The sequence below is a fragment of the Chryseobacterium sp. ON_d1 genome, from assembly GCF_006829085.1.
Taxonomy (GTDB): domain Bacteria; phylum Bacteroidota; class Bacteroidia; order Flavobacteriales; family Weeksellaceae; genus Chryseobacterium.
Genome location: NZ_BJTC01000004.1, coordinates 115,343 through 170,315 on the forward strand (window position 1 = coordinate 115,343; position 54,973 = coordinate 170,315).

Below are 54,973 nucleotides of genomic sequence, written 5' to 3' on the forward strand. Positions count from 1 at the left end.
TTAAAAGCACTGATAATCAAAGATATTACAATATTGGTTGCGATCCATTGTCCCAGGAGCGTATATTCTTTACGGGAATCCATTTCCGGCAATGTTACTGAGGTGCAGTCTACGATTGCATTAATGATAATCACAATCATGACACTTCCCACGATCTGCAGCAGACACTGAATAAACAACCGCTTTACGGTTCTGTTTCTCCAGGGAAGCAGCCTATTGAGCGTTCTGTCAATAAATATACTGACCTCTGAAATAATGATAGAAAAAAAGATGATCCATGAGGCGTCTTCCAGGATCATTTGCAGCGGGGTATTCAGATATCCTTTCCAAACAGGATCAAAAGGATCTATCAGATAGGAGAAAACACAGAAAGTAACCACTGCTAGAGCCCAGATCACGAGCCTTCTTTTCATAGTGGAAAGAATCTTTTTATTTCGTACTATATTTTTCCTGATGGCAGAAATCCTATTCATATCCGGAACTTTGTGAATGTAAATATAGAAATAGATTTTATATGAGTCTTTCCTGTTTCAGACGAGACCGCCAAAACGGGAGCTGAAACGTAAAATAACAGTGTTCAAATGAATATGACGGTTCATCACCTGAAAAAGACATTTCATCAGGATTTTATGTAAGATCACCCTATTTTTATCATAAGCTAATGACTGGCTGTCATAGTTTTGCTGTATTAAATCCAGTACAATGAAAACAATAATTGTCTGCACAGATTTTTCTGAGGAAGCTGAAAATGCTGTTCATTATGCAGCCTCTATGGCTAAAGAAAATACCTATAAGATTATACTGTTTAATCTTCAAACCGTTTCCATTCATGCTTTGAATGCACAGGCTTCGGCAGATTTTTTCTATACCCAGACGCTTAAAAATCAAAAAAAACTGGAGGATAAAGCAATGGAGCTTAAAAGATTGTACAGTATTGAAGCCGGATACCATCTGGCATCCGGCAATTTTATTGAAGAACTTGAAAACTGTATACAGGTAAAAGGCTGTGGTTTCCTGGTCATGGGAATGGCAGAGAAAACTTTGGAACAAAAGCTTTTGGGCAATCATGTCACAAGGGCAATTCACAGAATAAAAAAGCCGATATTAATTGTTCCTTCCAATATAGAATATACAGGAATCAGGAAAATACTTTTTGCTTATGACACGCACAGGAGTATGACCTGGTCTGCAATGAACGATATTTATTATTTTATTAATGAGTTTAATGCTGAGATTGAAGTCTTTAACGTAAGCGAAAGTCTGGAAGATTTTACTGAGGTTATTCATGATGTTGTCCTGAATTCCGGATATGATCTGGATGATATTAAATACAGCTTTAAAATGATTCAATCCATCGAAGTCATTAAGGCTATAGAAGAGGAAATAAAAATTACCAGCCCTGATCTTCTGACTATGGTTCCTTACAAATACAACCTTGTAGAATCTCTTTTCCACCGCAGTAAAACAGCTATTATGGCTTACAGGAATAAAGTACCATTACTGTCAATTCCCTTAAACATAGATTAAGATCAATAAAAATCTGTTCACATTTGAATTATCCTTTTTGCCTTTAAAGGCTAAATTTTACACTTAATCTTGTTTAACAGGCCCGGAAAAATTTCCCGGGCCTGTTTTTATTTTTAGAGATTTACAATTACTTTTCCTGTAACGCGGTTGGTTTCAATCTCCAGATGTGCCATAGCTATGTCTTCCAGCGGAAATGTTTTATAAACAAAGGGTTTCAGCACTTCTTCCTTCAATAAACCAGCAATTGCCTCCGTGGTTTCTTTTTTAGACGCTACCATCATAAACTCAATATTCACATTTCTCTGCGTGGCTTTGCCTGCAATATCCTCAGGAATCTCAGGCGACGGAAGTGTTACGATCACCCCGTTCTCTTTTACAATATCTACTGAATCAGATAAAGTTTTTCCCTGAAGGGTGTCAATGACTATATCTGCTTCCTGTACTTTTTCATGAAAGTTTTCCGTTGTATAATCAATATGTTCATCAGCCCCAAGCGATAGAACAAAATCCCTGTTTTTACCGGATGACACCCCGATAACATACGCTCCGAAATGCTTCGCCATCTGAACAGCAAAATGACCAACACCGCCTGACGCCGCATGGACCAGAACCCTGCTTCCTTTTTTAACTTTAGCAACGTCTACCAATGCCTGATAAGCCGTCGAAGCTGCCATTGATGCTGCAGCCGCCTGCTGATGAGTAATATTCCGGGGCTTTAATGCCAGATGAGCTGCTGGAGCTGCAACATATTCTGCATAAGCGTTTCCTTTTCCAAAAAAGTTAACCATTCCAAAGACTTCATCTCCTGTTTTAAAATCAGTTACGTTTTTCCCTGTTTCCACTACCTCTCCCGAGATATCCCATCCCAAAACAACAGGTCTTTTTTCTTCAAAAATCCAGTTCAGAACTCCTTCATAGGCTCTGGACTTTACATCTACAGGATTAATACTTACCGATACCACTTTTACCAACACCTCATCATTTCCTATTACAGGTTTGTCTATTTCTGTCAATTGAAAATTTCCGACACTTCCTGCTTCGTTTAAAATAACAGCTTTCATCTTTTTTAATTTTAATTGTTGGACAAATGTAGTCTCATCATATCTTTGCAGCAAGTATGCACTTTTTTGTATTCTACATACCTAAAATATACTAATACTGATTATCAAATATTTGAAAAAATGTTAAAAATAAAAAAAGTCACCAATGAGCCATCCTGTCCTGTGGATTATGCCTTTAAAAGGATTGGAGGAAAGTATAAAGGCCGTATTTTATGGTATCTTCATCTGAAAACGGTCATGCGTTATGGTGAACTTCGCAAAGCCCTTTCTGATATTACTCCTAAAATGCTTACCCAAACTGTGCGGGAGCTGGAAGATGACGGACTTATCCATAGAGAAGTCTATCATGAAGTACCTCCAAAGGTAGAATATTCTTTAACGGAAACCGGCGCCGAACTCATTCCTTTCATTGATTATCTGAGACTCTGGGGTGAAAATCAGATTGAAAAAGAGAGAATAAAAAGCTAAAACAATGACCTGATTTAGCCAGATAACAGGTACTGTTGTTTTTATGCGTTATTCGTCTTACTGCAACATGATATTGCCGTATTAAGGATTTGCTGTTTTAATTTCCATCAAAACCATGAATGTTCATCATGGTTTTTATTCTATGTAGAGTCCTGCCATTAAATATTTTTAACTAAAAAAATAAACACCGAATTCATATCCATCTGAATATCAAAAAGTCGTAAATTTAATAAAGGATAAAAACAGTGTTTTCCCCCTTTTCTATAGTTGTGCCGTTCGCTAATTTTGTTCCATAAAATTAAAAACCATAAAAAATGAAAACTTCCTTTTTTACTAAGATTTTAAGTCCGCTCTGCACAGCATTTATTCTTATTTTCTGCTTGCTAAGCTGCAATGAACCCCCTAAAGAACCCGTAAGTAACAGTTACAAAAAGAAACTGATCAGTTACCGTGAAGGCAGGGTCCTTTTTGATGAATACACCAGAACCAATCATGAAATTCTCACCAAATACCGAAACGGAGAACCCGATTCCCGATGGTACTGGTTTTCACTGGAAGACATGGAAGGATATATTCAATACGTAAAAGAAAACGCAAAAAAACAAAAATTAAAAAATGTAGGAATCAGGATTTATATGGGAAAATATCCCTTAAATCATCCTAAAAACAGAATGGCAAAACCTGAATATGCAGGCTACCAAACCATATTTTTAGTTCCTACTTCACAAAAAAGAAAAAAAGACAATGCAATGTCCAGAGGCGAGGCAACTGATGAAAATACAGATGTGCCATCTATAGAATCCATGAATATGACCAACCTTGCCCCTCCTCCAAAAACCTTATCCGGAACAATGCCTTAAAAAAACAGAAATTATGAACTGGAATATTGAAACAGGGAAACAGATATCTATGATCTTATCCATTGCAGTGATGATTTTAATGATCATAAAATACAGAAAAACCGGAAAAGAAAATTTCTTTTTTATCATCGGATACCTGCTGTCTTCCCTGATCGATATTTTCTGTTATTTCTATTACGACCTGACGAAACTGCCCACAGATATATTTTATGTAATCGGGTTTTTAATGGTTGTATTCTTTCTGTATTTGTTTTATTATTATCAGTTATTGTATGTCCCATTGCTCAAAAAAATACAGGTTGGCATTCTTGTACTTTTTGTTCTCAATATCTTTGTAATGTTTTATACCGAAGATCATCTGCTTCATCATTTTTCTTTCAATATGCTTTATGCAGATATTCTTCTGTTGCTATTTTCAATTATCTTGTTTCTGTACCAAACCTTTAATTCTGATAAGATCTTAGAAATCAAAAATTATTTACCGTTCTGGATTTCAGTGTCTTTACTGATCTTTTTTATTGGAAGTATCCCGATACTTTTTTTCAGAAATACCGTTTCGGAGAGTATTTATTTCTTTATATTATTTATGCTGAATCTGATCAGTAACAGCATACTTATATTGGGATTAATTTGGAATAAACAGGAAAAAATCAGATAAAAACCCTCAAAATGGAAGAGAATAATCTGGTCATCATCTTTACGATTACTTTATTCATCATTGTTCTGACAATGATCTTCATTTATGCGGTTTTCATCAAGAAAAAAACAACAATGCTGATAGAGCAAAAGGAAAAAGACCTGCGGTTTGAAAAGGAGCTGGCCACTTCACAGGTAGAAATGAAGGAGCAGACACTCAATTATATAGGGCAGGAATTACATGATGATCTGGGACAGAAACTTTCCGTTGTCCGCCTGCGACAAAACCAGCTGATTACCAAATTGAAAGATTCTGAGAAAGAAGACCTGATCGAACTCAATGAATTATTGGGAGAATGTATACAGGATATAAGAAACCTTTCTAAAACATTAATCACTGAGCAAATCATTCATTTCGGGCTGGCAGAATCCATAGAAAGAGAAGTCCAAAGGATCAGAAAACTCAAATTATTAAAAATAGAATTCATCACTCAAAAACAGGACATTGATATCACTCCAAAACATGGTCTTATTCTTTTCAGGATTATCCAGGAAAGTATCAATAATATTCTGAAACATTCCAAAGCCAAAAACGTTTCCATACAGCTGGAAGATGACTGTGAAAAATTACACATCAGTATTTCTGATAACGGAAAAGGCTTTGATACAAACATTATTCAGGATGGCTCAGGATTAAAAAACATGGAGCTGAGAGCCAGGCTGATCCATGCAGAATTCACAATACAATCACAACTGAATAAAGGAACACAAACTTTGATAACCTATCACAAAAATTTATTATGAAAACTATTCCCATAGCGATCGTTGATGATCATACTCTGATTTCCAAAGCCTTGGAGAATATGATCACAGAGAATACTCAGTACAGGGTCATTATGAATTATCCCAACGGAGAAGAATTTATTGCAGGAGTGGAAAAAGCTTCTGAATTACCCGCTGTAGTACTGATGGATGTCAATATGCCTTATAAAAACGGTATAGAAACTACAGAATGGCTTACAGAACATTATCCTGATATCAAAGTGATCGCCCTGACCATGGATGACGATGAAAGAATATTGATTAAAATGCTGAAAGCAGGAGCTAAAGGCTATCTGCTGAAAGATATGCAGCCCTCCATCCTTTTTCAGGCTATTGAAACCGTATTTGAAAAAGGAAGCTTTTATACTGATTTTGTAGCACAGAAGTTATTGAAAGTAAAAACAGAAGAAGCTAAAAATGCCTCTTTGCTTTCGGAGCTTAAAGACCGGGAAAAAGAGTTTATTAAATGGGCCTGCAGCGAACTTACCTACAAAGAAATTGCTGACAAAATGTGCCTCAGCCCCAAAACAATTGATGGCTACAGAGATTCTGTTTTTGTAAAACTGGATATAAAAAACAGAGCCGGGCTCGTACTTTTTGCCTTAAAACATGATCTCTGCTAAATTAATTCGTAGTTTTTAACCAACATCTTCACATTCTGATATCACTTCGGCGGCTCTTCAAGCCGCCGAAGTGATATTCGTAACTCATTCATAAACAGACAAAAAGGTGTTTTTCCTTTTTCAAAACACGGTTTTCTCCTCTGTTTTCGTCCTGCAGAATGACGGAATTTTGTCATAGAAAAAACACAGAAAGGCAGCCCCCGAAAAGCCGGAACAGAGTAGGGAATATTTTTTAAAACTAATACAATGAAAAAAGCACTTATCGTAGGTATTAATGATTACGCACCTATCGGATACGGAGGTCCGGACCTTAATGGCTGTGTAAATGATGCAAGGGATATGGCCAACACATTGGTCATCTGCGGTTTTAGTCCGGCAAAGATTAAAATCCTGACCAATCAAAATGCTACAAGAGCGAATATCCTGAATTATCTGAAATCCATGATCAGCACAAGTGTAAAAGGTGATTCTCTTGTTTTTTATTATTCAGGGCACGGAACCAGAGTAGCTAATATTGGGTCAGATCTTGAGCTTGATGGTTTGGATGAAGCCATCTGTCCGCACGATTATGCCAATGCCGGTGTCATTCGTGATGACGACTTTAAAGCGGTTCTTGACAAACTGAAAGCAGGGGTCAATATGGAAGTGATCTTTGACTGCTGTTATTCCGGAACAGGAACCAGAAAAATGGATCTGGGCCTGGAAACTGACCTTCTCAACGAAACGGCCCGTTATATTCCCCCCATGCTTGAGGACGAATTCTATCTGACCTATGCCAGTGAAATCGGGGCTGCTAAAAATGTAAAAAAATCAACTGTTCTTACGAAAGCTCTCGTCCCTGTTTCCGGAATGAACCATACGCTATGGGCTGCAGCAAAAGATAATCAGGTTTCAATGGAAGGTAATATCAGCGGACAGATACGGGGCTATTTCACCTATCACTTCTGTAAAATCCTGCGGGCGACCAATGGGAATATCGTCCGAAAAACACTTGATAAACAGGTAGCTGTTGCACTGGCCGCTATGGGAGCTGCCCAGATCAACCAGACTGAAAGCATGACCACAGAATTTTCTCAGAAAATATTTACTTAACTGATAATCATGACCGGCGGAATCCGAAAAGCCATTAAAAGAGTAGGAATATACCAGATTAAAAATAATAATCATGTCAAAAATCGAAAACAACAACCCAATGACCGCTGAAGAAGTGTTAAGACTCAGAACGGTTAAAGCAAAATCGGCTGAAAAACCGGAAACAATTGAAAAGCTATTTAAACAGGCTCCTGCCATGGAAACTATTAACGGAAGAACTTTCCCTAAGGGAATGAAAACCATAGGAATGCCCATGGACGAGAAAACAGCAGAAAACAGGACTCTGGAAACCGATCATTTTTACCCTACCCATGCTGATTTTGAATACAGTCCAAAACTGGAACCGAAAAGAGACCGTAAACCAAAATTCATTGACAGAGACTCTTTCCTGACTCCGGAAAATGCAAGAACCATTTTTGGAGCCGATCAGAGAAAGGTATACAATTCTACAGCCTATCCATGGAGATGTGTCGGCAGAGTGGAAAGTTCTTTAGGTTCAGGAAGCGGTGTGATGATCGGGCCAAGACACCTTCTTACCTGCTCCCATATTGTAGACTGGCAGCCTAATAATACTACAGGATGGCTGAAATTCATTCCTATGTATTACAACGGAAGCGCTCCTTACGGAACTGCCTGGGGCACCTTAACCTATTACAAGTATAAAGTGGCTGGCCCTACTATTGATTCAACAGAAATACAATATGATTATGTAGTAATTGTATTGGACAGGCCTATTGGAAACAGCACAGGCTGGTTAGGCTCAAAATCCTATTCTGATTCCTGGGATGGAGGAGCTTACTGGACCCATGCAGGATATCCGGGAGACCTTACAGGAACCCAAAGACCTACCTACCAAACCGGTATTGCCCTGGATGGAGATTTCTGGAGTGCTGATGACAACGAAAGCATGAGCCATAAAGCAGATATATGGCCTGGACAAAGCGGAGGTCCTTTTTGGGGATATTGGGACGGCTCTCCGTATGCTGTGGCGACTCAAAGCGCGCATAATCCAAGCGATAATTTTGCAAGTGGCGGCTCAGATTTAGTCAATCTGGTCATCAGAGCGAGAAATGAGCATCCTTAATTTATTTTTTTAGTTTAAATCTTTAGCCTGCCTTTCGGGGTGGGCTTTTTGATATAAACTAAAATATATGACCAATTGAGTCAGTATTCTCAATATTTTAATACATTTGTTTAAAACATATTTCAGATGAATTTCGAGCAGATCAACTTACACCTTGAGGCTTATAAGGAACATAACCAGATTCTGGATGCAGCAAAATACCTGATCCATTCTTTTAATCTGGAACATGAAAACTTTGCAGGATTTGGTTTCAGGGAAGAGCTTTCTCCTACCTCTATGCTTCTTACGGCAGAGGGTGATCTGGGAGGGCCACAAACCGTAATGATCCCAAGAAATTTATTTGATTTTGATCTGAACCTTGTCTTAAATATGGTTGCCCACGAAATGCTCCACGTAAGACAGAAAGCTCCCGGGCAGGTCATTGAAGACAAAAATGAAAGAGAATTTCAGGCGTATTATGAAATGCTTTTTCACAAAGTTTTCCCTCAGATTCCCGAGGTTTCGGATTTTCATAAAAAATTCTTCGGAGGAAAAGCCCTGGAATATTACAGGAGAATGGGCGAAGGTTCGGTACTACAGCAAAAATATGCAGAACAGAAAACAGAAGTTGAACATTTAATTAACGAATTGCCATGACAGTAAAACCAGATATCACCTGGGCAGATTTTGAAAAAATAGACATCAGATGCGGAACCATCATTTCAGTGAAAGATTTTGAAAAAGCAAGAAACCCATCCTACCAGCTGGAAATAGATTTCGGAGATCTTGGAATCAGAAAATCATCTGCACAGATTACTTCTCTTTATACAAAAGATGAACTGATAGGAAAACAGATTTTAGCAGTGGTGAATTTTCCTAAAAAACAGATTGCCAATTTCTTCAGCGAATGTCTTGTATTGGGATTATATGGTGAAGACAAAAAAGATGTTACCCTTTTAACCCCTTCATTACCTACAAAAAACGGAATGCAGGTAGGATAAATACAGCACAGCACATATGATACAGACCATACCCTTAGAAAGAGTTTTATTCCTTGATATTGAGACCGTTCCACAGGCCGGGTCGTGGGATGACTTATCCGAAACCGATCAGTATCTCTGGGATAAAAAAACAAAATTCCAGAGAAAAGAAGATGCCACGGCAGAAGAATTTTATGAAAGGGCCGGTATTATGGCCGAATTTGGAAAGATCATCTGCATCAGTATCGGAATGCTGGAAAAAAATGAAACATTAAAAATAAAAAGCTTTTCAGGACACGATGAAAAGAAAATACTCCAGGAATTTGGAGAAATTTTCAACAGTCCAAGGCTTTACAACGTCATTCTCTGTGCCCATAACGGAAAAGAGTTTGATTTTCCATGGATCGCCCGAAGATACCTCATCAATGGAATGCAGCCCCCGGCTCCCTTTCAGATGTTTGGAAAAAAGCCCTGGGAAATTCCTCATATAGATACGATGGAACTTTGGAAATTCGGGGATTACAAGAGCTTTGTATCGCTTGAATTACTGGCTCATGTCTTTGGAATTCCTACCCCTAAAGATGATATAGACGGCTCAATGGTTTCATCAATTTACTACATAGAAAAAGACTTGCAGAGAATTGTTGACTATTGTGAAAAAGATGTCTTAACTTTGGCAAATATTTTCCGGCGCATGCGTCAGGAAGATTTGTTGAAAAGGAATATCAATCTAGATTAAAAAATGAAATTTACAGACGATCAAATTGCTGACATTGGTGAGGAAATCATTGGTGTGCTGAAAACCGTATATGACCCCGAAATTCCGGTAGATATTTACGAATTAGGACTGATTTATGATGTCCAGATCTCCGATGATGCTGATGTAAAAATTATCATGACACTTACTACTCCTAACTGTCCTGTTGCGGAAACACTTCCACAGGAGGTAAAAGACAAAGTATCTGAGGTAGAGCATGTAAAAAGTGTAGATTTAGAGCTTACTTTCGAACCGAGCTGGAATAAGGATATGATGAGTGAAGAGGCGAAGTTTGAATTAGGAATGCTTTAATGATTCACTTAACAATATAAAACCCCGAAAAGTAATTTATTTCTTCGGGGTTTTTATTTTTAAATATCTTTTGCAATTTCTTTTCCTTCTCTCCTGCTCCATTCACTCCATGAGCCTACATACAGATCCGGAACCGGAAATCCTGCATAGTCCAGAGCTAAAATCGTATGACAGGCGGTAACTCCTGACCCACAGTGAATGATCAGATGCCCAGGTTTATTTTTTAATAATCTGCTATATTTTTCTTTTAAAGCTTCCGGACTCAGAAAGTTTCCGTTTTCATCAAGATTTTCAGAAAAAGGAATATTAACAGCCCCCGGAATGTGCCCGGCAACCAGATCTATCGGTTCAGATTCTCCTTTATAGCGATAAGCATCTCTTACATCAACAACTGTAGAAGAATCGTTTTCCAATTCATTTTCAACAATTTCCAGACTTGAAACCGGAAGAAGCCATTGCTCTTTTTGAATTAAAGACGCTTTATCAAATTTCTCTTCTCCTGAAGAGAATTCTATGCCCGCTTTTTCCGCCGCCTGCATTCCACCATCCAGGACCTGAACTTTTTCAAATCCGAAAGACCTTAGCATCCACCATGCTCTCGCAGCTGCATTTGAAGCGTTTTTGTCATCATATACAACAAGATGAGCTTCTTCTGATATTCCAAGATCTGAAAGTGTTTCTGCAAACTTTTCTACAGAAGGAAGAGGATGTCTGCCTCCAAAAGCCGCATTTTCTCCAATCTCTGCCAGATCTTTGTCCAGATCTATGAATCTGGCTCCTTTAATATGTTTATCAAGATAATTCTGTTTTACATCTTTTCCGGTTCTTGCATCAAGAATAATAAGATTTTCTGCTGGAATATTTTTGAGTTCGGATGGTGAAATTATTGGTGCCATTTTGGAGATTTTGATTTAATTAATATGTTTTGGCTAAAGCCTATTGTATTTTTAATATAGTAAAGCGGGCTAAAGCCCGCTCTTATTAATATTTTTTTTCTCGCATATTTTGAAATATAAACAGATTTCTTTTTTCTGTGAGATGTACTATTCTTAAAAATGAAAAATATCCTTTGCTTTGTTATATGAGCTTTCAAAGTTCAGCAGATTCAGCTTATGTTCTGCTTTTTCCACGCTCATAAAGTTGATCACCTGTTCTGTAGGCATATTTCCTACAAGATCATCTTTCGCCATAGGACATCCTCCGATACCTTTGATGGCGCTGTCAAATCTTCTGCAGCCTTGGTCGTAAGCTGCTTTTAATTTCGAATAGGAATCTTCATAACGGTTATGAAAATGGCCTCCGAAATTAATTTCAGGGTATTTTGCAGGTATCTTTTCAAATAAAAGCGCAATGGTTTCCGGCGTTGCCACGCCTGTTGTATCTGACAGTAAAATATCTTTCACCCCAATGTCTGAAAATCGCTGAGCCCATTGGTCAACGTCTTCCCATTTCCACATTTCACCGTATGGATTTCCAAAAGCCATCGAAAAATAAATATTAAGCTGTTTCCCTTCACTCTTCACCAGATCAAGCATTTTAATGATTTCATTAAAAGCTTCTTCCTGACTTTTATTGGTATTTCTATGCTGAAAAGTTTCAGAAATAGAAAACGGAAAACCCAGAATATCTACCGACTGGTGTTTTAATGCTTTTTCGGCACCTCTGTAATTACCAATGATTGCAGAAACTTTCGTTTTGGAACGTGATTTATCAATATTCTCCGCCACCTCATTAGAATCCGCCATCTGCGGAATCGCTTTCGGGGAAACAAAGCTCAGACAATCCAATACATCAAATCCAACATCCATCAAGGAGTTGATATAATCGATTTTTTTATTGGTAGGGATAAATTCTCCCCATCCCTGCATAGCATCTCTAGGACATTCGGTAAGAAACATTGTTACTTTTTGATTTTCTCAAATATAATAAAACTAAACTATTTAGTATACTGCACATACAAAGCTAACACTATTTTGATTTTCAAACTTTTATATCTGATTTATAATTTCGATAACTGATATTAAATCGCAAATAACGTATTCTCAGCATCAAATTTGCTAACTTTGTTAAAATTTATGATATCTGATGAGTACAATAGAATTCAACCCATTGTGGAAAGAAAAATTACTGAACCGTTTTCTTAGCTATGTAAAAATATATTCAACCAGCGACGCAGAAAGTGAAACAACACCTTCTACTGAACGCCAGTGGGATATTGCCAACTATATTACTGAAGAACTGAAGACTATTGGTCTTGAAAACGTTTCTATAGACAGTAACGGTTATATCATGGGCTATGTTCCTTCTAATCTGGAAAATGATGACAGGCCTACCATCGGATTTATTTCACATTATGATACTTCACCGGACTTCAGCGGAGAAAATGTAAGACCTCAGGTTTGGGAAAATTATGACGGGAACGATCTTCTGCTGAATCAGACGACAGGATTCACCTTATCTCCTTCAAGATTTGAAAGTTTAAAAAAATATGTCGGTCAGACTTTAATTACTACTGACGGAAATACACTTCTTGGTGCTGATGATAAATCTGGCTGCGCAGAAATTGTAACAGCTGCTGAATATCTTATTGCCCACCCTGAAATTAAACATGGAAGAATCGCTATAGGATTTACCCCGGATGAGGAGATTGGAAGAGGTGCACATAAATTTGATGTTGCTAAATTTGGTGCAGAATGGGCTTATACTATGGATGGTGGAGAAGTTGGAGAATTGGAATATGAGAACTTTAATGCTGCCGGAGCGGTGGTAAAAATCCATGGATTAAGTGTTCACCCGGGTTATGCTTACGGAAAAATGATTAATGCCGCTCTTTTAGCTGCAGAGTTCGCCCAGATGCTTCCTGCTAATGAAACTCCTGCAACCACAAAAGGTTTTGACGGATTCTATCATTTGATGGATATTACAGCTGATATCTCTGAAGCTAAACTTCAATACATCATCCGTGATCACGATGCAGATAAATTTGAAGCCAGAAAGAAATTCATGGAAGAAAAAGTAGCTGAATTCAATCAAAAGCATGGTGAAGGAACTGCTGAAGTGGAGATCAAAGAACAGTACAGAAACATGAAGCAGCAGTTTGAAGGCAAAATGCATATTGTAGATCTTGCAGCAAAGGCAATGACCGAAGCGGGTATTGAGCCTAAGATCAAGGCGATCAGAGGAGGTACAGACGGAGCACAGCTTTCTTATATGGGACTTCCATGCCCTAATATCTTTGCGGGAGGAATCAACTTCCATGGGCCATATGAGTATGTTGCTCTGGAAAGTATGGAAAAAGCGACGGAAGTTATTATTAATATTGTAAAAGCTTAATCATCATGAAAAAGGTCTTAGCATCAGTATTCATTTTCGCTTTTATTTTCGGCGGTGCCCAGGTTTCTGAATTTCAGAGGGCAGATTCACGCTATGAAAGAAAGAAAACGGCTCTGTATAATAAATATCCTAAGCCTAATGATTTAAGAACCAAGAAAGAATGGCTTTTGACAGAGGATAAGATAACGGCTTATAAGACTGCTTTAGACAAAGCTTCTCTTGATGATCAGAAAATGATCGCCGCAGATCCTCCTGTAAAAAAGAAACTTACGAAGGAAGCTGAATATGATAAAGGGAAGGCTGCTTTTCAAAAGCTTATATATGAGGCTGTAGACCTTGATTTTCTGAACTTTTCTTCAGATACTTATAAAGCAACAATGACCTTTGTTGTGGACTCTAAAGGGAATGCCCTTTATCCTCAGGTAAAAGGGAATAATGAAGATGTCAATGCATTCATTGAAGCTGCCTTTTACCGTATTAAAGATAAAGGCAAGTGGAAACCGGCAGAAGACAAAGGAAAACCTGTCTCTTCCAGCGTTTCAATTTCTTTGGCATTGAATTTTAAAAAATAGTAGAGAAAGCCCGCTGCGAAAACAGCGGGTTTCCTTTTACCTTTTTTTCCAAATATTGCTGAAAATCATTATGTTAGTAACAGTAATTTAATATGATTCTTTTGTAAGCCTTAAATAATTCGTCTAAATTAGGAAGAAACATAAAATCAACGCTTATGAAAATGAAATCTAATTACTTCAAGATTAACAGGAAATTTTATTTCTCTTTTCTTTTATCTATTTTCTGTTTGTTTATTTTAGCCTCTTGTTCTCAGGATGATCCGACGGATCCACCTGTTGAAAATCCGACGGAGTCTGCTCCAATGAAGACTTTGGGAAATCTGACCTTACAGAAGAATGTTATTATTCTGAATGACGAATCGGTTAATGCAATTTCCACTCATAATAACGGAGAAATTACGTTCAGCCGTATGACACCACAAACAGACAGTATTTCAATAGGAACTGTTCTTGTAGGAACCAAGATAGAAGGCGATCAGGTGAATACCATCCTTTCAAAAGTAAATGCTGTTTCCAAAACAAACAATCGTTTTACCGTGCAAACTTCCAGTGCAAAGCTTGAAGAATTCATCTATAGCGGAACGCTGAGCGGGGTTTATAATCCTTCTGATAAGACACCTGTAAGTATCAACGGAAAAATGGCCAACTACGTTCCTGTAGATGGCTTTGTTTCTCAGGAGTTAACAGAACGTATCAATTCCATAGAAAACAGGAATGCAGCCAATCAGAAATTGGTATCTCTGCCCCGGTTCAATTTTGACAGAACCTTTTCTTTAAGCCAGCAGGTGGGACCTGTAGGGGTTACTCCGGGAGTTAATGTAAAAGGAGGATTTACGCCAAAGATAGATTACCATATTTCTTTCTCATGGGGACATTTGTCAGATTTTTCTGTGAATTTCATTATGGATGATATTCAGTTAGAATCTACTGCCAGTATTCAGGGAAATTTAGGGTATACTGTAAGCTCTACCGATTTTATAAGCATCCCTATTATTCCAATTGTTTTAGGGCCAACCGGCCTTATCATCGGTCCCTCACTATCTGCCGGTCCATATGTAGGAATAGGGACAGCAGGTACCGCTCATTTAAAACTGTTTGACGTTAGTGGACACGCTAATTTTCTGGTAGGAAAAAATCCACAGATCCATATAGACATTAATAAAAATGCAGGGTTTGGAATCACGGATTTAAGTGGAAATGTAAACGCAGAGATCGGTATAGAAGCAAAAGGATCTGTAGGACTGCAGTTTCTGACAGTGAATCTTGCCAACTCAGGGCTAAGAGGCAGAGCAGGTATTTCTCCTTCTTTAGGGCTGCAGCTTATTCCACAAAGAAAAGGGATTCTTGATTTAAAAGCTAAAATTCAGGCTGATATGTTCTACGGTTTTGGAATTGCTCCTTTAAGATATGAAGGTACTATTCCACTTTTCAAAAAAGAATATATGCTGTATCAAAAAGATTTCATCTTCTAAGACAGAACTCTTTACTGAATATGAATATCGGAAACCGCTTTAAAAGCGGTTTCCAATTGTTTACAACAGCCAACACATATAATTCATTTACAATTCATTAAGCCAATTTTACTATATTTACAAAGATGTACAATTTTAAACGATAACATTAATACCAAATTATCATGAAAACAATGAAAAAACTTTTGAGAAAAGATTTATCTACAATTCTGGGCAGTGGAGGAAATGAGTGCCATATGGGTGGAGATTCCTATAACTGCCAGAGTGACTGTGAATGTGCCTGGGGGAAAGCCTGTGAAATGTATGAGGACGGAACTCCCGGACAGTGCATCGCTGTTGGTGGGGGTGGAAATCCCGGTGGCGGAGGCACTGGCGGATGCATTCCTCCTTCCATTTGTGAAGAACAGCCTTATTAATGATAGAGTCGGAAGCAGCACTTCCGATTTTTATTTTCATCAGGAAACAGGTCCTTGTCAAAACATCTCTGCCATTCATCAAATAAAATTTAATTCCTGGCTTCATAGCTGTTGTTTTGCAACAGATTTTTAACAACAATTATTATGAAGCAGCAATTTTTAGCGCTGAGCACACTCGTATTATGCATCAACTGCACTACAGAAATTAAAGCACAGCAGACTCCGGCTTTTCACATTGGAGTAAAGGGAGGGGCAAATTTTACAAAAACCTCAACGGAATCTTCTTCCCTGGAAGGGAAATACGGATTCGGTTATCAGGCAGGAGTAATGACAAGGCTGGATATCGGAAAACTTTATGTACAGGGAGAAGCACTGTTCAACAAAAGAAAAACATCATACCAATCCCAAGACGGAAGCTCTTCAAAGCTTTCCTGGAACGCTATTGATATCCCGGTCGTGGCAGGATATAAATTGATCAAAACAGATGATTTTAATGTAAGGGTATTTGCCGGTGGCGTTTACAGCTATGCCTTTAATAATAATTTATCTGCTTCTCAGGCGCTTCAGGAAGGTTTTAAAAAATTTGATAAATCCAATATCGGAATTACAGGAGGTGTTGGGATAGATTATAAGAATTTTACAGCAGACCTGAGATATGAGGCAGGTCTTTCAAGCATCAGTAAAGAATTTAAGTCCAAACCCAACAGCTTTTCCCTCGGAATAGGGTATTTTCTGTTCTGAAAAACTTAAATTATCTTTACCATTAGAAACTGTTTTCCCTGCAGTTTCTAATTTTTTTATCAATCTATTTCCTATTCCATGACAAAATCTTTTGTTTTAAAAGAATATATATTTACTTTTATTTTCTGGCTTGTACTGGCCATTGTATTGTGGTTTAACTTCCAGAGTACAACAGAAAAATATCTTGCGATGACCCAGGCAGCGATTATTGCAGGATTCTCTTTTATACTGACTCATTTTTTAACGAATAAATTTCTGCCGAAAGCCCTTCTGGAAAAGAAAATGAAACGGTTCCTGGTACAGGCGGTACTTGTCATTTTCATGCTCAGTCTGGTATTTTCTTTTATCTTCACCTATCTTGAATTTGCCCCCAAAGAGCAGCTTCCCAAGAACTTCAGAGATCAGCTACCCATTTTGTGGCAGGGCTTTTATATGTCCCTGCCTGCCTCGTTTCTGATTAATGGGGCAGCGTGCGGAATAAAATTTTATAAAGAACATGGAAGAATAGAGCGGGATCATATACTCCTGCAGCAGGCCCATCTGGAAAACCAGCTCAAGCTTTTACAGGATCAGATCAATCCGCATGTAGTGTTCAATATTCTGAATCATATCCATATTCTAATGAAAACGGATACCCAGCTTGCCGATTTTTTGCTGATGAAATTTTCAGATATTCTCCGGTATCAGCTGTATCATTGTAATCAGCCTATGGTTCCTCTGGATAAAGAAATTGAATATCTTCAAAATCTTGTTGAGGTAGAAAAGCTGAGATGGGGAAATGAGTTAGATGTAAAGGCCATCTGGGAGATTGATAACAGAAAGTCATTCATTGCTCCTTTACTGCTGGTGCCCTTTATCGAAAATGCGTTTAAATATGTGTGCAGACTTCCTGGGCATAAAGGGTACGTGAAAATCTCATGCAGAGAAAAAGACAGTCAGCTCTATTTTTATGTGGAAAATTCCTACTCAGATAGGGCAACCTATAAAAAGAAGGACGGAACGGGCGGAATTGGTCTTCAAAATGTAAAAAAACGGCTGAAATTACAATATCCGGACTGCCATGATCTGGATATTGAAACAGGTGATCAAATATTTAAAATTACTTTAACGCTAACACTATCTGACAGTCATGAACAATAATATTCCTAAAATGAAATGCCTGATTATTGATGATGAGCCTCTGGCAAGGTTCCATCTTAAAGAACTGGCCGGTCAGATTGACTTCTTATCCGTTGAAGGCACATGCGCAACAGCATTAGAAGCCGATGCGAAGGTAAAGGAGAGTGAAATAGACCTTCTTTTCCTGGATATCAATATGCCTTATCTTTCCGGCCTGGAGTTTCTGGAACAGCTTGAAAACCCTCCTTTATGTATCCTTACCACAGCTTACTCAGAATATGCGTTGGAAGGGTTCCGCCTGCAGGTTGCAGATTATCTTTTAAAGCCCATAGCGTTCAACCGTTTTTACCAGGCTGTGAATAAAGCTCAGCAGCAGTTTATCATCAGTGAAAAATCAAAAAAGAATACACCTCTGGACGATCCTTTTCTGTATGTAAGACAGTCTGATACTTTCATTAAAGTTTCATGGGTTGACATTCTGTATATTGAAAGCATGCAGAATTACACCAAGCTTCATTTTAAAGATAAATCGCTGATCATTCACCAGACGATGAAAGCTATTGAAGAATCACTTCCTTCAGAGCATTTTTTCAGGATTCATAAATCTTACCTTATCAATATTACCCATATCGATATGATCTCCGGAGGACGCCTTTTTATTAATAAAATTGAGCTCCCCATTTCCCGGACCCGCAAAGAAGAATTGCTTAATCAGGTGGTATATAAGAAATTAATCAGTAAGTAACTGAAAGAAGCCGGAAACGGGGAATGTAATAACTCCCTGTTTCCGGCTGTTTTTTATGGCAGGTTCCAGCGTAATGACACTGCTGCGTAAAATGTACTCGAAAATCTTGGATCAGCTATTTTCTTGTCTCTGAAAATACTGCTGATTTTCCGGTCATTTTCGCTGAAACTTCTCAATATAGCAGTTCCTCCGGTAAGACGCACTGTAAGCCTCTCATTGATTTTTAATTCCGGTCTGAGCCCTGCGGTGATCTGCTGATAACCTAACAGCATCGATTTTCCGTTTATATTTCTCTCTGCCGTCATTCCGTTCAGTTCTACAACAGCCTTTAAAGCAAATTTGTCTGAAAACAGATAACCTGCCTCCATACCTTGCGGGAAATTGATATTGAATTTAATTTTTCCGTTTGTTTTCCAGTCGAAATAAATCCACGGTAAAATCATAGGAATGCCAAAAGCGGTTGTAAGGACAGGCCCTCCTCCTAATGAAAGATTAGGATTAAAATGTCTTATAAATAAAAGACCTCCCTGCCCCAGTACATCATCGAAATTTACGTTTTCAAGATCTGTATATACTCCTACAGACGCTGTCATCATCATGCTCCACTTTTTGCCCAAAGGTCTCATATGCTGTATTCCGACCTGTGCATTCAGCATCTGATCCGGAAAAAGCTGGGTTTCGTAATTTTTGTGTGTCATCCTTGCGTAAGATCCGCTCAGCAGCATAGACCATGACCTTACTTTCCCATCGTTATCTTTTTTTACAGATAACGGAATACTGAGATTCAGATCCACTCTTTTAAAATCACTTTTGGAATTGGTCTTTGTACTGTCTTCCGGGCGGATATAATTGGAAGCTGGGATATATTCAGTTTTAAGTTCTGCGGAGAGCCCGGACTGTGCATTCACCCAGTATCCTAATGGCACTATACAGCATAGAGCTGCCGAAAGGGTTCTTTTCATATTTTAAATTTTATGCAAAGAGAACCCTTTGACTATTTTTTACAAAAATTACTTGATTAAGTGCCCGGATTGTATGACAACAGGATCAAATAGCAGGATTAGTTTCTGTGGAAGATTGTGTATGTAAGCTTTCCTTTTTCTGGGTCTTAAAAATACGATATCCGAACCACACCGCGATCAATGCCATTGCAGAACGGGTTACCACCATCGGGATTATAGAATCTGCTTCTAAAAAGCCCAGCAATGCTGACATTAAAAATGTAACCATCAGCTGCATAAAACCCAGTAACGCAGCTGCCGTCCCTCTTCCTTCTTTAAATGGGGAAAGCGCATGGGCTGACGTAATCGGAAACAAGATACCGATAGCCAGTAATGACAGATAAAGCATTGCAATTTCCAGTGCTACAGAAAGGTTTTCAGCCGCAATCAGTATGTGAAGTGTACATACCCCCAGTAAAATGACTGTAGCAGCAAATAAAAGTGTTGAATTGCTTATTCTTTTAATCAGTTTAGGTGTAATATAAGCAGCTGTTATCAATGCCAATGAATTGAAAGCAAAAATAAAACTGAACACGCTGCTCGAAAAACCGTGAATTTCCATGAATAAAAACGGAGCATTCGAGATATAAATAATCAAGGAGGCAAAAGCAATGCTTCCTACCATTGTACTGTTAATAAAGTCTCTGTTGGAAATGATCATTTTCAGCTGGTCTTTTAGTCCTTTTTCATCCAATATCTCATCATCAGGAAGACTGACTCTGGTATTGGTTTCCGGAATATACTTATAGACCATAAAAAATGTAATCAGCCCCATGATGCATAAGAAGGCAAAAGAACTGTTCCAGCCCCAGAGTTTAAGGAATACACTTCCCAGTAAGGGAGCAACAATAGGAGCAATCCCACTGATCTGTGACTGCTGTGAAAAGATAGTGACCGCTTTGTGTTTATCATACAGGTCAATAATAATAGCTCTTCCGATGACAATTCCTGCACTTCCTCCGAACGCCTGGAGAAAACGCATTGCCCATAATACATAAATATCTGAAGTGAAATAGATCGCCGTTGCCCCAATCATAAAAAGCAAAAGCCCGCAATACAACATGGGTTTTCTTCCTTTTTTATCAGATAAAGGTCCCCATAATAACTGCCCGAATGCAAACCCGGCAAAAAACACAGAAATAGATACCTGAATATGTCCTATATCGGTATTAAAAATCTTCGCCATACTTGGGAAAGCAGGAAGATAAAGATCTATACTTAGCGACTCCAGCGTGTTGAGCAGTGCAAGAATAAACACTACAATACTTAAATTCTTCTTCATAAATAACGATAAGCCTTCGCAGGCGGTTTTTCAGCTGCAAAATTGCTGTAAAAAGTATAGTCTTTCAATAAAAGAACTGAAGGAAGTATAGGACAAACTGAAGATTTAAATATAATAACAAATGAAAAACATTAATTTAAGCCTAATATCAGAGTAAATATTGAAGATTATTTTTTTTCATTATTCTTAAAACAGTCGGGAGTTTGGCCTGTATGTTTCTTGAAAAACCTTGAAAAATATGAAGCATCGTTAAAGCCAAGTCTGAAAGCAATTTCCTTCACCGTGAGGGCTCCGAAACTAAGCTCTCTTTTGGCCTCCAGGATAAGACGCTGGGAAATCATTTTTTTTACGGTCGTTCCTCTCAAAAGACGCACAATATCATTAAGGTGATGGGTACTTATCTTTAACTGATCAGCATAAAAACCCGTTTCCTTATGCATTATATAGTGTTTATCAATAAGTCCCACCAGCTCCTGAATGCGCTGACGGTCATTCTGTAAAGGCTCCTGAGGAATAATCTGCTCCCCGATGATGATACAGAATGCTTTCAGATAGGCCTTTAAGAGTTCCGTTCTTGCTTTGGTTTTGTATTCATTCTCCATCAGAGATATAATGGTCATACAGGTCTTTTCTTTTTCCGGATCTAAAAGAAAGGGAAGCTCTCCTCCTGTGAGTACTGATTCTATATCACATGCTTCGTTGAAAATTTCCCTGCTGATAGCCATGGCATATCCTTCTTCTCCTTCCAGCTTCATATTAAAAGCCTGTCCTGGTGCAATGATACAGATCTGATTATTTTCCAGTTTATAGCTTTCAAAATCCAGTTCTAACCGGCTGCTTTCATACACTTCCCTGAACCAGATAATTTCAAAAAAATTATGACGGTGAACATCATGAAAGTTTTCAGGACCTGCAGCACTCAGCGTACTCATCTGAAACTCTTCAGAGGTCAGATGGTGAACCGGGATTTCTTTTTCTGGTGTAATCATCACTGTATTGTAAAATAATTAGCTATAAATAAAAACCACAGCAAAAAAAGTGCTGCGGTTTTCTTACAATATTTAAAATTAAATATAATTTTTCGGTTTTACTGATTTAGAAAAGCATCCCATCCCTGAGCCGTAAGAGCTACCAATTGATTGGATCCTCTTGCCACCATAAAGTTTCCTTCTTCTTTTTCTACAGCATGTCCTATAATAGTAAAGTCAGGGTGATTTTTAATTTTATCAAAATCATTAGGAGAAATTGTGAACAGGAGTTCATAATCCTCACCACCGCTTAATGCAGTCATTACCGGATTCAAATTCATTTCATCCGCAGTAGAAATCGTAAGGCTGTCCAATGGAACTTTTTCCTCATACAATCTGAAACCTACATTGGAACGATCAGACAGATGAAGGATTTCAGAAGCCAGACCGTCCGAAATATCAATCATAGAAGTTGGTTTAATATCCAGTTCTTCAAGAATTTTTTTAACGTCTGTTCTTGCTTCGGGTTTCAGCTGTCTTTCCAGGATATAGTCGTAACCTTCCATTTCCGGCTGCATATTCGGATTGGCAAGATAAACAGCATGCTCTCTTTCCAGAATCTGCAAGCCCATGTAGGCTCCCCCCAGATCTCCGGTTACTACAAGAAGGTCATTGGGTTTTGCTCCGCTTCTTTTTACAATATTTTCTTCATTTTCAATTCCTACAGCAGTAATACTCATCACCAGCCCTGAATTGGAGCTTGTAGTGTCTCCCCCTATCAGATCTACTTTATATCTTGTACATGCCGCCTGAATTCCGGAATAAATCTCTTCCAAAGCTTCCACCGGAAAACGGTTGGATACCGCAAGAGAAACAAGAATCTGTGTAGGCGTTGCGTTCATTGCCGCAATATCGCTAAGGTTGACGACCACAGCTTTATACCCCAGATGCTTTAAAGGAACATAACCAAGATTAAAATGTACTCCTTCTGCCAGCACGTCTGTTGTAAGAACTACTTTTTTATTGTCAGGGTTGATCACTGCCGCATCATCACCTACCCCAAGCTCCGAAGATTCATTGGATAGCGGAAAATGCTCCGTCAAATGTTTAATAAGACCGAATTCTCCTAATTTTGAGATGGGCGTCAGTTCCTGTGATTTATCTTCAAACATGATTTTTTGTATTAATGTCCAATGTAAAAAGTATGAATGATTTTAAAATGGCTTCTCCAACATTGAACTTTGAATTTTAAACTTTGAGTTATTGAGTAAGTTCTGCCGGGTCAATATTATGAGGGTGGAAAGGAAGCTTTTTAAAATCTTCTTTCGACAGCACCACTGTTTCCGGGCTTTTGTATTTATTCATTGCCTCCACTACATCATCCGGCGGAGTGGTCATTTTTCTAAGCATCATATCAATCCATACCCCTGTAGCTTCTGATGTAGCACAGTGTACTCCATCCGGAGTATAGAACTTATGCAGGAAACGGTAGATGGAAGAATCTTCTGAACATCCGTCTATTTCCACACTTACGATTACGGTCTGATCAGCATAAATCTCTTTAAAGAAAGAATATCTTTCGTGAAGGATCACCGGTCCTATTCCCCATCTGCTCAGCTGGGTAACTCCCATTTTCTCTTTGGTCATAAAAGCCATTCTGGCTTGCGCACAATACTGTACATAGGATGAGTTGGCTAAGTGCTTGTTGGCATCAAGGTCGCTCCATCGCACTTCAAATTTATGGTAGAAAATCATTTGAAAATCGTTTTTGGTCTCATTAAATTATAATCTTCAAAAATACTCAAATAAGATGGTTTATAAAAATTGTACTTTTGAAAAAATAATCTTCCGCATAGGATTACATATACATGAAACAGATCATTATTATTGGAGGCGGTGCTGCAGGCTTTTTCTGTGCATCCAATCTTGACGAAAAGAAATATACAATTACGATTTTAGAACAGAACTCAGATGTCCTTCAGAAGGTTAAAATTTCCGGAGGCGGACGCTGTAATGTGACCCATGCCTGTTTTGACCCAAGAGAATTGGTTCAGTTTTATCCCCGTGGAAACAAAGAGCTGCTGAGTGTTTTTACTAAATTCCAGCCCGGCGACACGATGGAATGGTTTGATCAGCGCAATGTTCCGTTGAAAATTGAAAATGATAACAGAACTTTCCCGGAAAGCAATTCTTCTCAGACCATCATCAATACTTTTCTGAATGAAACCCAAAAGAAAAATGTAACCGTAAAGACAAAATGTACGGTAAAAGAGATTGAAAAGCATGATGAAAAATATCTCGTAAAAACCAATTCCGGAGATTTTGAGGCAGATTATATTGTATATACCACCGGAAGCTCTCCGAAATCATTGAAAATTGTTGAAAATCTTGGCCATAAGATTGTAAATCTTGTTCCTTCACTTTTTACATTTAATATTAAAGATGAACTGCTGAAAGAACTTCCGGGAACCAGCTTTGAAAATGCCGGAATTTCAATTCCGAAACTGAAAACAGAAGAAAGCGGACCACTGCTTATTACCCATTGGGGTCTTTCAGGACCTGCTGTTCTGAAAATTTCCGCATGGGAAGCCATAAGTCTGGCAAAACTGAAATATAATTTTGAAATTGAGGTGAACTTTATTTCGATAGAAATGGATGAGGCGGAAAACATCTTCCAGAATTTCAAACAAACCCATCCTAAAAAAACGATCGGACAGGCTAAGATTTTTGATATTACCAACAGATTCTGGCAGAAGATTTTAGAGATTTCAAAGGTTGATTTTAACAAACAGGTAGCCAATATTTCCGGAAAGGAAATGCAGAAAATATTGGAAAATCTATGCAGAAAAAAGTTCCAGGTGACAGGAAAATCAACATTTAAAGATGAGTTTGTGACTGCCGGAGGAGTTGATTTAAAGGAAATTAACTTCAAAAACATGTCCTCAAAACGGCTCCCTAATTTCTATATTGCCGGAGAGGTTTTGAATATAGATGCTGTGACAGGCGGGTTCAATTTTCAGGCATGCTGGAGTGAAGGATGGCTTATCGCACAGGATCTCAACAGTTTATAAAAAAATTATTTTTACGAAAAAACGATACACATGAAAAAAATTTTCGGTTTCTTCCTTTTACTCTGGTTCTTTTCAGGATACAGCCAGGAAAAAACAATTGTTTCAGACTGGACTTCACTCACACAGGCAGTCAATATAGAGAATAAGCAAAACTGGAACTTCCGCGTCACGGCAAAAATCAGGAAAGAAGATCAGAACAATGATTCCAATTGCGGGCTATGGTGCAGAATAGACAATAAAGATAAGTCTACAGGTTTTTTTGAAAACCAGTATTACGGAATCAAAGTAACCCATGAGTGGAAAACGTACGAAATAAAAGGAAGCATAAGCCCTTCAGCACAAACGATGTATATCGGTGCTTTTGCACAGAACAATGGGGATTTTTATTTTGATGATTTTAAGCTGGAAGTCAATGACGGTAAATCAAAAAAATGGATTGAAATCGCTTTGGAAAACTCAGATTTTGAAAAAGATATCACAGCGTCCAATGGCTGGTTTGAAGGAATACATTCTCAGAAAATAACGCACATAAAACATTTTACGATTGGAACCTCTGACTACAAACCGTTCAAGGGGAATAAGTCACTGCTGATCAAAGGCCATGATATTATAGGTTCTATGCCGGATGGGAAATTTATGGATGTTAACGGCATCAAATTATATTATGAAGTCTATGGAGAAGGTGAACCTGTCCTTATGCTTCATGGTAACGGGCAATCTATCAGTGCTTTTATGAACCAGAAGGATACATTTGCTAAAAAATATAAAGTCATTATTGTAGACTGCCGTGAACGCGGAAAGTCTACTTATGACAAAACGAAGGAGCTTACTTTTGACATTCAGACAGAGGATCTTAAACAGTTCCTGGACAAGCTGAATATCAAAAAGATAAAGATCCTGGGCTGGAGTGACGGAGGAATTCTTGCACTGTCCATGGCGATGAAATACCCTGAAGTGGTAGATAAAATTGCCTGCTCAGGAGCAAATATTTTTCCGGAGGGAGTAAAGGATGATGAGCTGAAATCCATGAAAGAAATGTTCGTCAACCTCATTAAAGAGAACAAAGATCATAAAAATGATATCCTTATTGATCTTTTGAACCTGGACCTGAAGTATCCGAACTGGAAGTATGAGGACCTGAATAAAATACAGTGTCCATCATTGATTATTGCGGGGGATAAAGACATTATAAAAACAGAACATACCGTAAAAATAGCAGAATCAATCCTGCGTGGGCAATTGGCTATTATTCCTAATTCAAGCCATTTTGTTCCGGAAGAAAAACCGGAACTATTCAATGAGTTAGTCATTGATTTCTTTGAAAATAAATAACTAAAAACCAAACATGAAAAAAACAATAACATTCTTTGTATTTCTAGGATTTGGACTCACATTTTCTCAGGTAAAGGAAACTGAAACTCTATCAGCTAAAGATCAGTCTGAAGAGTCTGTTTTGTCGAAAGACGAAAAATCTGCAGAATATCCCAGAGGATGGATGGCACTTCGAAAAGATATTGCTGACAGAATAAGGACGAAAAAAATAAATGTGAGAGGAATTGAGGGAACAATCACGGCGAGGGCAAAGTTTATAGTTAATATCAAAGGTAAAATAGAAGACATCACAGTAACTGGTGATAATGCCGACTTCAATAAAGAAATAGAAAGAGCTATAAAATCTCTGAAAGCCCAATGGAAACCAGCAGAATCCAAGGGTCGTATTGTCCGCAGCTATTATACTTTTCCTCTTACGATAAAACTTGATTAACAGCCAATGCTTTCTGTCAAAAGAAATATCTCTTCTTTCTTTAAAATCCTTCTTATTGCAGGGTTTGGGTATTTCTTTTGGCTGATGCTGAAGATCACACTGGAATATATCCCTTTTAATCGAGAGATCAGTTTTCTGATGATTAAACAGACAGAAGTATCGGCAAGGCCAGAATATCTTACGCTTTTCTATACTCATGTTTATACAAGTATTTTTGTCCTTCTCTCAGGTTTTCTGGCTATTCTGAGAAAAGATTTCGGAATAAGAAACTTTCACCGGAATATCGGAAAAGCCTATATTTTTCTTATCCTGCTCTTTGCTGCCCCTTCTGGGATTTATATGGGAATATTCGCCAATGGAGGTATTTTATCAAAAATTTCCTTTGTAATATTGGGTTTTTTATGGTGGTTTTCAACATGTAAAGCATATCAGCTGGCAAGACAGATGAGATTTAAAGAACACAAACAATGGATGTGGCGAAGTTTTGCTTTTACATTATCTGCTGTTACCTTGAGAATGTGGAAAGTAATTATTGTATATTTATTTCATCCCAACCCAATGGATGTTTATCAGATCATCGCATGGCTGGGCTGGATTCCCAACATCCTGATTATTGAATATTTAATCACAAAAAAACATATATGAAAATTGTAAAGTACACTTTTATTTCTTTACTGGCAGTTTCTCTGGTAAGCTGCAAAAAAGAAGCAAAAACCAATGAGTCCGGAAAGGATTCCCTGACTGCAAAAAAAGATTCTGTTATTGCTCCTGAAGTTCACAAAGAATATTACGGAATTTATACCGGAGAATTTGCCGGAATGGAAAAGGTAGTTGACGAAACTGATGGCTCGGAATATGATGTTGACAACTACAAAAGAATTTCATTAAAGATCAACAGAATTACAAAAGACAGTGTTTACGGACAGAGTATTGTCAATGGTAATCAACGTCCCTTCAGAGGCGTTTTCAATGAAGCTACCGCATCTTTTGTACTGGATGAACCGGGGAATGATAAAACAGATGGCAGATTTGAGGTAAAATTGAAAGGCGACAGCTTAACTGGAAAGTGGAATGCTTTTGATAAAACAGCTGTTAAAGCAACTTCAAAAACCCTCAGACTGACTAAAAAAGAGTTTGTTTACAATCCCAATTTTATGCTTGATAAAGATTCTGATCTGGTAGACTGGTCAAATTCCAAAGAATTTACGGAGAAATACACGGATGAAGAAACCGGGAAAACAGAAAGTTATAAAACAACTAAAAACCGTTTCGCTTCTGAGGCGATCTTCAAACTGAATGCATCCAAGCAGAAACTCACAGAAAAAGATCTTAAAAATTTAAGAAAACTGGATCTTGAGATCATTAAAAATTCTGTGTTTGCAAGACATGGTTACTCTTTCAAAAAAGAAACCTATAGAAATTTTTTTGAACAGACAGACTGGTATATTCCTGTTTCTAATAATGTAGACAATGATCTTACTCCTTTGGAAAAGGAAAATGTAGCTTTACTGAACCGCTTTACCAAATATGCTGAAGATAAATATGACAGTTTTGGGAGATAGGGGTTAGGGGATCGGGGTTACACCATCATTGTTGGTCGTCCTTACGAAAATATAGAGAATCAGACATCCTGTGGCATAGCACAGATTGTCAATCCATGAGAAAGAATTTCCAATAACAATATACATCAGGCTTCCAGGACGGAAGCCTAATTTCTCCGCCACATGGAAATACTGTGCAAATTCTACCATAAAAGAAAAGATAAGAATTCCCAGAATCAGCTTGTTATCATTTATTTTTACAAAACTCTTTACAAAAGTATAAAGAAGCATCACTACGATGACATCTCCAAGATAAGCTCTCACAAAAAAAATATTATTTAATTTGGTGGCAATCAATACTTCTGTCAGAAAAATAAAGACCGTCAGGATAAAATATTTCAGGCTGAATTGTAATTTCATTTTCAAATTGGGTTTAGGGCACAAAAAATCGGCATTCCAGGAACACCTATCTTATTTTTATGTAAGCAAATATATTATTTCTTTACTTTGACTGTGCATCCAATGGCAACCGTTTTTGTGGTTTTTACCGGTTCTCCTTTTATCAGAGCATTTACAGCATCCTGTGCATAATACTCAGACACATCATTCGGATTATCATAATTATTGTCTATAGCCCCAATGTATTTTACAATGTTCTTTCCATTTTCTTTTTTCAGTACAAAAACATGGGGTGTCTTTGTAGCTCCATACTGAGGATAAATTTTCTGCCCTTCATCTACCAGATAGGGGAAAGTAAAGCCTTTTTGCTTTGCTCTTTCTATCATCTGCTGATAACCGTCTTCAGGCTGTACATTGGGATCATTTGGATTGATCGCGATCACCGGATACCCCTGAGATTTGTACTTTTTATCCAGCTCAACGATTCTGTCCTCGTATTTCTTTGCATAGGGGCAGTGATTGCACGTAAATATAACAATGAATCCTTTTGCACTCTTAAAATCACTCAGAGAAACCATTTTTCCATCAATATTTTTAAGCTTAAAATCAGCAGCCTCATCTCCTACTTCATATCCTTTTAACGATGAAACATTCTCTTTCTGGTTGTTGTCTTTATCATGATCAGCCGTTGTAAAGCTCAGTAAGCCCAGCCCAACGATACATGCAGTCATTAAAATTTTCAGATTGTTCATAATCAATTATTTATTGCAGGTTTTCTTTAATTGTTTTTTCAAGGTCTTCTTTGTTCATTTCGCCGTCGTTGAAATAGAATTTTATTCCGTTTTTATAAAATAGTGTTATCGGAATATTTCCATCCCAGTCTTTTTCAAATTTTGGAATCCAGGTATTCATTCTTTTGATATCATCCAGAAGGAGCACTTCAGCAGTAAGGTTTTTATTTTTGATAAATTTCAATACCCTTTCCTTATCCACAAGTCTATCCAGTGAAACCAGGATCATCTTAAATTTTTGATTGGCAGCATACTGAGCATTCATTTCCATAAAATGAGGAAGTTCTTTTACACATGGCCCACAGGTTGTTGACCAGAAATTGACAACCAGCAGTTTATCTTTCTCCTGCTGTAAACGTTTCTCCAGATCTTCATATTTAATTATAGAAACCTCTGTCTTTTGGGCTTTAAAAACTGCACAAAACAGGAATATGGCTGTTATTTTTATTAGTTTCTCCATATTTCAAAAACATAAGCTGTTACATTTCAACAATATACAAAAAACAAAAATTTAATGCTAAAAATAATTTGCAAATGAAGAATTTATTTTCATTATCAATGTATTTTTTAATATTTTTATGCCTTTAAATAAAAACCATGAAAAAAGCTTATTTACTGCTGCCAATTTTCTTTTTGGCATCCTGCTCAAGCAGCAATGATGATACAGATTCATCTAACAACAACGGGAATAACAATAATAATGAGAACAGTCCGGTTTTAGTAACAAAAATGGTATCTGACGGAGATACATCAACGTTTACCTACAATGGTTCTAAAATTTCCCAGATTAAAAACATCAGCACTGGTGAAGTTACCCTTTTCAGCTATTCGGGAGATCTGATTGCTCAACAGGTTACAACCGGCTCAAGCAAAACTTATAAAACCACATATAGCTATGATGGAAGCAGCAGACTGAGTAAGAAAACCTATGTGGAGACTTCTCTTTCATCCGGAAGCGTTTCCACAGTAGAAACCAATTATGCCTACCTTGCCAGTAATAGTGTTAAAATCACCTATACTGCGAGCTTTACAGGATCTCCTGTAAGAACGGGAACTAAAAATGCGACATTAAATGCGGATGGTTCCCTAAGCAGCTGGACAGAAACTGCATCAGTGCCCAATAATACAGGAGGATTCCACAGTGCAACAGGTGCTTTACAGCCTATTGTATATGATACTAAGAACGTTCCTTTTAAAAATATTACAGGATTTTTAAAAATCATTGATACTGAAGACGAAAACGGATCTGCACACAATGTCCTAAGTTATAACAACGTCCTTAATTATAATAATGGAGCCGGAAGTGCCGAATGGGGAATCTTTAAATGTGTTTATGAATATAATAACAGCGGATATCCGACGAAAAATGTCAAAACATATTATAATAAGACAGGAACGGGGGTAACGAATAGCGAACTGCTTACTTACGAATACAACCATTTATAATACAGAGAGCGCCTAGGCGCTCTTTTTATTTTATAAACTCTAATTGTTAATTTTTTCACAACCCATAGAATTATACGGATCATTTTGTATATTTGAGTTGAATCAAAACTAAATTATCATGAAAAAATTAAACAATCAGAAAAAACTGACCAAAAAGGCTTTAAAAAATATTACAGGAGGAAATGGACCTGGAATATGCTGGGAAGGTCTTTGCAGGGTAAGAGGAACGGATGATGAATATACCGTAGGACCTTTAGACAGCACTGGATTCTGCTGTTAATTTATTACTTTCAAAAAAAATCAAATCAAACTAAATTAAAACGACCATGAAAAAATCAAACATTCAGAAAAGAAAACTGACAAAAAGCGAGTTAAAAAAAATTAATGGAGGCAGCGGCCCTCTCTGTCCCGGAACCTGTTTTTGTAACATTGATGGTGAGATGACAATAGGTTCATGTACTCCTAAAGGACAATGCTGTTAATAAATTCCAATACTCCATTAAATCATGAAAAAATCAAATATTCAAAAAAGAAAACTGACAAAAAGTGAGTTAAAAGAGATTACAGGAAGTGGCAGAGTATGCTGGGATGGATTCTGCCGTATGGGCGAATTTGATGAATGGCAGCTCGGAGCAGGTGACAAAAATGGCTACTGCTGTTAATATACTGCAACTTGTTAGATAAATAAGGATTGAGGTCCCCCTCAATCTTTTTTTATGAAATATAATTCACCATTAAAAAAGTTAACAATTTGACTCACAATATTTTGACCATATCAAAATAACTTGTAAATTAGCTTTTACCAAATTAAAATTATTATGAAAAATTCAAAAAAACCAAAAAGAAGGCTTAGTAAAAATGAGCTGAAAGAGATCAGTGGTGGTGCCAACAGGCCGATCTGTCCAAGAGTAATAAGCTGTACAGATCCTAATACCGGTGAAGAACGGTACGGAGTTCCCGGTATGCAGGACGGATTCTGCTGCTAATAAAGAATAAAAAAATGATTGGATTACCCTCCAATCATTTTTTTTATGCTATTGAGCTTCATTAAAGCTTCAATGGGTGTCAAAGTATTGATATCTATTTTCGTAAGCTCCTCGCGGATATTCTCCAGAACAGGATCATCAAGCTGGAAGAATGAAAGCTGCATATTTTCCTCAGTTACCCTCTTGATACTTTCAGAAGTACCTCCACTTCCCTGGGTTCTGCTGGCTTCAAGGGTTTTAAGGATTTCATTTGCTCTGTTAACCACCTTCGCAGGCATTCCTGCCAGTTTTGCCACATGGATACCGAAACTGTGCTCACTTCCACCCGGAACAAGCTTTCTCAGGAAAATAATATTTCCTTTGTTTTCCTGAATAGAAACGTGGAAATTTTTCACCCTTTCAAAATTGACGGTCATTTCATTCAGCTCATGATAATGCGTTGCAAATAAGGTCTTTGCCTGGGTTGGGTGCTGATGAAGATATTCCGCAATCGCCCATGCAATAGAAACCCCATCATAAGTAGATGTTCCACGGCCGATCTCATCCAGTAAGATCAGACTTCGCTCTGAAATATTATTCAGAATATTGGCTGCTTCATTCATTTCTACCATGAAAGTAGATTCTCCCGCAGAAATATTATCGGTAGCTCCTACCCTTGTAAAGATCTTATCCAGCATCCCGATTTCAGCATGCTTTGCCGGTACAAAACTTCCGATCTGAGCCAGAAGACACACAATGGCTGTCTGACGCAGAATTGCCGATTTACCGGCCATGTTAGGCCCTGTTACCATGATAATCTGCTGGGAATCTTTATCCAGGAAGATATCATTCGGGATGTACTTTTCTCCTAAAGGAAGTGCATTCTCAATAATTGGGTGTCTGGCTTCTTTTAAGTCGATTGCATAACCGTCATTCAAAACAGGTTTTGTATAGCTCTCGGAAACAGCCAGTTCGGATAATCCGGCAGCAACATCAAGCTGGGCAATGATATTGGAATTCCCCTGAATCTGATCAATATACACCATCGTTTCTGCGCATACATTTCTATACAGTGAAGTTTCCAGAACCCCTATTTTTTCTTCTGCGCCAAGAATCTGGTTTTCGTATTCTTTTAATTCTTCGGTAATATATCGTTCAGCATTTACCAGGGTCTGCTTTCTAACCCAGTCATCCGGAACTTTATCTTTATGTGTATTCCGGACTTCAATATAGTATCCGAAAACATTATTAAAATCAATTTTCAGACTGGTAATGCCGGTTCTTTCAATCTCCCTCTGGCACATTTCATCCAGAAATCCACGTCCTTTGCTCTGAAGGTTTCTCAATCTGTCCAGCTCTTCAGAAACGCCCTCCTTAATGATATTTCCCTTGGCAATACTTACAGGAAGTTCTTCATTAAGATGATTCTGAAGAAATTTAATCAATTCTTCCTGGTCAAATAAAGGTTCAAGCCATGCCAGCACATCTGCATGAGGATGCAGTAAAGCTTTGATTTTATGAATATTAATTAAACTTTGACGCAGATATCCCAGTTCTTTTGGAGAGATTTTCTCTGCAGCCAGTTTTCCCATCAACCGGTCTAGGTCAGAAATGGATTTCAGAAGCTGGCAGATCTCATATTTCAGATGATCATTTTCATTTAAAAAGTCAATCAGGGAGAGTCTCCTCGTGATCTCATCCACAGATTTTAAAGGAAGAATAATTCTTCTTCTCAGTAACCTCCCTCCCATCGGAGTAGAAGTTTTGTCGATAATATCCAACAGAGATTTTCCTTGTGGATTACTTGGATAAACAATTTCCAGATTTCTCAGGGTAAAATTATCCATCATCAGATAATCTTCCTGGGGAATGATCTGAAGCTTTGTGATATGGGAAAGAAGATTGTGATGCGTATCCTCTACCAGATAAGCAAAAATAGCCCCTGCAGCAGTGATCGCCAACGGAAGACTTTCCACACCAAAACCCTTTAAAGAATTGGTTTTAAAGTGATTCGTTAATTTTTCATAAGCAAAATTATATTGGAAAGCCCAGTCTTCAAGCTTAAAGGCATTTTTGTTTTTTATCTGTTCCGGAATCTGTGTACTTCTCTGAAAAATAATCTCACTCGGATCAAAAGTATTGACAATATGTAATAGCTTTTCCAGGTTTCCTTCACTTACCAGAAATTCTCCTGTAGAGATATCCACTAAGGCGATTCCGTATTTCTCTTTTTCTTTATGCAATGAAAGAAGGAAATTATTCTTTTTGGAATTTAATACCTGGTCATTGAACGTAACGCCGGGAGTAACAAGCTCAGTAACCCCTCTTTTTACAATTCCTTTCACCATTTTAGGATCTTCCAGCTGATCACAGATCGCGACTCTCATTCCCGCCCTCACCAGTTTCGGAAGATAGGAATCTATGGAATGGTGTGGGAAACCAGCCAGCTCCACACTTCCTTCACCGTTATTTCTTTTGGTAAGGACAATTCCCAGAATCTGAGATGTTTTCACAGCATCCTGCCCAAAAGTTTCATAAAAGTCCCCTACCCTGAAAAGTAAAAGCGCATCCGGGTATTTACCCTTGATGGTATTGTACTGTGTCATTAACGGGGTTTCCTTCTTTGATTTTGCCATAGTAAAAAATGAGCCCCAAATTTAAAAAAATAATTCAGGGTAATAGAATTGTTTATCGGTTAATCTTCCCTCTCTTTTCTTTATCAGTAATTAATCGTATTTTCACCATCAAATCACATTATTTATGGAATTTCCTGTTTTAGAGACAGAAAGGCTTATTTTGCGCCAGCTTACTTTTAATGATACCCAGGACCTGTTCGAGTATTTTTCTCTGGATGAAGTCATGCAATATTATGACCTGGAAACCTTTAAAACAGAAGATGATTCCCGGCGCATTATCCGGCATTTCAACAGTGAATTTGAAAAAGGGAAGGGATACAGATGGGCCTTGGAACTGAAATCCAGCGGAAAAGTTATAGGTACATGTGGCTATCATAACTGGTACAGGGAACATTTCAGAGCTGAGATCGGCTATGAACTCAATCCTAAATTCTGGCAGCAGTCTTATATGAAAGAAGCCATTCTTCCTATCCTGACCTATGGGTTTGAAACCATGAGGCTGCACCGTGTAGATGCATTCATAGATCCATCCAATATTTCTTCTGAAAAGCTGTTGTCTTCTTTAAATTTCAGTAAAGAAGGCACGTTGAAAGATTATTTTTTTGAAAAAGGAAAATTCGTTGATGCAACAATCTTTGGACTTATCAATAAATAAGCGGGAAGCTCGAGGATGGAAGATGTAAGTTTGTATGTGTCATGTAATGGCTGGTTATCTTTTAAAGGTATTTAAGTTGTACTAAGCTGTGAAGAGTCTTCCAGCTTCCAGCATCCTTTTTCCTTTCTTCTTTATTTCCCTGCCTTCAGATGTCTTTCCAATGCTTCTGAACTTTTCTTATAGGCCCATTTCTGTTTGTAATTCACCCATTTAGCTTTGAAAAGCTTTCGCATCAGCTTATCTGTGTATCTCATAATAAAAACATGATACAGCATATTGGCAAAAACATTAGGTTTATTGGGAAGAGCCCTTAAAGAAAGGGAAAAACCAGGTTCCAGGTATCGGTTAAAATGCCAGAAAGCCCCAGGAATAAAAAGGGCATCGCCATGCTCCATGAAAATCTCGTATCCTCTGGCATATTTCAAGGCGGGAAACTTCTCATAATCCGGATTTTCATAATCCAGTTCGTAAATGGTATGGACGGATAAAGGAACTTTATATAAAAAAGGAGACTGTTTCTGATCAAACAGCAGGATTCTTTTCTTACCTTCAAAATGAATATGCATAAAATCACCCAGGTCTACATCATAATGCATTAAAACATGTGCTTCGCTTCCTCCGAAAAATAAAGTTGGAAGCCTTTTAAAAAACTTCATACCAAGGTCCGGATATGTAAAATTTTTCAGCAGCTCAGGAAGTTTATCTGTGATGATATAGAAAAAGATCCGAAGATCCGAAGGTTTATTTTTTATGGTATCAATATATTCCTTCATTTTCATCCGGGTTACCGGAGCATCAGAACTTTTCGATGCATCAGCAGGTTTATTATCATACAGGGGAACTTCCTGATCTCCCGCCTTTTCACGGATATAGGCAAGATTCCATTTGTCAAAAGCATCCCATCGGCTGGCAAAATTCTTGATTAACAAGGGTTTCTGCTTTTTAAAATAATTTTTCTGAAAATCTTCTTTACTGATATCATTGACAATATCTACGTTTTCGAGGATCATGTATTTTGAATTTAATGCGAAATAAAAATAGTCTTTTTTTGAAACTTGCAAAAATTTTAAAAGAAGAGATGTAAGCTAAAGAAAAAAATTAATGCAATTCCGCAGTACAAAACAGCCCGCCTTCTTACCGTTTGAAGCTCATCCCAGCAGATACATTATGACAGAGATGATTCCTCCCAAAATAATAACCGCGCATCCCTGCGGGCTCTTAGATCTTCTGCTGCCGTATTTATTCACATAATGGCCGCTTACCCAGGTCCCGTTTTTTTTAAAGTGCCCTTTTCTGTAATATCCCATATTTTAGTTTTAAGACAAAATAAGGGGGTCTGTCAAAATAAATATTACGGTTTTCCGTAAATCAGCACTAAATGAAAAAAAATTATATTTGTGGTAACAAGTGAATTTATGAGAGTCTACAATACCAAACATTTCCTTAAAATCCTTTTCAGTTTGCACAAAAGTGATACCCTGAAAATTCTTTTTCCAAGTATGCTTCTTGTAGGGTTGTACTCATGGGGAATTCAGTATCTGGAGGTGGAATATCTGCATCTTACCTCAAAATCAGGGATCAGCAATGTGGGAATGATTCACTCTCTGCTGGGTTTTGTGCTTTCACTTTTATTGGTATTCAGAACGAATACCGCTTATGACAGATGGTGGGAAGGCCGAAAACTTTGGGGAAAACTGGTGAATGACACCAGAAACTTTGCGATAAAAATCAATACCATTCTTGGTGATAACCGTCAGGATGCTGAACAGATTGCAAGATATCTGAAATTCTTTCCTCATTTTTTAGCGAAACATCTCTCTAAGGAATCTACAAGACTGGCTTTGGATGAAGATTATTCTGAAATTGAAAGTTCTTTAAAAAATCATGGCCCAAGCGAAATGATTATCCTGTTAAGTCATAAACTGAACCAATTAAAAAAAGAAAGAAAAATCTCAGAAGTTGAAATGCTGTATTTAGACACTCAGCTTTCAGGGTTTCTTGATGTATGCGGAGGCTGTGAGAGAATCAAAAACACCCCGATTCCTTATTCTTACTCTTCTTTCATTAAGAAATTTATTATTCTGTACGTTTTTGCCCTGCCTATTGCTTACGTGATCACCATTGGGCTTTTCATGATCCCTCTTACCGTTTTTGTATATTATGTACTGATGAGTCTTGAGCTTATTGCAGAAGAAATTGAAGATCCTTTCAACAATGATGAAAATGATATTCCTATGGAAACCTTAGCCCAGAATATTGAGAAGAACGTACATCAAATCATGAACCGAAAATAAAAAATCAAGCTATTAAAGCTTGATTTCTTTCAGTTCGCCGTCCTGTTTTATTTCTACAAATTTACTTTCCCTGTTAGCTGCAGAATATCCATAGAAAAATGTACTGTATATCGGAGTTGAGTACAAATAGGCTCCATAACCGTTATAGGCATCTGAAGTTCCGGTTTGCTTCTGATAACTTGCTGTGGCTGTAAAATTGACGATGGTTTCAAGGTAATATTTCCCCGGCTTCAGCTTTTCGAATTTAAACCTTCCATGATCATCCGTTAAGGCTTCTACTCTATATTTGAAAGCTTCTTCAGACATATATACTGTAGTCTTTTTATTTTCATATTTCCTTCTCATGTCGTAAAATTCCTGAAAATAAGGTGTTACAGGAAATAGCATGACAACAGTTCCTTTGGGTGCATAATGTTTTTCTCCAAGCAATGGCTTAATACCCCAATTGTTTTTTTGTTTCGTGGAAGCTACTCCTTCAATCGTAGAATTTCCAAAGCCCAGCATATCTCTTGCAAGTTTTTTATCGAAAAAAGCCTGAGGATAATAGGTATTCTGTGCTTCCAGATACATAAATCCAAACATTAATATGAATAATGTGAATAATTTTTTCATAGTATATTTTTGAGTCAAATATAAGTATTTTACTATTTTTGAAATAAAAATAGCTATGAAGTATATTTTCTTATTATTTTTTTCTGTTTCTGCCGTTGTCACGGCACAGAAACCTTGTGGATACAAAGACGGATTACAGGAGGGATCCTGCAGAGAATTTTATGACAACGGGCAGGTAAAAAATGTGGTAGAGTGGAAAAAAGGAAAACTGGACGGTGATGCTGTTTTTTATTATGATACCGGAAAAATACAGTCAAAAGGAGAATACAAAAAGGGATTCAAAGTCAAAGAATGGTCCTATTTTGATAAAAATGGGGTACTCACTTCCAAAGAAGCTTTCAGAAACGGAGAAAAAAATATTTATGATAACAGCCTTACAGCTACTTTTTACTCTCCGGCCGGTAAAATAACTGAAATTTCGAATTATAAATTCAATAAATTACAGGGAGAAAGCAAAACCTTCTATGAAGACGGAAAATCAATAAAGGACGTGGGCCAGTATGATAATGGTCTTGCTGTAGGAAAATGGAAAGTGTTTTATCCGTCAGGAAAGTTACAGCGCGAAACTGAATTTGCCAACGACAAAAGAAACGGCAACAGAGTTCATTACCGTGAAGACGGAAGCATAGAAAAGACAGAGGTCTATAAAGACGGAAAATTAATCTCAACAAAATAATACAATTGGTACAGAAACTAAAACTGGAAGAGCTTAACAGAATAGATGTGGAAACATTTAAGAAGGTTGAAAAAATTCCGGTGGTCATCATTTTAGATAATATCAGAAGTATGCACAATGTGGGTGCAGCCTTCAGAACGGCAGACGCTTTTTTAATTGAAAGAATAATCCTTTGTGGAATTACGCCTCAGCCCCCTCACCGCGAGATCCATAAGGCGGCATTGGGCGCTACGGAAAGTGTAGACTGGTCCCATGAAACAGATACCAATACGGCGATTGCTGATCTGAAAAGCAAAGGTTATGAAATCATCGGGATTGAGCAGACGACTGACAGTCAGCTGATCACTGATTTTACGATTGATCAATCAAAAAAATATGCTTTGATTTTAGGAAATGAAGTAGAAGGAATCAGCGATGAAGTTCTTCCTGAAGTGGATGTTTTTTTAGAAATTCCACAGCTTGGAACCAAGCATTCTCTTAATGTAAGCGTATGCGCCGGAATTGTGATGTGGGAATTTGCAAAAGCGTTAAAATAAAAAAACTGCATATGTCCTTAGTAGACAGTGCAGTTTGAAATAAATCTAATAAAAAGTAAAAATGAAAGGCGACAAAGGTACTTTATTTTTCTTTACGAACAAATTTTGACGGCACTTTTTTTGTTTCACCTTAAAAAAAGTCGGGTTTTCAGAAAAAGTTTCATTTAATTTTTTATAAATTAGCACAATGTTTATCAAGGACTATATCTCAAAAGACTTTCCATGTTTTAGCCTGTCTGACTCCATAGAGTCGGCCAGAAACACCTTGGAAGATTTTGGATATTCCCACGTTTTCATCAAAAAATCCCATCACTTCTACGGAGCTCTTGCCATGGACTTTTTATATGAAGAAGACGGTGGTACCCTGAAAGATCTGGAACATCAGATTGAACGGTTTGCCATTCTGGAAGACAACAATATTATGGACAGCATCCGTCTGTTTTATACCTTCAGTTCCAATGTGATTCCGGTGATCAATAAAAGTGAAAAGTATCTGGGATATATTACCTGTGAAGATATTTTCCAGGACCTTTCCCGTTATCCGCTGTTTTCAGAAACCGGAGCTATTCTTACGATAGAAACTCCTGCCAGAAAATATTCTATGACGGAAATTGCCAATATCGTAGAAAGTAACAATTCGAAGTTTTACGGAGGATTTATAAGCTTTATGTCGGATGAAGTGATTCATGTTACTATAAAAATCAGCAATGAAAATCTGGCCTCGATAGACTCAACCTTTGACCGGTATGACTACAGAATTGTTGAGAAATACTATTCTGATGAAAAATCCGATCTGTTTAAAGACCGATTTGGTTTTTTACAAAAATTCATAGAAATATAACATGAAGGCAGCCATATATTCTCAGAAAAAAGATCTTGATACTTTTTTATATTTAAGCAAGTTTATCTCTGAACTTGAAGCAAGAGGTGTAAAATCTGTTCTGTATGATGAAATGGCTGAGGCATTGCAGTTTTCAAAAATATTTGAAACCTTCAATTCCAAACAGGATCTTCTGGATAAAGAAGTGGACCTGTTCTTCACTTTCGGTGGCGATGGAACGATTGTCAACTCTTTAACTTTTATTGAAGATCTCGAAATTCCAGTAGTGGGAGTGAATACGGGAAGATTGGGGTTTTTAGCCTTTTTCACGAAAGAAGAAGCCTTTAAAGAACTGGATTCTATCTTAAAAGGGGATGTGAAAACCAGCCGCCGTTCGGTGATTGAAGTTGTTTCTCCAAAGCTTGAAGGGGCTTTTCCTTACGCATTAAATGATGTTACCGTTTCCAGAAAAGAAACCACATCCATGATCACCGTAGATTCTTATATCAATGATGAGTTTTTGAATGTATTCTGGGGCGACGGTGTAATTATTTCAACCCCCACCGGTTCTACTGCCTACTCTCTGAGCTGTGGAGGACCAATCATCTCTCCCAACAACGAAAATTTCGTCATCACTCCTATTGCCCCTCACAATCTGAATGTGAGACCTTTAGTCGTAAATGATAAAGTAGAAATAAAATTCAGGGTGGAAAGCCGGGTACCTCAATACTCTCTTTCCTTAGACTCCCGATTGATACATATAGAAACGGATAAAGAAATCATTATCAAAAAAGCAAAATTCCAGCTTCTTCTCGTACAGCCCAACAGTTTAAGTTTCTACGAAACCATCCGCCAGAAGCTACTTTGGGGCAGAGATAAAAGAAATTAGCAATTTCTTAAAAATGATTACCTTTACACGAAATTAAAACACCTAATAAATTTATAACAAAAAGCAAAACATGAGCAGAATTTTTCCGGCAGGAGTTGCCACAGGTCAGTTAGTTACTGATATCTTTCAGTATGCTAAAGAAAACAAATTTGCATTACCTGCAGTAAACGTAATTGGATCAAGCAACATCAACGCTACGATGGAAACTGCAGCGAAATTAAACGCTCCTGTAATTATTCAGTTTTCAAATGGAGGAGCTTCTTTCAATGCAGGAAAAGGATTAAGCAATGACGGGCAAAAGTCTGCTATCTTAGGAGCAATCGCTGGAGCAAAACATATTCACACTCTTGCAGAAGCTTACGGAGCAACTGTAATTTTGCATACAGACCACTGTGCAAAGAAATTACTTCCTTGGATCGACGGATTAATGGATGCGAATGAAGAATTCTTCAAGCAGACAGGAAAATCCCTTTACTCTTCTCACATGTTGGACCTTTCTGAAGAACCTTTAGAAGAAAACCTTGAAATTTCTGCTAAATATTTCGAAAGAATGGCTAAGCTTCAGATGACTCTTGAGGTTGAAATCGGGGTTACCGGAGGTGAAGAAGATGGTGTTGACAACTCAGACGTTGATAACTCTAAATTATATACTCAGCCTGAAGACGTAGCTTATACTTATGAAAAACTAAAAGCTATTTCTGATAACTTTACTATTGCAGCTGCATTTGGTAACGTACACGGAGTTTATAAGCCTGGAAACGTAGTTCTTACTCCGAAAATCCTTGACAATTCTCAGAAGTATGTTCAGGAGAAATTCGGAACGGCTGCCAAACCGATCAACTTTGTATTCCATGGAGGTTCAGGATCTACTTTGGAAGAAATTAGAGAAGCTATCGACTACGGAGTTATCAAAATGAATATCGATACTGACCTTCAGTTTGCCTATACAGAAGGAATCAGAGATTATATGGTAAATAATATTGAATATTTAAGAGCTCAGATCGGAAACCCTGAAGGAGAAGAGAAGCCTAACAAAAAATTCTATGATCCAAGAGTTTGGGTAAGAAAAGGTGAGGATACATTCTCTGCAAGATTGGTGAAAGCATTTGAAGATTTAAATAACGTAAATACTTTAAAATAAGAACTGTACAACTGTATCAATGTAAAAAATATTCATAAGAAATAGATTTACATTGGTACATTTTACATTTATACATTAATACAAACAAAAATGGCATTCGACTGGTTTAAAAGAAAAGCAAAAAACATTACCACTTCTACTGATGAGAAAAAGGACGTTCCCAAAGGCCTGTGGCATCAGACTCCATCCGGAAAAGTTGTGGAACATGATGAACTAAAGAGAAATAACTACGTTTCTCCTGAAGACGGATTTCATGTGAGAATAGGAAGTGCAGAATTTTTTGACATCCTTTTTGATGGGGGTAAATTTACCGAACTGGATGCCAATGTTGAAAGTATTGATATCTTAAACTTCAAAGATACAAAGCCTTACAAAGACCGTCTGAAAGAAGTGAAAGCTAAAACAAAGCTTACCGATTCTATCAGAAATGCTGTAGGAACTGTAAAAGGAACTGAAATGGTCGTTTCATGTATGGATTTTGCTTTCATCGGAGGATCTTTAGGTTCTGTAATGGGAGAAAAGATCAGAAGAGCCATAGATTACTGTATCGCACACAAGCTTCCGTATATGATTATCTGTCAGTCCGGAGGAGCGAGAATGCAGGAAGCAACTTACTCTTTGATGCAGCTGGCAAAAGTTCAGGCTAAATTAGCTCAGCTTTCTGAAGCAGGACTTTTATATATCGCTTACCTTTGCGACCCTACATTTGGGGGAATCACAGCTTCTTTTGCAATGACTGCTGATATTATTATGGCAGAGCCGGGAGCACTGATTGGTTTTGCAGGACCAAGAGTTATCCGTGAAACGATCGGTAGAGACTTACCGGAAGGGTTCCAGACATCCGAATTCTTGCAGGAAAAAGGATTTGTAGATTTCATCGTAAAAAGAACTGAAATTCAGGATACAGTTGCCAAAACAGTTAATTTATTAGCTGTAAAAGCATAGTATCTGTAACAAAAACAATACAGTCTCTCTCTAATTAGGGAGAGATTTTTATTTATGAGGACTTTTAAGATATTTTTCAATACCATCAGAAGTATGAGTTTTAAAAAGATTATGCGTCTTTTATCACTTGTCCTTCCCCATCCTCTTTTCTCCCTATTAAGTTTCTATGCTACGGTGAAAGCTTTTACCATAGCACAAAAAAGATTCCCTAAAACAGCCTCTACTAACGGAATTGGAAATGCTTTCAGACATGCCCTCTGGTGCTGCTTCATCATGATGTACTGCTGTAAAATTTCGTCTCCCAAAAAAGCGCTGGATTTCTGCAAAAGAATCACAGACATGCATGAAGAGCTGTTCCCTAATGAGCCTTTGGAAACCAAAATGGATCTTCATAACAATAAATTCGGCATGGATTATTTTATGGAACTCCTACCTGGAATTCACCGCCAGTTTTTTGAGAAGAGTTTCTTTGTAGACGGATTGATCAAAAAAATGGATGATGCCAAAGTTCTGAAAAACCTGGATGATGATTTTGAAGGACATCTTGTTTACCTGGAAGAGTAATTTTATTCTTTGACGCAACGAATACGCAAAGGAAATATAAAGCTTTATGCATATTTTCGTTCGCAAGGGCATTGCATTCAGCTATGTTCTCTAACTTAAATTCTCTTTGCTTAGTGATAACGCCTTTACGAACGAAAAAATCAAACTGCATCATTAAAAACCTTTGCGGACATTGCGTTAAAATATATTTAAAACCAGCAACCATCATTATTTCTTTTTCCCAGCAGAATTACAAAAGACTTTAGTTATTTTTGTGGTTTAAAGTATTTTTGATAAGTTTAAACAATTAAATCAATCAGATGGTTCTCAGCAGAATTTGGTCGGCTTTCATTATCATTGCCATTGCCATTGCCAGTATAAAATACGTCTCGTCAGGTCACTACAAAACCATTTTCAATGACATGGTGGTAGGAAAAGGAGGTGATACAGTGAAGATTGCTTCACAGCCTATGAACAGCCTCTCTCCTGTTATCAGAGACAGTCTGATGAAAAAAAATGATTTTGCCGACAGCAGAATTCACTACAAAACAGATTCTTTAAAGCAAAATGTAAATATTTACCGAGTTCAGGAAGCAGACGGAGTGATCGGAACTTCAGAAACCGCAGTAAAGATCTGCCTCGGCCTTATTGGGATCATGACCTTATTTATGGGATTCATGAGCATTGCTGAAAAGGCAGGCGGAATCAACCTTTTAAGCCGTCTGATTCAGCCGTTTTTCTCAAAGCTGTTCCCTGACATTCCTAAGAATCACCCTGCATTCGGGCATATGCTGATGAATTTCAGCGCCAACCTTCTAGGATTGGATAATGCTGCTACTCCTTTTGGGTTAAAGGCTATGGAAAGTCTCCAGACTTTAAATCCCAATAAAGATACAGCCAGCAATTCACAGATTATGTTCCTGTGTCTCCATGCCGGTGGCATGACATTGATTCCAGTTTCCATTATTGCAATCAGGGCCTCTATGGGTTCCAAAACGCCTACAGATATTTTCCTGCCCTGTATGATTGCTACTTTCGCAGCAACCCTGGCAGCAATGATCATTGTTTCTTTTTACCAGAAAATTAACCTGATCCGCCCGATAGTAATAGCTTATGTAGGGGGAATTTCAGCAGTGATTGCGTTATTGGTTTTGTATTTGGTTCAATTGAGTAAAGATGAACTGGATGACTTCAGCAAAGTATTGAGCAATGGATTGATTCTCTTCATTTTCCTGGCGATTGTATTGGGTGCCGTTTATAAAAAGATCAACGTTTTTGATGCTTTTATTGAAGGGGCAAAAGAAGGTTTTACAACCTGTGTTAAGATTATCCCTTACCTTGTCGGAATGCTGATCGCCATTTCATTATTAAGAACCTCCGGTGTTTTCGATGTGATTATCGACGGAATGAAGTGGGTGGCCAACGTTGCCAATATGGATCCTAGATTTGTGGATGGCCTTCCAACTGCTTTAATCAAACCTTTATCCGGTTCCGGAGCCAGAGGAATGATGGTAGACACGATGACAACATTTGGAACTGATAGTTTCCAGGGAAAATTGGCAGCAGTTCTTCAGGGAAGCTCAGATACGACGTTTTACGTGATCGCAGTATATTTCGGGGCTGTAGCTGTTAAAAATACAAGATATACGGTAATTGCCATGCTTTTGGCCGATCTGGTAGGTATTATCACTTCTATCGCCTTGGCTTATTTATTCTTTGCTTAATAAAACAGTTGCTGGTTTTTTAACCATGAAAAAAGATATTAATGAGCTACGAAAAACTTGACATTTACAATATTGCTTTTGAATTGTTTATTGAAACACATAAATTATCGCTCAAACTACCCAAATATGAATTATATGAATTAGGAAGTCAATTGAGACGTTCTGCAGATTCTGTTGTGACGAACATTGCAGAAGGTTATGGAAGAAACAATTACAAAGGTGACTTTATCAGATTTCTTACTTACTCTCAGGCAAGTTGTGACGAAACAGTTTGTCACTTGTCAAAAATCAATCGTCTCTATCCGGATTTAAGCTCAGACTTTAAAGAAAAATCAGAACAATACAAACTCTTAGGAGGAAAAATCAATAACTTTATAAAATACGTCCAATTAAGCTGGCGAACCTAATCCAAACCAACAACTAGCAACTAGCAACTAGCAACAAAATACCTATTATGATTACAGATAAAGAATTTACACTAAGACTCATCCGCCAATTAACCCAGGCCCTGGAAAAACTGATTCTGGACAAACCTGAGGAAAGCTTAATGCAGAAAGAGCTGGATTTTGATACTTTGATGAGAGATATTTTCAAGATGAGCTTTACAGAAGTAGCCTCAATGACTAAAGAAGAAATGATTGCCCTGGTCAATGAGAAACAGGAAAGGGATCACAAAGACTATTATGAAATGCTTGGAAATCTTTTCTACTTTAACAGCAGACATGATCATAACAAAGATTTTCAGGATAAAGCTAAAACATTCTACGAGCGGTACCTTCAGACCAGCGGTATTTTTGCCCTTCCGGTGATTAACAGAATAAACGAATTAAAAAAAGCACTTGAATAAAGTGCTTTTGTATTTTTAGAAAGTAATTTTATAAGTACCGGTCGAAGAAGTGTTGGCCTTCTCGGCCTTTACATACTTCTTAACCCAGGCCACGGATGTAGATGATATACAAGGATCTGAAATACCTCCCGCCCTTCTTGCAGATACCACATTTCCCGCTTTATCTACAGTGTAAGAGATCGTAATCGATCCGCTTGCCGTACAGCTGTGAGACGGCTGCGCTCCTCCTCTTCCCATAGTTCCCGGGATATAACCAACGAGCTTTCTGTCAATTCCTACTTTACTGTCTCCATTTCCATCACCACCTAAAGGATCTCCAGCATTTCCAATGCCATCTCCTGTTCCCTGGCTGCCTGCTTTTGTTCCCCTTCCCTTGATCAGATTTCCTATGGCCGCCGTTCCTTTTCCGTCACCACTCCCTGTTTTTGAATTGGCCGTAGCAGCGCCCGATTTTTTAGTATTTTTAGAAGCACTTGTACTGGTAGCTTCTTTTTTCTCAGCTTTTTTTGATTCTTCTTTTTTAGGAACAGTTGTCTTTGAGTTATTTCCAGTGATCACCTTCTCCTTCACTTCCGTTTTCTTAGGTTCCGGCGTAGGTACAGGCTCTGGCTTCACAACAGTTTTCGTCTCCGGAACAGTCGTTTCCGCAGGTTCAGGTGTTACTTCTTCTGTAGCCGCAGCAAGGCTTCCCGGCTGTTCAGCAGGCTCTTCGATCCCTTTTCCGTTTCTGTTGTCCCCGAAATTCACAAGCATTGTGGTAACCACTTCAGGGTCTTTATCCAGTTCAGGTTTTAATTTATATAAAAAAACAAAAAGCAGAATAGCAGCCCAGATCAGAATAGAAAGCAGTGCACTCTTTATCCTATCTTTATTCTCTTCATTTCTGTTTGCTGTATAGCTTCTCATCTTACAAAGTAGTTCTATCCGGAAAACCGGGTATATTATTTATCTTTAACCGTTGCAATGGCTATGTTAAATTTGTGCTTTTCAGCAATTTCCATTACGAAAACAACATCTTTGTGCAGGGTGTTTTCATCAGCTCTGATTGTAAACGATTTGTTGGTCTGACCTGCTAACTTATCTACAATAATCTTCTCCAGCTCTCCTTTATTAGCAGGGTTATCATCTACAAAGAATGAACCATCCGGTTTAATACTTACCGTTAAAGGATTGGGAATATTATCATCAACTGCTCCGGCTTTAGGAAGATTCACATCAATAGCGCTCTGGTTGGCCGCTGAAGAAGTAATCATAAAGAAAATCAGCATCAACAGGATAACATCTGTCATCGCTGCTAAACTGAATTCCGGATTCGCTTTATTTCTTCTTTGAATTTTCATCGTAAGAAAACTTATAAAGGTTTATTGATAAGGTCTAAAAATTCTCCTGACATATTCTGGGCCTTCAGCACAAATTTATCAATCCTTGTCAAAAGGATATTGTAACAGAAGTTGGCAGGAATTGCCACCGCCAAACCTACAGCAGTTTGTCCCAAAGCAGTATAAATACCTTCTGAAAGCGTTTTCGGCGAGAAAGATCCTGTAGCATGAGATAAATTAAAGAAAGCAATGATCATCCCGATTACTGTTCCTAAAAGCCCCAGCATGGGAGCAATACTCGGTACTACAGCCAAAAGGTTCAGGTTTTTCTCCATATTAGCCACTTCTACCTGTGCCTGTGCTTCCATAGCACTTACAATATCTGAAACGGGACGTCCCAATCTTGAAATTCCTTTTTCTAAAATTCTTCCTTCCGGAGAGTTCTGGGTTTTGCAGTAATCTGCTGCAGCCTCTATTTTTCCAGCCTTGATAAAATCTTCGATATTATTCATGAAGTTGGAATCTGTTTTTGAAGCCAGCCGTTTAATGAAGAAAAATCTTTCAAAAAACAGATACAGAGAAAACACTCCCAACAGCAATACAGTGACCATCACTATTTTAGCAAAAGCCCCACCGTGGAACATAATCTTCCAGAATGAGAACTCTAAATTGTCCGTAGCAACTGCGGGTGTGGTGATTTGTGCAAATAAAATCTGAGAAAGTTCCGTTAACAGCATTAAATGTGAATTTTATTAAAGTTTCAACGACAAATGTAGTAGAATATTATGAATTGAACTCTTAAAAATTGCTTAAAAACAACTTAAAATTTGTTACAATGCTACAAACAGCAAATTTCTTTCCAAAAATAATTCTGAAAAGAAATTTGATATTAAAAAGAATGAAGATTTCGGTTAGTCCTCGTCTACCTCAATGTCATCCTGCTTAAACTCGCATTTTAATCTAAAAGGAATCGGAGTATCTGATCCGGTATAGAAATCATCAATGGTCCCTTTCCAGATTACCTGAAGCTCTCCTTCCTCATTTCTTTCAAAAAGAAGCTCATTGTCATAGATATAGGCTTCTTCGTCATCGAAAAGGTCAACTTCTGTATAGGTTTCCTCGTCAGAATCATTGATTTTGATAGTCTTTCCTTCTATTTCCGTCGATTCGATAGGGAAATCGAAAACTTCAAGTGAAAGCTGTGGAAAGTTGTACTGTAATGAATCATCATCTACGTGATCCAAACTGTCATCCGTAATCACTTCAACCTCTAAAAAATGTTGCTGGTTGCTGTAAACGGCCTTACAATAAGTATTTCTGATATTGTATTTTAGCGTTTCCTCCGGATGGTAAATTTTTAAAATCCCTTTCATTTTTTCTTAAAAAAGAACTGTAATAATATGATTGTTAAACGTTTTAGACAAAGATAAAAAATTGATTTAAAGTTAAAAGGATTTTGAAAATTATTTTTTTAAAATCAGGCCTTTCCATAAGCCGGAGTATTCCAATAATACTTACTTTTGCTTTATAAAGATTCTGAAAATGAAAAATATTGTATCAAAAGGTATTCTTGGATTAGGATTGATGATCAGTCTTGCTTCCTGCAAAAAAACGGATTCACCCCTGACAAAAGTGACCCCCAGCAACCTGGATTCTATTGCTTCCAACTACTATGAGCAATATCTCAAGCTATACCCTTTAGATGCTACAGCACAGGGAGATACAAGGTATAATGACCAGCTGTCTATCAATATTGATAAAGATTTTATTTCAGGAGAAATAGCATTCTATACCTCTGTACAGAAACAACTGGAGCATGTAGATTATAAAACTCTTTCAGATGATGATAAAGTAGTATATGATGTACTGGATTATACTTTAAAAGATAAAATTGAGGCCTATGCCTATCATCCGGAATATATTCCTTTTACACAGTTTGGAGGACTTCCGCTTACTTTTCCTTTGTATGGAAGCGGACAGGGCAACCAACCTTTTAAAACGGAAAAAGATTACAGCGACTGGCTGAAGAGAATGGAAAAATTTCCGGAATGGATGGATGCCGCAGCAGATAACTTCCGTGAAGGGATCAACAATAAATTTGTCCTTCCTAAAAAGCTGGTCATCAAGATGATTCCTCAAATGAAAGCCGAGGAGATTACCACTTCTGATATGGAAAAGAATATTTTCTATGGACCCATTAAAAATTTTCCGAAAAGCTTCACCCAGAATCAAAAAGACAAATTTTCCGGATTATATAAGGATGTCATTACTAAAAAAATAATCCCTGCCTATATTAAAATGGCAACATTTTTAGAGAAAGAATACCTGCCAAAAGCAAGAGATACAGATGGATATAACAGCCTTCCCAACGGTAATGAAATTTATGGCTATTATGTAAAAAGCTGGACAACCACCAAAAAATCTCCTGATGAGATTAATAAAATCGGGCAGCAGCAGGTAGCTATGCTTCGTGCAGAAATGGAAAAGGTAAAACAGCAGGTAGGTTTCTCCGGAACCCTGGAGGAGTTTATTACTTTTGTAAAAACAGACCCAAAGGCAATGCCTTACAAAACATCTAAGGAAGTCCTGAATGCATTCAATGGTATTTTAACAAAAATTACTCCGAAGCTGAAAACAATGTTTAATGTAACGCCAAAAACAAAGTTTGAAATCAGACAGACAGAGAAATTCAGGGAGGCAAGTGCAAGTGCAGAATACCTCCCGGGGACACCGGATGGAAAAAGACCGGGAATCTTTTATGTTCCGCTTCCCGATCCTGCCAAATTCAATGTTACTTCGGGAATGGAGTCACTTTTCCTTCATGAAGCCATTCCTGGGCATCACTATCAGATGTCCCTTCAACAGGAAAATACAAAGCTTCCTAAGTTTATGAGATTCGGGTGGTTTGGAGCTTATGGTGAAGGATGGGCACATTATTGTGAAACATTGGGCCCTGAATTCGGTTTGTATACAGATCCTTACCAGAAAATGGGATATTTAAGCGATCAGATGTTGAGAGCGGTAAGACTTGTCGTAGACACAGGTCTTCATACCGGAAAAATGTCAAGAGAACAAGCCATTAAATATTTCTTGAGTAATATTTCTTATGATGAAGGAGCCGCTGTAGCAGAAGTTGAACGATATATGGCAATGCCGGGGCAGGCTTTAGGTTATAAAATAGGCTCTCTGAGAATCCGAGAGCTGAGAGAAAAATATCAGAAGGAACTGGGGAACAAATTCAATCTGGCAAGCTTCCACGATGAAGTACTGAGCCAGGGATGCCTTCCTCTGGATGTTCTGAACAGAAAGATGGAGCTTTGGGCTCAAAAACAAAAATAGTTTCAATGAAACTATTTTTGTTTTTTTTAAGTATTTTCTTGATGGCTTTGAGTTGTCAAAAGGAACAGGGTTTCGAAAATTTTAATGTTGACATTAATTTACCTGATAATGATACTATCCTACTTCTCTCTAAATATCCGGAACTGAAGCTTTACAATAGTGAAATTATTGAAAGCAAGACAAGAACAGCCCATATTGTTCAGGCTGCAAGTTATTCAGATGGCTTTCGTAAAGGAATATTTCTATTCGACGATTACAAGTGTAAAGCCATCTATCAGCGTGATACGCTTAATATAAAATTGAATAATTACAATGGATATTTTGGAAACGGAGTTTTGATTAAAGTATTTAACAATCAGTTTTATATAAAAGATATTGATCCTGGAACATTAAAAGGTGAAGAAAAATTCAAAAAGGCTAGAGTTTTTAGTCAGAAACTGATTCTAAACAGCAATAAATTCAATAAAAATGATAGCATTTATGGATTCTTAGATTATAAATGTAATATTGACAGTTCAATTGATAAACACTTTAAAGGATATTTTAAAACCATAATACAATAATAATTGATATGATCACAGAAAGTCTCAGATCTCTTTACAGCAGAGATTTAAATAAACTAAAAGCAGAAATAGAAGCTTATCAAACCGAAGAAAATCTTTGGAAAACTGATAAAAACATTGCCAACTCTGCGGGTAATCTAACTCTTCATCTTGTTGGAAATCTCAATCATTTTCTGGGGACACACCTTGGAAATACAGGATATGTCAGGCAGCGTGACCTGGAATTTTCCTTAAAAAATATCCCAAAGGCGGAGCTTATTGAAAAGGTTACAGCCACTGCAGCAATGATAGATTCAGTGCTTTCCCAATTATCTGACGAAGATCTGAAAAAAGAATATCCTCTGATTGTTTTTGAAAATGCCATGACTACTGATTATTTCCTTATCCATCTGCTTGCCCATCTGGATTATCATCTGGGACAGATCAATTACCACAGAAGGTTATTGGACAATTAATCATTCTTTTGCAAAACCATGTCAAGGTTTTGAACCTTGACATGGTTGAAATTACGAAGATATCTAGAATATTACTTCTCAAACAACATTTTCGTAATAAAATCCTTCTCTCCTTTTCCTCTCGCCGGAGAATATTCTCTTCCATAGAAAATGATCTGAAGATGAAGCTTATTCCACACTTCTTCCGGGAATAACTTCTTGGCATCACGTTCTGTCTCAACAACATTTTTTCCTGATGTAAGTTTCCACTGTGTCATCAGGCGATGAATGTGTGTGTCCACTGGAAAAGCCGGAAATCCAAATCCCTGACTCATCACTACTGAAGCCGTTTTGTGTCCTACTCCCGGAAGTGCCTCCAATTCTTCATAAGTCTGAGGAACGATACCATTATGACGTTCTAACAGAAGTTCGGCCATTTTTTTAAGGTTTTTAGCTTTGGTATTGGATAGCCCTATTTCTTTAATTAATTCCTTGATCTCAAATTCTTCTAATTTGGCCATTCTTTGTGGAGTTCCTGCTACTGCAAAAAGGTCAGGTGTTACCTGATTTACCTTTTTATCTGTTGTCTGTGCAGAAAGTGCTACGGCAACCATTAATGTATACGGATCCGTATGATCCAACGGAATAGGTGTTGTAGGATATAACTTATCCAGTTCTCTCTGAACGAGTTCAGCTCTTTGCTTTTTTGTCATGTAACCCTTAAATTTGAACAAAATTAAATCATTATGCTGAAAGTTGGAGATAAATTACCTGAATTTGAAGGACTCAATCAAGACGGAGAACCCGTAACCTCATCACAATTAATTGGAAAAAAACTGGTGGTTTTCTTCTATCCTCAAGCGAATACGCCAACCTGTACGGTAGAAGCCTGCAATCTGAGCGATAATTATTCCAGGCTTAAAAAAGCGGGATTCCAGTTATTGGGAGTAAGTGGTGATTCTATAAAAAAACAGAAAAATTTTCATAGCAAATTTGCTTTCCCTTACGATCTTATTGCGGATGAAAACCGCAATATTATTGAGAAATTCGGAGTATGGCAGGAGAAAAAGACGTTTGGAAAAACATATATGGGAATTGTAAGAACCACTTTTATTTTTGATGAAAATGGAGTATGTACAAGAGTGATTGAAAAAGTTACATCAAAAACTGCCGCAGAGCAAATTCTGGAAGAATAACAATTTTTTAAACACAAAGATCACAAATCCTTTCACAAATAGTATGATTTAAAATCTATGTTATTTGTGAAAGGAATTTTTTTATAGCTGTTTTTACTCTGTTTCGTAGTAATTGAGTTCCTCAGTCTCTCCAGGAAGTATGACGTGTTTCTTGAACTTTAATCCTAGTTTTTCGATCAGTTTTTGAGAAGAGAGATTATCTTTGGAAATAATAGCAGATATTTTTGTCAATCCAAAATCATCCATCCCGATAGATTTAACCTTCTGAGCAGCTTCAAAAGCATAGCCTTTTCCTTCAAACTCTTCCAATAGGGAATATCCTATGTCTACAATATCCAGCCCGTCTCTTTCAAAGATTCCTACTGCTCCTACTTTTTCATTTCCTTCTTTAGTTATTAAAAGATAGTTTCCAAATCCCAGTCTTTCAATTTGTGGGGCAAATCTGTTCAGGATATAATTTTCAGCATCTTCAATGGAATTTACATTACGGTTGCCGATATGCTGAATAAATTTTGGTCTGTTATAAAGCTCAAAGATAAAATCTTTGTCTTGACGGGACATGGGACGGAGAATTAATCGCTCAGTCTCATATATATTATCTGCGCTTGGATGTTTTTTGGGGCTCATCTTTCTTTGGTTCTTCTTTTTTTTCGATTTTTAAAAGTCTCGGATTATTAGCACATTTTTTATTGTAAAGCTCAATATAGGTTCCATTGTCTTTTACATTAGTTACAGCACCTGTAGATTTGTTTACTGTTACTGTATAATGTGTTTTCTGATAAGGACATTCCTTTGAAGTAACTTTCCCGAGGTCCAGATAATAATTCGATTTATCTTCATGATAATTACCTGCAAGATCCTTGAATTCTTCATCAACCATGTATCCGTCAGCAGCTGATACTACGGCCGCTTCCTGGGCATTGTCGATTCTTCCTACGAATTTTTTAAGCCCGTCAACATCAGTAATATAATTCACCTTTCCTCCTTCGGAATATGCGATATAATAAAAACTGTCTTCACTGGGGAACAAATTGAATCCCGAGAATTGAGGAATATAGTTTACCTTTCCCGAAATCCTTATTTCTTCGCCTTTTCCATAATTATTGAATACCAGCACCCACGAGTCAACCTTATTATCAGGATTAATTTGCTGTAAAATGCTGTGAATACTTGAAAATTTTTTCTTCTCCTGGGAATATCCTAAGATTCCCAAAAGTAAAAATATAAGAATTGTAAATCGGGTCGCAGTTTTAATCATAGTTTAAAAATCAGCAGAAAATATACCAAATTTTACATAAACTTTTCGCCTTTCTTAAAGTTTTTAAGGTCAAGAATATAATCCTTGATAAGCTGGTCATTATCCCGGGGACAGATAAGAAGCGCTTTATCAGTATCTACCACAATATAGTTTTCGAGTCCGTCAATAATTACGGCCTTATTATTATTTTTGAGACGGATGATATTTCCTTTTGAATTATAAGTAAGCAAGTGCTTTAATTTTACAGCATTTCCGTCTTTGTCTTTTTCTGTATTTTCATACACGGAGGTCCATGTTCCAAGGTCACTCCATCCCAGGTCCGACGGAATCACATATACATTTTTGGCTTTTTCTAAAATACCATTATCTATAGAGATCTTCTGAACTTTCGGATATATAGTTTCAATGCAGCTGTTTTCTTTTTCCGAATTATATTCACAAGCCATAAAATGCTGCATCATCTCAGGGAGATAAAGACCGAAAGCATGGTGAATGCTTTTCACATTCCATACAAAAATTCCGGCATTCCAAAGGAAATCTCCACTTTCCAGGAAGCTTTGTGCAATTTCAAGGATAGGTTTTTCTGTGAATGTTTTCACTTTAAAATATTCGGACCCCTTTTTTTCCACAAACTGAATATAGCCATACCCCGTATCAGGTCTTGTTGGAGTAATTCCTAATGTAACCAGGTAGTCATGCTTTGAAGCAACCTCAAATG

69 protein-coding genes (2 of these 69 cut by a window edge) are annotated in these 54,973 nt (G+C 37.5%); 45 read left to right on the forward strand and 24 right to left on the reverse strand.

Features of this window, described 5'->3' with window-relative positions:
- Nucleotides 1–473: the beginning of a sensor histidine kinase gene (locus tag CRS_RS07695; protein WP_142723480.1), read on the reverse strand. Its footprint begins 646 nt before the window's first position; the window shows 473 of its 1,119 coding nt (coding positions 1–473); its start codon is at nucleotides 471–473; its stop codon lies off the left edge, out of view.
- Between the two features lie 229 nt (nucleotides 474–702).
- Between CRS_RS07695 and CRS_RS07700 the strand changes: the two genes are divergently transcribed.
- Nucleotides 703–1,527 carry a universal stress protein gene (locus tag CRS_RS07700; protein WP_142723481.1) on the forward strand — a complete coding sequence of 275 codons (825 nt, stop codon included), beginning with the start codon at nucleotides 703–705 and terminating at the stop codon, nucleotides 1,525–1,527.
- Nucleotides 1,528–1,640: 113 nt separating this feature from the next.
- On the opposite strand, the gene CRS_RS07705 is transcribed toward CRS_RS07700, so the two are convergent.
- The gene (locus tag CRS_RS07705) at nucleotides 1,641–2,588 is read right to left on the reverse strand and encodes an NADP-dependent oxidoreductase (protein WP_142723482.1); all 948 of its coding nucleotides are present in this window, start codon (nucleotides 2,586–2,588) and stop codon (nucleotides 1,641–1,643) included.
- 120 nt (nucleotides 2,589–2,708) lie between these two features.
- On the opposite strand from CRS_RS07705, the gene CRS_RS07710 reads away from it, so the two are divergent.
- The 11 genes from CRS_RS07710 (at nucleotide 2,709) to CRS_RS07760 (ending at nucleotide 10,201) form a co-directional block, all read left to right on the forward strand.
- Nucleotides 2,709–3,056: a helix-turn-helix domain-containing protein gene (locus CRS_RS07710; RefSeq protein WP_142723483.1), complete on the forward strand. Its 348-nt coding sequence runs from the start codon at nucleotides 2,709–2,711 to the stop codon at nucleotides 3,054–3,056.
- A gap of 314 nt (nucleotides 3,057–3,370) precedes the next feature.
- A complete protein-coding gene (locus tag CRS_RS07715) occupies nucleotides 3,371–3,916 on the forward strand; it encodes a hypothetical protein (protein ID WP_142723484.1) in 546 nt (181 codons plus the stop codon).
- Nucleotides 3,917–3,929: 13 nt separating this feature from the next.
- Nucleotides 3,930–4,574, forward strand: a complete 645-nt coding sequence (locus CRS_RS07720; protein WP_142723485.1) for a hypothetical protein — start codon at nucleotides 3,930–3,932, stop codon at nucleotides 4,572–4,574.
- A gap of 11 nt (nucleotides 4,575–4,585) precedes the next feature.
- Nucleotides 4,586–5,356: a sensor histidine kinase gene (locus CRS_RS07725; protein WP_142723486.1), complete on the forward strand. Its 771-nt coding sequence runs from the start codon at nucleotides 4,586–4,588 to the stop codon at nucleotides 5,354–5,356.
- Nucleotides 5,353–5,997, forward strand: coding sequence for a response regulator transcription factor (locus CRS_RS07730; protein ID WP_142723487.1), 645 nt, complete (start codon nucleotides 5,353–5,355; stop codon nucleotides 5,995–5,997). Before CRS_RS07725 ends, CRS_RS07730 begins: the two co-directional genes overlap by 4 nt.
- A gap of 246 nt (nucleotides 5,998–6,243) precedes the next feature.
- Nucleotides 6,244–7,089, forward strand: coding sequence for a caspase family protein (locus CRS_RS07735; protein WP_142723488.1), 846 nt, complete (start codon nucleotides 6,244–6,246; stop codon nucleotides 7,087–7,089).
- A 73-nt stretch (nucleotides 7,090–7,162) separates the two neighbouring features.
- Nucleotides 7,163–8,173, forward strand: coding sequence for a serine protease (locus CRS_RS07740; protein WP_142723489.1), 1,011 nt, complete (start codon nucleotides 7,163–7,165; stop codon nucleotides 8,171–8,173).
- A gap of 126 nt (nucleotides 8,174–8,299) precedes the next feature.
- A complete protein-coding gene (locus CRS_RS07745) occupies nucleotides 8,300–8,809 on the forward strand; it encodes a hypothetical protein (protein WP_142723490.1) in 510 nt (169 codons plus the stop codon).
- The gene (locus CRS_RS07750) at nucleotides 8,806–9,153 is read left to right on the forward strand and encodes a tRNA-binding protein (protein ID WP_142723491.1); all 348 of its coding nucleotides are present in this window, start codon (nucleotides 8,806–8,808) and stop codon (nucleotides 9,151–9,153) included. The genes CRS_RS07745 and CRS_RS07750 overlap by 4 nt, the downstream gene beginning before the upstream one ends.
- 16 nt (nucleotides 9,154–9,169) lie before the next feature.
- A complete protein-coding gene (locus CRS_RS07755; protein ID WP_142723492.1) occupies nucleotides 9,170–9,871 on the forward strand; it encodes a 3'-5' exonuclease in 702 nt (233 codons plus the stop codon).
- Between the two features lie 3 nt (nucleotides 9,872–9,874).
- Complete coding sequence (locus CRS_RS07760) at nucleotides 9,875–10,201, forward strand: SUF system Fe-S cluster assembly protein (protein WP_002982214.1); 327 nt, start codon at nucleotides 9,875–9,877, stop codon at nucleotides 10,199–10,201.
- Between the two features lie 59 nt (nucleotides 10,202–10,260).
- Here CRS_RS07760 and CRS_RS07765 read toward each other — a convergent pair whose 3' ends face one another.
- A complete protein-coding gene (locus CRS_RS07765; RefSeq protein WP_142723493.1) occupies nucleotides 10,261–11,097 on the reverse strand; it encodes a sulfurtransferase in 837 nt (278 codons plus the stop codon).
- A 153-nt stretch (nucleotides 11,098–11,250) separates the two neighbouring features.
- Nucleotides 11,251–12,099 carry a hydroxymethylglutaryl-CoA lyase gene (locus CRS_RS07770; RefSeq protein WP_142723494.1) on the reverse strand — a complete coding sequence of 283 codons (849 nt, stop codon included), beginning with the start codon at nucleotides 12,097–12,099 and terminating at the stop codon, nucleotides 11,251–11,253.
- A 187-nt stretch (nucleotides 12,100–12,286) separates the two neighbouring features.
- Between CRS_RS07770 and pepT the strand changes: the two genes are divergently transcribed.
- The 7 genes from pepT to CRS_RS07805 all read left to right on the forward strand — a co-directional run bounded on the left by pepT (nucleotide 12,287) and on the right by CRS_RS07805 (nucleotide 18,599).
- Nucleotides 12,287–13,534, forward strand: coding sequence for a peptidase T (gene pepT / locus CRS_RS07775; RefSeq protein ID WP_142723495.1), 1,248 nt, complete (start codon nucleotides 12,287–12,289; stop codon nucleotides 13,532–13,534).
- 5 nt (nucleotides 13,535–13,539) lie between these two features.
- Nucleotides 13,540–14,106 (forward strand): hypothetical protein, encoded by a 567-nt coding sequence (locus tag CRS_RS07780; protein WP_142723496.1) that lies wholly within the window; start codon nucleotides 13,540–13,542, stop codon nucleotides 14,104–14,106.
- Nucleotides 14,107–14,261: 155 nt separating this feature from the next.
- On the forward strand, nucleotides 14,262–15,578 hold the full coding sequence (locus tag CRS_RS07785) for a hypothetical protein (protein ID WP_142723497.1): 1,317 nt from the start codon (nucleotides 14,262–14,264) through the stop codon (nucleotides 15,576–15,578).
- Nucleotides 15,579–15,742: 164 nt separating this feature from the next.
- A complete protein-coding gene (locus CRS_RS07790; protein WP_228451206.1) occupies nucleotides 15,743–15,994 on the forward strand; it encodes a hypothetical protein in 252 nt (83 codons plus the stop codon).
- Between the two features lie 144 nt (nucleotides 15,995–16,138).
- Nucleotides 16,139–16,735 (forward strand): porin family protein, encoded by a 597-nt coding sequence (locus tag CRS_RS07795; protein ID WP_142723499.1) that lies wholly within the window; start codon nucleotides 16,139–16,141, stop codon nucleotides 16,733–16,735.
- Between the two features lie 78 nt (nucleotides 16,736–16,813).
- The gene (locus tag CRS_RS07800; RefSeq protein WP_142723500.1) at nucleotides 16,814–17,875 is read left to right on the forward strand and encodes a sensor histidine kinase; all 1,062 of its coding nucleotides are present in this window, start codon (nucleotides 16,814–16,816) and stop codon (nucleotides 17,873–17,875) included.
- A complete protein-coding gene (locus tag CRS_RS07805; protein ID WP_142723501.1) occupies nucleotides 17,865–18,599 on the forward strand; it encodes a LytTR family DNA-binding domain-containing protein in 735 nt (244 codons plus the stop codon). Before CRS_RS07800 ends, CRS_RS07805 begins: the two co-directional genes overlap by 11 nt.
- A gap of 53 nt (nucleotides 18,600–18,652) precedes the next feature.
- On the opposite strand, the gene CRS_RS07810 is transcribed toward CRS_RS07805, so the two are convergent.
- The 5 genes from CRS_RS07810 to CRS_RS07830 all read right to left on the reverse strand — a co-directional run bounded on the left by CRS_RS07810 (nucleotide 18,653) and on the right by CRS_RS07830 (nucleotide 23,605).
- Complete coding sequence (locus tag CRS_RS07810) at nucleotides 18,653–19,561, reverse strand: DUF6268 family outer membrane beta-barrel protein (RefSeq protein WP_142723502.1); 909 nt, start codon at nucleotides 19,559–19,561, stop codon at nucleotides 18,653–18,655.
- An 85-nt stretch (nucleotides 19,562–19,646) separates the two neighbouring features.
- Nucleotides 19,647–20,882: a multidrug effflux MFS transporter gene (locus tag CRS_RS07815; RefSeq protein WP_142723503.1), complete on the reverse strand. Its 1,236-nt coding sequence runs from the start codon at nucleotides 20,880–20,882 to the stop codon at nucleotides 19,647–19,649.
- Between the two features lie 167 nt (nucleotides 20,883–21,049).
- On the reverse strand, nucleotides 21,050–21,871 hold the full coding sequence (locus CRS_RS07820; protein ID WP_142723504.1) for a helix-turn-helix domain-containing protein: 822 nt from the start codon (nucleotides 21,869–21,871) through the stop codon (nucleotides 21,050–21,052).
- Between the two features lie 98 nt (nucleotides 21,872–21,969).
- Entirely contained in the window at nucleotides 21,970–23,022 is a 1,053-nt protein-coding gene (gene thiL, locus CRS_RS07825; protein WP_142723505.1) for a thiamine-phosphate kinase, read from the reverse strand.
- Between the two features lie 88 nt (nucleotides 23,023–23,110).
- The gene (locus tag CRS_RS07830; protein WP_041462010.1) at nucleotides 23,111–23,605 is read right to left on the reverse strand and encodes a thioesterase family protein; all 495 of its coding nucleotides are present in this window, start codon (nucleotides 23,603–23,605) and stop codon (nucleotides 23,111–23,113) included.
- Between the two features lie 113 nt (nucleotides 23,606–23,718).
- Here CRS_RS07830 and CRS_RS07835 point away from each other — a divergent pair, with 113 nt between their 5' ends.
- The 5 genes from CRS_RS07835 to CRS_RS07855 are packed head-to-tail and all read left to right on the forward strand — an operon-like array spanning nucleotide 23,719 to nucleotide 28,248.
- Nucleotides 23,719–24,921 (forward strand): NAD(P)/FAD-dependent oxidoreductase, encoded by a 1,203-nt coding sequence (locus CRS_RS07835; protein WP_142723506.1) that lies wholly within the window; start codon nucleotides 23,719–23,721, stop codon nucleotides 24,919–24,921.
- 30 nt (nucleotides 24,922–24,951) lie between these two features.
- Nucleotides 24,952–26,253 (forward strand): alpha/beta fold hydrolase, encoded by a 1,302-nt coding sequence (locus CRS_RS07840; RefSeq protein WP_142723507.1) that lies wholly within the window; start codon nucleotides 24,952–24,954, stop codon nucleotides 26,251–26,253.
- Between the two features lie 13 nt (nucleotides 26,254–26,266).
- Nucleotides 26,267–26,686 carry an energy transducer TonB gene (locus tag CRS_RS07845; RefSeq protein WP_142723508.1) on the forward strand — a complete coding sequence of 140 codons (420 nt, stop codon included), beginning with the start codon at nucleotides 26,267–26,269 and terminating at the stop codon, nucleotides 26,684–26,686.
- Nucleotides 26,687–26,692: 6 nt separating this feature from the next.
- On the forward strand, nucleotides 26,693–27,331 hold the full coding sequence (locus tag CRS_RS07850) for a DUF2306 domain-containing protein (protein WP_142723509.1): 639 nt from the start codon (nucleotides 26,693–26,695) through the stop codon (nucleotides 27,329–27,331).
- Nucleotides 27,328–28,248 carry a YARHG domain-containing protein gene (locus CRS_RS07855; protein ID WP_142723510.1) on the forward strand — a complete coding sequence of 307 codons (921 nt, stop codon included), beginning with the start codon at nucleotides 27,328–27,330 and terminating at the stop codon, nucleotides 28,246–28,248. The genes CRS_RS07850 and CRS_RS07855 overlap by 4 nt, the downstream gene beginning before the upstream one ends.
- A gap of 3 nt (nucleotides 28,249–28,251) precedes the next feature.
- Here CRS_RS07855 and CRS_RS07860 read toward each other — a convergent pair whose 3' ends face one another.
- The 3 genes from CRS_RS07860 to CRS_RS07870 all read right to left on the reverse strand — a co-directional run bounded on the left by CRS_RS07860 (nucleotide 28,252) and on the right by CRS_RS07870 (nucleotide 29,877).
- Nucleotides 28,252–28,647: a DUF2809 domain-containing protein gene (locus CRS_RS07860; RefSeq protein WP_172617021.1), complete on the reverse strand. Its 396-nt coding sequence runs from the start codon at nucleotides 28,645–28,647 to the stop codon at nucleotides 28,252–28,254.
- Nucleotides 28,648–28,721: 74 nt separating this feature from the next.
- Complete coding sequence (locus CRS_RS07865; protein ID WP_142723512.1) at nucleotides 28,722–29,378, reverse strand: thioredoxin family protein; 657 nt, start codon at nucleotides 29,376–29,378, stop codon at nucleotides 28,722–28,724.
- A 10-nt stretch (nucleotides 29,379–29,388) separates the two neighbouring features.
- Nucleotides 29,389–29,877, reverse strand: coding sequence for a TlpA disulfide reductase family protein (locus tag CRS_RS07870; RefSeq protein ID WP_142723513.1), 489 nt, complete (start codon nucleotides 29,875–29,877; stop codon nucleotides 29,389–29,391).
- A 137-nt stretch (nucleotides 29,878–30,014) separates the two neighbouring features.
- On the opposite strand from CRS_RS07870, the gene CRS_RS07875 reads away from it, so the two are divergent.
- The 5 genes from CRS_RS07875 (at nucleotide 30,015) to CRS_RS07885 (ending at nucleotide 31,849) form a co-directional block, all read left to right on the forward strand.
- Nucleotides 30,015–30,863 (forward strand): hypothetical protein, encoded by an 849-nt coding sequence (locus CRS_RS07875; protein ID WP_142723514.1) that lies wholly within the window; start codon nucleotides 30,015–30,017, stop codon nucleotides 30,861–30,863.
- Nucleotides 30,864–30,981: 118 nt separating this feature from the next.
- Entirely contained in the window at nucleotides 30,982–31,143 is a 162-nt protein-coding gene (locus CRS_RS07880; protein WP_142723515.1) for a bacteriocin, read from the forward strand.
- 46 nt (nucleotides 31,144–31,189) lie between these two features.
- On the forward strand, nucleotides 31,190–31,345 hold the full coding sequence (locus tag CRS_RS24360; RefSeq protein ID WP_172617022.1) for a hypothetical protein: 156 nt from the start codon (nucleotides 31,190–31,192) through the stop codon (nucleotides 31,343–31,345).
- 24 nt (nucleotides 31,346–31,369) lie between these two features.
- Entirely contained in the window at nucleotides 31,370–31,525 is a 156-nt protein-coding gene (locus tag CRS_RS24365) for a hypothetical protein (RefSeq protein ID WP_172617023.1), read from the forward strand.
- Nucleotides 31,526–31,681: 156 nt separating this feature from the next.
- Nucleotides 31,682–31,849: a bacteriocin gene (locus CRS_RS07885; protein ID WP_142723516.1), complete on the forward strand. Its 168-nt coding sequence runs from the start codon at nucleotides 31,682–31,684 to the stop codon at nucleotides 31,847–31,849.
- Nucleotides 31,850–31,872: 23 nt separating this feature from the next.
- Here CRS_RS07885 and mutS read toward each other — a convergent pair whose 3' ends face one another.
- Nucleotides 31,873–34,464 carry a DNA mismatch repair protein MutS gene (gene mutS, locus CRS_RS07890; protein ID WP_142723517.1) on the reverse strand — a complete coding sequence of 864 codons (2,592 nt, stop codon included), beginning with the start codon at nucleotides 34,462–34,464 and terminating at the stop codon, nucleotides 31,873–31,875.
- A gap of 124 nt (nucleotides 34,465–34,588) precedes the next feature.
- Between mutS and CRS_RS07895 the strand changes: the two genes are divergently transcribed.
- On the forward strand, nucleotides 34,589–35,119 hold the full coding sequence (locus CRS_RS07895) for a GNAT family N-acetyltransferase (RefSeq protein WP_142723518.1): 531 nt from the start codon (nucleotides 34,589–34,591) through the stop codon (nucleotides 35,117–35,119).
- 131 nt (nucleotides 35,120–35,250) lie between these two features.
- Here the strand turns inward: CRS_RS07895 and CRS_RS07900 are convergent, their stop codons facing one another.
- A complete protein-coding gene (locus CRS_RS07900) occupies nucleotides 35,251–36,129 on the reverse strand; it encodes a cupin-like domain-containing protein (protein WP_142723519.1) in 879 nt (292 codons plus the stop codon).
- Between the two features lie 138 nt (nucleotides 36,130–36,267).
- Nucleotides 36,268–36,426, reverse strand: a complete 159-nt coding sequence (locus CRS_RS24370; protein ID WP_172617024.1) for a hypothetical protein — start codon at nucleotides 36,424–36,426, stop codon at nucleotides 36,268–36,270.
- A gap of 108 nt (nucleotides 36,427–36,534) precedes the next feature.
- On the opposite strand from CRS_RS24370, the gene CRS_RS07905 reads away from it, so the two are divergent.
- Nucleotides 36,535–37,413, forward strand: a complete 879-nt coding sequence (locus CRS_RS07905; RefSeq protein ID WP_142723702.1) for a bestrophin family protein — start codon at nucleotides 36,535–36,537, stop codon at nucleotides 37,411–37,413.
- 12 nt (nucleotides 37,414–37,425) lie between these two features.
- Here CRS_RS07905 and CRS_RS07910 read toward each other — a convergent pair whose 3' ends face one another.
- Nucleotides 37,426–38,025 carry a hypothetical protein gene (locus CRS_RS07910; protein ID WP_228451207.1) on the reverse strand — a complete coding sequence of 200 codons (600 nt, stop codon included), beginning with the start codon at nucleotides 38,023–38,025 and terminating at the stop codon, nucleotides 37,426–37,428.
- 55 nt (nucleotides 38,026–38,080) lie between these two features.
- Here CRS_RS07910 and CRS_RS07915 point away from each other — a divergent pair, with 55 nt between their 5' ends.
- The 10 genes from CRS_RS07915 (at nucleotide 38,081) to CRS_RS07960 (ending at nucleotide 46,146) form a co-directional block, all read left to right on the forward strand.
- Nucleotides 38,081–38,701 carry a toxin-antitoxin system YwqK family antitoxin gene (locus CRS_RS07915; protein WP_142723521.1) on the forward strand — a complete coding sequence of 207 codons (621 nt, stop codon included), beginning with the start codon at nucleotides 38,081–38,083 and terminating at the stop codon, nucleotides 38,699–38,701.
- A 5-nt stretch (nucleotides 38,702–38,706) separates the two neighbouring features.
- Nucleotides 38,707–39,237: an RNA methyltransferase gene (locus CRS_RS07920; protein WP_142723522.1), complete on the forward strand. Its 531-nt coding sequence runs from the start codon at nucleotides 38,707–38,709 to the stop codon at nucleotides 39,235–39,237.
- 187 nt (nucleotides 39,238–39,424) lie between these two features.
- A complete protein-coding gene (locus CRS_RS07925; protein ID WP_142723523.1) occupies nucleotides 39,425–40,078 on the forward strand; it encodes a CBS domain-containing protein in 654 nt (217 codons plus the stop codon).
- A 1-nt stretch (nucleotide 40,079) separates the two neighbouring features.
- On the forward strand, nucleotides 40,080–40,946 hold the full coding sequence (locus CRS_RS07930; protein ID WP_142723524.1) for an NAD kinase: 867 nt from the start codon (nucleotides 40,080–40,082) through the stop codon (nucleotides 40,944–40,946).
- Between the two features lie 70 nt (nucleotides 40,947–41,016).
- Nucleotides 41,017–42,087, forward strand: coding sequence for a class II fructose-bisphosphate aldolase (gene fbaA, locus CRS_RS07935; protein ID WP_142723525.1), 1,071 nt, complete (start codon nucleotides 41,017–41,019; stop codon nucleotides 42,085–42,087).
- 90 nt (nucleotides 42,088–42,177) lie between these two features.
- Entirely contained in the window at nucleotides 42,178–43,032 is an 855-nt protein-coding gene (gene accD / locus CRS_RS07940) for an acetyl-CoA carboxylase, carboxyltransferase subunit beta (protein WP_047426596.1), read from the forward strand.
- Between the two features lie 54 nt (nucleotides 43,033–43,086).
- Entirely contained in the window at nucleotides 43,087–43,596 is a 510-nt protein-coding gene (locus CRS_RS07945; protein ID WP_142723526.1) for a hypothetical protein, read from the forward strand.
- A gap of 299 nt (nucleotides 43,597–43,895) precedes the next feature.
- Nucleotides 43,896–45,299, forward strand: a complete 1,404-nt coding sequence (locus tag CRS_RS07950; RefSeq protein WP_142723527.1) for a nucleoside recognition domain-containing protein — start codon at nucleotides 43,896–43,898, stop codon at nucleotides 45,297–45,299.
- Nucleotides 45,300–45,340: 41 nt separating this feature from the next.
- The gene (locus tag CRS_RS07955; RefSeq protein WP_142723528.1) at nucleotides 45,341–45,706 is read left to right on the forward strand and encodes a four helix bundle protein; all 366 of its coding nucleotides are present in this window, start codon (nucleotides 45,341–45,343) and stop codon (nucleotides 45,704–45,706) included.
- A 47-nt stretch (nucleotides 45,707–45,753) separates the two neighbouring features.
- On the forward strand, nucleotides 45,754–46,146 hold the full coding sequence (locus CRS_RS07960; protein ID WP_142723529.1) for a hypothetical protein: 393 nt from the start codon (nucleotides 45,754–45,756) through the stop codon (nucleotides 46,144–46,146).
- 15 nt (nucleotides 46,147–46,161) lie between these two features.
- Here the strand turns inward: CRS_RS07960 and CRS_RS07965 are convergent, their stop codons facing one another.
- The 4 genes from CRS_RS07965 to CRS_RS07980 form a co-directional block, all read right to left on the reverse strand.
- Nucleotides 46,162–47,052 (reverse strand): ferric siderophore ABC transporter substrate-binding protein, encoded by an 891-nt coding sequence (locus CRS_RS07965; protein WP_142723530.1) that lies wholly within the window; start codon nucleotides 47,050–47,052, stop codon nucleotides 46,162–46,164.
- Between the two features lie 35 nt (nucleotides 47,053–47,087).
- Entirely contained in the window at nucleotides 47,088–47,486 is a 399-nt protein-coding gene (locus CRS_RS07970) for a biopolymer transporter ExbD (protein ID WP_002982137.1), read from the reverse strand.
- 11 nt (nucleotides 47,487–47,497) lie between these two features.
- Nucleotides 47,498–48,202 (reverse strand): MotA/TolQ/ExbB proton channel family protein, encoded by a 705-nt coding sequence (locus tag CRS_RS07975; RefSeq protein ID WP_142723531.1) that lies wholly within the window; start codon nucleotides 48,200–48,202, stop codon nucleotides 47,498–47,500.
- Between the two features lie 174 nt (nucleotides 48,203–48,376).
- Nucleotides 48,377–48,838 carry a hypothetical protein gene (locus CRS_RS07980; protein WP_142723532.1) on the reverse strand — a complete coding sequence of 154 codons (462 nt, stop codon included), beginning with the start codon at nucleotides 48,836–48,838 and terminating at the stop codon, nucleotides 48,377–48,379.
- A gap of 169 nt (nucleotides 48,839–49,007) precedes the next feature.
- On the opposite strand from CRS_RS07980, the gene CRS_RS07985 reads away from it, so the two are divergent.
- The 3 genes from CRS_RS07985 to CRS_RS07995 are packed head-to-tail and all read left to right on the forward strand — an operon-like array spanning nucleotide 49,008 to nucleotide 51,822.
- Nucleotides 49,008–50,804, forward strand: coding sequence for a DUF885 family protein (locus tag CRS_RS07985; protein ID WP_142723533.1), 1,797 nt, complete (start codon nucleotides 49,008–49,010; stop codon nucleotides 50,802–50,804).
- A 5-nt stretch (nucleotides 50,805–50,809) separates the two neighbouring features.
- The gene (locus CRS_RS07990) at nucleotides 50,810–51,367 is read left to right on the forward strand and encodes a hypothetical protein (RefSeq protein WP_142723534.1); all 558 of its coding nucleotides are present in this window, start codon (nucleotides 50,810–50,812) and stop codon (nucleotides 51,365–51,367) included.
- An 8-nt stretch (nucleotides 51,368–51,375) separates the two neighbouring features.
- The gene (locus CRS_RS07995) at nucleotides 51,376–51,822 is read left to right on the forward strand and encodes a DinB family protein (protein WP_142723535.1); all 447 of its coding nucleotides are present in this window, start codon (nucleotides 51,376–51,378) and stop codon (nucleotides 51,820–51,822) included.
- Nucleotides 51,823–51,893: 71 nt separating this feature from the next.
- On the opposite strand, the gene nth is transcribed toward CRS_RS07995, so the two are convergent.
- Complete coding sequence (gene nth / locus CRS_RS08000) at nucleotides 51,894–52,514, reverse strand: endonuclease III (protein WP_142723536.1); 621 nt, start codon at nucleotides 52,512–52,514, stop codon at nucleotides 51,894–51,896.
- A 33-nt stretch (nucleotides 52,515–52,547) separates the two neighbouring features.
- On the opposite strand from nth, the gene bcp reads away from it, so the two are divergent.
- Entirely contained in the window at nucleotides 52,548–52,997 is a 450-nt protein-coding gene (bcp, locus tag CRS_RS08005; RefSeq protein ID WP_142723537.1) for a thioredoxin-dependent thiol peroxidase, read from the forward strand.
- Between the two features lie 93 nt (nucleotides 52,998–53,090).
- On the opposite strand, the gene CRS_RS08010 is transcribed toward bcp, so the two are convergent.
- The 3 genes in view from CRS_RS08010 to CRS_RS08020 are tightly spaced (at most 32 nt apart) and all read right to left on the reverse strand, a layout consistent with a single transcriptional unit that may run on beyond the window.
- Entirely contained in the window at nucleotides 53,091–53,624 is a 534-nt protein-coding gene (locus CRS_RS08010; protein ID WP_142723538.1) for a GNAT family N-acetyltransferase, read from the reverse strand.
- Nucleotides 53,593–54,255 (reverse strand): hypothetical protein, encoded by a 663-nt coding sequence (locus CRS_RS08015; RefSeq protein ID WP_142723539.1) that lies wholly within the window; start codon nucleotides 54,253–54,255, stop codon nucleotides 53,593–53,595. Before CRS_RS08015 ends, CRS_RS08010 begins: the two co-directional genes overlap by 32 nt.
- A gap of 32 nt (nucleotides 54,256–54,287) precedes the next feature.
- A protein-coding gene (locus CRS_RS08020; protein WP_228451208.1) for a mannose-1-phosphate guanylyltransferase crosses the window boundary here: on the reverse strand, nucleotides 54,288–54,973 show its 3' portion. The gene runs 397 nt beyond the window's last position; the window shows 686 of its 1,083 coding nt (coding positions 398–1,083); the start codon falls outside the window, past its right edge — the gene reads right to left on this strand; its stop codon occupies nucleotides 54,288–54,290.

Coding starts and splice junctions, on each gene's coding strand:
- CRS_RS07700 (WP_142723481.1), top strand. CDS start 703: ATGAAAACAATAATTGTCTGCACAGATTTTTCTGAGGAAGCTGAAAAT.
- CRS_RS07705 (WP_142723482.1), bottom strand. CDS start 2,588: ATGAAAGCTGTTATTTTAAACGAAGCAGGAAGTGTCGGAAATTTTCAA.
- CRS_RS07710 (WP_142723483.1), top strand. CDS start 2,709: ATGTTAAAAATAAAAAAAGTCACCAATGAGCCATCCTGTCCTGTGGAT.
- CRS_RS07715 (WP_142723484.1), top strand. CDS start 3,371: ATGAAAACTTCCTTTTTTACTAAGATTTTAAGTCCGCTCTGCACAGCA.
- CRS_RS07720 (WP_142723485.1), top strand. CDS start 3,930: ATGAACTGGAATATTGAAACAGGGAAACAGATATCTATGATCTTATCC.
- CRS_RS07725 (WP_142723486.1), top strand. CDS start 4,586: ATGGAAGAGAATAATCTGGTCATCATCTTTACGATTACTTTATTCATC.
- CRS_RS07730 (WP_142723487.1), top strand. CDS start 5,353: ATGAAAACTATTCCCATAGCGATCGTTGATGATCATACTCTGATTTCC.
- CRS_RS07735 (WP_142723488.1), top strand. CDS start 6,244: ATGAAAAAAGCACTTATCGTAGGTATTAATGATTACGCACCTATCGGA.
- CRS_RS07740 (WP_142723489.1), top strand. CDS start 7,163: ATGTCAAAAATCGAAAACAACAACCCAATGACCGCTGAAGAAGTGTTA.
- CRS_RS07745 (WP_142723490.1), top strand. CDS start 8,300: ATGAATTTCGAGCAGATCAACTTACACCTTGAGGCTTATAAGGAACAT.
- CRS_RS07750 (WP_142723491.1), top strand. CDS start 8,806: ATGACAGTAAAACCAGATATCACCTGGGCAGATTTTGAAAAAATAGAC.
- CRS_RS07755 (WP_142723492.1), top strand. CDS start 9,170: ATGATACAGACCATACCCTTAGAAAGAGTTTTATTCCTTGATATTGAG.
- CRS_RS07760 (WP_002982214.1), top strand. CDS start 9,875: ATGAAATTTACAGACGATCAAATTGCTGACATTGGTGAGGAAATCATT.
- CRS_RS07765 (WP_142723493.1), bottom strand. CDS start 11,097: ATGGCACCAATAATTTCACCATCCGAACTCAAAAATATTCCAGCAGAA.
- CRS_RS07770 (WP_142723494.1), bottom strand. CDS start 12,099: ATGTTTCTTACCGAATGTCCTAGAGATGCTATGCAGGGATGGGGAGAA.
- pepT (WP_142723495.1), top strand. CDS start 12,287: ATGAGTACAATAGAATTCAACCCATTGTGGAAAGAAAAATTACTGAAC.
- CRS_RS07780 (WP_142723496.1), top strand. CDS start 13,540: ATGAAAAAGGTCTTAGCATCAGTATTCATTTTCGCTTTTATTTTCGGC.
- CRS_RS07785 (WP_142723497.1), top strand. CDS start 14,262: ATGAAAATGAAATCTAATTACTTCAAGATTAACAGGAAATTTTATTTC.
- CRS_RS07790 (WP_228451206.1), top strand. CDS start 15,743: ATGAAAACAATGAAAAAACTTTTGAGAAAAGATTTATCTACAATTCTG.
- CRS_RS07795 (WP_142723499.1), top strand. CDS start 16,139: ATGAAGCAGCAATTTTTAGCGCTGAGCACACTCGTATTATGCATCAAC.
- CRS_RS07800 (WP_142723500.1), top strand. CDS start 16,814: ATGACAAAATCTTTTGTTTTAAAAGAATATATATTTACTTTTATTTTC.
- CRS_RS07805 (WP_142723501.1), top strand. CDS start 17,865: ATGAACAATAATATTCCTAAAATGAAATGCCTGATTATTGATGATGAG.
- CRS_RS07810 (WP_142723502.1), bottom strand. CDS start 19,561: ATGAAAAGAACCCTTTCGGCAGCTCTATGCTGTATAGTGCCATTAGGA.
- CRS_RS07815 (WP_142723503.1), bottom strand. CDS start 20,882: ATGAAGAAGAATTTAAGTATTGTAGTGTTTATTCTTGCACTGCTCAAC.
- CRS_RS07820 (WP_142723504.1), bottom strand. CDS start 21,871: ATGATTACACCAGAAAAAGAAATCCCGGTTCACCATCTGACCTCTGAA.
- thiL (WP_142723505.1), bottom strand. CDS start 23,022: ATGTTTGAAGATAAATCACAGGAACTGACGCCCATCTCAAAATTAGGA.
- CRS_RS07830 (WP_041462010.1), bottom strand. CDS start 23,605: ATGATTTTCTACCATAAATTTGAAGTGCGATGGAGCGACCTTGATGCC.
- CRS_RS07835 (WP_142723506.1), top strand. CDS start 23,719: ATGAAACAGATCATTATTATTGGAGGCGGTGCTGCAGGCTTTTTCTGT.
- CRS_RS07840 (WP_142723507.1), top strand. CDS start 24,952: ATGAAAAAAATTTTCGGTTTCTTCCTTTTACTCTGGTTCTTTTCAGGA.
- CRS_RS07845 (WP_142723508.1), top strand. CDS start 26,267: ATGAAAAAAACAATAACATTCTTTGTATTTCTAGGATTTGGACTCACA.
- CRS_RS07850 (WP_142723509.1), top strand. CDS start 26,693: ATGCTTTCTGTCAAAAGAAATATCTCTTCTTTCTTTAAAATCCTTCTT.
- CRS_RS07855 (WP_142723510.1), top strand. CDS start 27,328: ATGAAAATTGTAAAGTACACTTTTATTTCTTTACTGGCAGTTTCTCTG.
- CRS_RS07860 (WP_172617021.1), bottom strand. CDS start 28,647: ATGAAATTACAATTCAGCCTGAAATATTTTATCCTGACGGTCTTTATT.
- CRS_RS07865 (WP_142723512.1), bottom strand. CDS start 29,378: ATGAACAATCTGAAAATTTTAATGACTGCATGTATCGTTGGGCTGGGC.
- CRS_RS07870 (WP_142723513.1), bottom strand. CDS start 29,877: ATGGAGAAACTAATAAAAATAACAGCCATATTCCTGTTTTGTGCAGTT.
- CRS_RS07875 (WP_142723514.1), top strand. CDS start 30,015: ATGAAAAAAGCTTATTTACTGCTGCCAATTTTCTTTTTGGCATCCTGC.
- CRS_RS07880 (WP_142723515.1), top strand. CDS start 30,982: ATGAAAAAATTAAACAATCAGAAAAAACTGACCAAAAAGGCTTTAAAA.
- CRS_RS24360 (WP_172617022.1), top strand. CDS start 31,190: ATGAAAAAATCAAACATTCAGAAAAGAAAACTGACAAAAAGCGAGTTA.
- CRS_RS24365 (WP_172617023.1), top strand. CDS start 31,370: ATGAAAAAATCAAATATTCAAAAAAGAAAACTGACAAAAAGTGAGTTA.
- CRS_RS07885 (WP_142723516.1), top strand. CDS start 31,682: ATGAAAAATTCAAAAAAACCAAAAAGAAGGCTTAGTAAAAATGAGCTG.
- mutS (WP_142723517.1), bottom strand. CDS start 34,464: ATGGCAAAATCAAAGAAGGAAACCCCGTTAATGACACAGTACAATACC.
- CRS_RS07895 (WP_142723518.1), top strand. CDS start 34,589: ATGGAATTTCCTGTTTTAGAGACAGAAAGGCTTATTTTGCGCCAGCTT.
- CRS_RS07900 (WP_142723519.1), bottom strand. CDS start 36,129: ATGATCCTCGAAAACGTAGATATTGTCAATGATATCAGTAAAGAAGAT.
- CRS_RS24370 (WP_172617024.1), bottom strand. CDS start 36,426: ATGGGATATTACAGAAAAGGGCACTTTAAAAAAAACGGGACCTGGGTA.
- CRS_RS07905 (WP_142723702.1), top strand. CDS start 36,535: ATGAGAGTCTACAATACCAAACATTTCCTTAAAATCCTTTTCAGTTTG.
- CRS_RS07910 (WP_228451207.1), bottom strand. CDS start 38,025: ATGAAAAAATTATTCACATTATTCATATTAATGTTTGGATTTATGTAT.
- CRS_RS07915 (WP_142723521.1), top strand. CDS start 38,081: ATGAAGTATATTTTCTTATTATTTTTTTCTGTTTCTGCCGTTGTCACG.
- CRS_RS07925 (WP_142723523.1), top strand. CDS start 39,425: ATGTTTATCAAGGACTATATCTCAAAAGACTTTCCATGTTTTAGCCTG.
- CRS_RS07930 (WP_142723524.1), top strand. CDS start 40,080: ATGAAGGCAGCCATATATTCTCAGAAAAAAGATCTTGATACTTTTTTA.
- fbaA (WP_142723525.1), top strand. CDS start 41,017: ATGAGCAGAATTTTTCCGGCAGGAGTTGCCACAGGTCAGTTAGTTACT.
- accD (WP_047426596.1), top strand. CDS start 42,178: ATGGCATTCGACTGGTTTAAAAGAAAAGCAAAAAACATTACCACTTCT.
- CRS_RS07945 (WP_142723526.1), top strand. CDS start 43,087: ATGAGGACTTTTAAGATATTTTTCAATACCATCAGAAGTATGAGTTTT.
- CRS_RS07950 (WP_142723527.1), top strand. CDS start 43,896: ATGGTTCTCAGCAGAATTTGGTCGGCTTTCATTATCATTGCCATTGCC.
- CRS_RS07955 (WP_142723528.1), top strand. CDS start 45,341: ATGAGCTACGAAAAACTTGACATTTACAATATTGCTTTTGAATTGTTT.
- CRS_RS07960 (WP_142723529.1), top strand. CDS start 45,754: ATGATTACAGATAAAGAATTTACACTAAGACTCATCCGCCAATTAACC.
- CRS_RS07965 (WP_142723530.1), bottom strand. CDS start 47,052: ATGAGAAGCTATACAGCAAACAGAAATGAAGAGAATAAAGATAGGATA.
- CRS_RS07970 (WP_002982137.1), bottom strand. CDS start 47,486: ATGAAAATTCAAAGAAGAAATAAAGCGAATCCGGAATTCAGTTTAGCA.
- CRS_RS07975 (WP_142723531.1), bottom strand. CDS start 48,202: ATGCTGTTAACGGAACTTTCTCAGATTTTATTTGCACAAATCACCACA.
- CRS_RS07980 (WP_142723532.1), bottom strand. CDS start 48,838: ATGAAAGGGATTTTAAAAATTTACCATCCGGAGGAAACGCTAAAATAC.
- CRS_RS07985 (WP_142723533.1), top strand. CDS start 49,008: ATGAAAAATATTGTATCAAAAGGTATTCTTGGATTAGGATTGATGATC.
- CRS_RS07990 (WP_142723534.1), top strand. CDS start 50,810: ATGAAACTATTTTTGTTTTTTTTAAGTATTTTCTTGATGGCTTTGAGT.
- CRS_RS07995 (WP_142723535.1), top strand. CDS start 51,376: ATGATCACAGAAAGTCTCAGATCTCTTTACAGCAGAGATTTAAATAAA.
- nth (WP_142723536.1), bottom strand. CDS start 52,514: ATGACAAAAAAGCAAAGAGCTGAACTCGTTCAGAGAGAACTGGATAAG.
- bcp (WP_142723537.1), top strand. CDS start 52,548: ATGCTGAAAGTTGGAGATAAATTACCTGAATTTGAAGGACTCAATCAA.
- CRS_RS08010 (WP_142723538.1), bottom strand. CDS start 53,624: ATGAGCCCCAAAAAACATCCAAGCGCAGATAATATATATGAGACTGAG.
- CRS_RS08015 (WP_142723539.1), bottom strand. CDS start 54,255: ATGATTAAAACTGCGACCCGATTTACAATTCTTATATTTTTACTTTTG.